Genomic DNA, 45,695 nt, shown 5'->3' with positions numbered 1-45,695 from the left:
GGCTTTTTTGTTGCCTTGAATAAAAGCTGCAAAGGTGAAGTATCAGGCTTGGCCGGTAAGCTGTTTCCACTGAGAGACTAGTTTGCGGGCCTGTTTTTCGTGCGGCGCGTCTACCATTTTGCCATCGATCTGAAGTGCGCCGGCATCAGGATTTCCCTCAAACGCCTCAATGATCTTCATTGCGTGCGCGATCTCATCCTCTGACGGCGTGAAAGCGTCGTTGATGATCTGGCACTGAGACGGATGGATCGCCATCATCGCAGTAAATCCGTCGCGTCGGGCACGCGCAGCATACGCGGTGAGCCCGTCTATATCTTTGATATTTGGATAAACAGTCTCGACGGCTTTAACGCCTGCAGCGTGGGCTGCGAAGAGGGCAATGCTACGCACCCATTCGAAGGGCGGCGTGTAGCTTCCATCAGTCTCACGCGAGCCGGATGCACCGATAGTGGCTGGAAGATCCTCTGCGCCCCATGTTAGGCCGCACAGGCTTGAGCTCACATCTTCATAAGTATCCAGATTGAACAGCGCACGTGGCGTCTCCGTCCCGATCGGGAGGATAGGCACAGGGGAGTCGCCCATCGCATCCGCCAGATCGAGTACGTCTTTAGCGCCTTCGGCCTTTGGAAGGACAATGCCGTCCGGTTTCGCCCTGAGCACAGCAGGAAGATCGGTCTCAAGCCCGCCAGCAGGTATCGGATTGATGCGGACAAAGACCGGCTTTGACCGCGGCAGTGACAGGCTTTCTATAACAAATTTTCGCGCATCTGCTTTGCGGGACGGCGCAACGGAATCCTCAAGATCAAGGATCAGGCCGTCAGCAGCACTGTCGAGCGCTTTCTGGAAGCGCTCTGGACGATCACCCGGGACGAAGAGCAGAGAACGGAATTCCATGTCAGTTCGGCTTTTTGTGGAGCAGGGCCATACGCAGGCATTCGCAGACGATCTTATCATCCTGATTGAGCATGATGTGCTTGAAGGTGACGATGCCTGCGGTCGGGCGAGAGCGGCTCTCGCGTAGCTCGACAACTTCTGTCTCGCAGCGAAGCGTATCACCAATAAAGACCGGATTTGGCATAACCAGCTTGTCATATCCCAGATTGGCTACCAGCGTGCCAAGCGTCGTGTCGCCGACGGTCACGCCAACCATCAGGCCGAATGTGAAAATGCCGTTCACGACAATCTGACCGAACTCCGTTGATTCAGCGTAGGTTTTATCAAGGTGCAGTGGCTGCGGATTGTGTGTCAGCGTACACATCATTAGATTGTCAGTCTCTGTCACCGTGCGGCGCAGATCATGCTGAATATGCTCGCCTACAGTCCATTCGTCGAAATGTTTTCCGGCCATGATTATGCCTCGTCCGTTTTAGGTTCGATCGTGAGGAGGGCTGCGCCTTCTTCTACCTGATCATGCTGCGCGGCGGATACCATCGCCACGATGCCATCATGCGGCGCGGTGAGATTATGCTCCATCTTCATGGCTTCCAGCGTGACGAGCTTTTCGCCAGCTGTCACGCTCTGGCCTTCCGACACGAACAGACCAATCACTTTGCCGGGCATTGGTGAGATGATGGCTCCATCGCTCGCGCCAGCCGCGCCCTGAGCATCAAATAGCGGCCATGTGATATGGTATGGCCAGCCATTCTCGATAAGCAGATAGCCTTCCGGCGTACCGAGCAGATTGTCTTCAAAATAGTCTTCATCTTCAGCGCGGGTCACCGATAGGATTTCGCCATCCACTGAGAACCAGCTTTCGACATCCCGAGCCGCGTTGAGGCGGAAGCCTTCCAGCTGGCCCCATGGATTGAGTGTCGTGCCTGAGAAGCTTACAGGCGTGATTTCCTGCTCCAGATGAAGCGCAACGACGCTTATGCCTTCGGGCGAAGGTGCCGGCTTGTCTGTCAGACGAGCGCCTTCTGCTTCGATGAAGCCTGTAGTGACTTCAGCCTCTGCAAACGCCGGTTCACGAAGGAGCGTCGTCAGGAAGCCGGCATTATTGCGCACCGGCCATGTCGCCACAGCGCCGCAGGCGCTCGCGAGCGCTTCGCGGGCATCATCCCGCGTTTCGCCATATGCAATCAGCTTGGCGATCATCGGGTCGTAGAACGGTGAGACCTCGCTTCCCTGATAAACGCCGGTGTCGACGCGCACGAAAGACGGCAGGTCGAGGATTTCAAGCTTGCCGGTCGAGGGCAGGAAGCCGGTTTCCGGATTCTCTGCATAGAGGCGGGCTTCCATCGCCCAGCCATCCATCTCGATCTCGTCCTGTTGGAGAGGCAGAGATTCACCAGCAGCAACACGCAGCTGCCATTCGACAAGATCGATGCCTGTGATTTCCTCGGTGACGGGATGCTCCACCTGCAGACGGGTATTCATTTCCATGAACCATGTCCGGTCTGCGGAGAGTGGCCCCGACCCGTCAGCAATAAACTCCACCGTGCCAGCACCTACATAGTTCACCGCCTGTGCCGCGCGAACTGCGGCCGCGCAGATCGCCTCACGGGCTTCGTGGCTCATGCCAGGGGCAGGGGCTTCCTCAATCACCTTTTGGTGGCGACGTTGAAGGGTGCAATCGCGCTCGAACAGGTGGACAACATTGCCATGGCTGTCGCCAAATACCTGCACCTCGATATGGCGCGGATTGGTGATGAATTTTTCCAGAAGAACACGATCATCGCCGAAACTGGATTTCGCTTCACGCTGGCAGGAGCCGAGCGCTTCGAGGAAATCTTCGCTGCGTTCGACTTTGCGCATGCCCTTGCCGCCACCGCCAGCGACCGCTTTGATCAGCACTGGATAGCCAATTTTGTCGGCCTCCGATTTCAGCGTATCAGATGACTGGTCTTCGCCGAGATATCCCGGCGTAGTTGGCACGCCTGCATCCTGCATCAGCTTCTTGGCGGCATCTTTCAGACCCATTGCGTTGATGCTGTCAGGCTTGGGGCCAACCCAGATGATGCCGGCATCAATGACCGACTGAGCGAAGGCTGCGTTCTCTGACAGGAAACCATAGCCCGGATGGATGGCATCTGCGCCGGTTTGCATTGCAGCTTCAATGATCTTGCTGCCGACGAGATAACTCTCATTGGCTGGGGCAGGGCCGATATGGACGGCTTCGTCCGCTTCCAGAACGTGAAGTGCGTTCGCGTCGGCATCGGAATAGACAGCGATTGTACGAATACCGAGTTCACGAGCTGTCCGAATGACACGGCAGGCAATCTCGCCACGGTTTGCGATGAGAAGAGATTCGATCATTTGATCACCTTCATTGCGTCTTCGAAACGGCCTTCGATATTTGCCAGGACCTCGCAATCACAATAGCCGCCGTGATCATGTAGCCAGATCACGGCCGTATCCTCATCGATTGATAGAATACGAATGATATAAAGGGTTTTTTTAAGTGTGTGATCGCAACCGGCTTTGGAAAGTTCTCTGTCCAGCTGTTTCAACACTTTTCTAAGTTCATTCGCGCGGAACGGCATGCTCTCGATAAACTGCGTTCGCTCACGATCGCGTATCTCTTTCTTGATGCGTTTTTTCTCGTCCGGTGTCATGGCATTACATCCTGAAAATGCCGAATTGAGCGCGTTCCGGTATCGGCGCGTTCAGCGTTGCAGCGAAGGCGAGGCCAAGCACATCTCGTGTCTGTGCGGGATCGATAATGCCATCATCCCAGATGCGGGACGTTGCATACCATGGATTGCCCTCGGTCTCGTACTTCTCACGTATAGGTGCCTTGAAGTTCTCGGCGTCTTCATCGCTCCATTTGTCTGCGTCGCGGTGTACCGTCGCCAGGACGCTGGCTGCCTGCTCGCCGCCCATGACGGAGATGCGGCTGTTCGGCCATGAGAAGAGGAAGCGTGGTTCGTAGGCGCGTCCTGCCATGCCGTAATTGCCTGCGCCGAAACTGCCGCCGATCAAAACCGTGATCTTAGGCACTTGCGCTGTGGAAACGGCAGTCACCAGCTTCGCACCGTGCTTGGCAATGCCTTCTGCCTCATACTTACCGCCGACCATGAAGCCGGAAATGTTCTGCAGGAAGAGAAGCGGAATGCGTCTCTGGCAGGCGAGCTCGATGAAGTGCGCGCCTTTCTGTGCGCTCTCTGAATAGAGGACGCCGTTATTGCCGAGAATGGCGACTGGCATACCCCAGATATGCGCGAAACCGCAGACCAGCGTGCTGCCATAGTTGGCTTTGAACTCGTGAAATGCCGAGCCGTCTACCAGACGGGCAATGATCTCTTTCACGTCCATCTGCATGCGCAGATCCGTCGGGATGAGGCTGTATAGATCCTCTGCCGGATAAAGCGGCGCATTGCCCTGCTTCATATTGAGGCCCGGATCGGCAGCTGGTGGTAGAGTCGCAATAATGCTGCGCACAATCGAGAGCGCATGTTCATCGTTTTCCGCCACATGGTCGACGACGCCGGACTTTGATCCGTGGAGGTCGCCGCCGCCGAGGTCTTCAGCGGAGATCTCTTCGCCAGTAGCGGCTTTAACGAGAGGCGGGCCAGCGAGGAAGATTGTGCCCTGATTGCGCACGATCACGGTCTCGTCCGACATGGCCGGAACATAAGCGCCACCCGCCGTACAGCTACCCATCACGCAGGCAATCTGCGGAATGCGCTTGGCCGACATATTGGCCTGATTGAAGAAGATGCGGCCGAAATGGTCTTTGTCGGGGAAGACTTCATCCTGATGAGGCAGGTTCGCGCCACCGGAGTCGACGAGGTAGATGCAAGGCAGGCGGTTCTGCAGCGCAATTTCCTGTGCGCGCAAATGCTTCTTCACCGTCATCGGGTAATAGGTTCCGCCCTTAACCGTCGCATCATTGGCGACAATCATCACCGGGCGTCCTTGGACTTGACCAATGCCAGTGATAATCCCCGCGCCTGGAATATCCTCGCCATAGAGGCCATTCGCCGCCAGTTGGGACAGCTCCAGAAACGGGGCGCGTGGATCAAGCAGATGACGCACGCGGTCGCGCGGTAAAAGCTTGCCGCGCGATGTGTGGCGGGCGCGGGATTTTTCATTCCCGCCAAGTGCCGCCTGCGCCACATCTGCTTTCAGTCGATCAACGAGAGACCGGTTAGCCGCTGCGAAGGTTTTCGCATCATTGCTATCCGGCAGGAGTTTGGTTTTCAGTTGAGGCGTACTCATCCTTTCATCAGCTCCCGTCCGATCAGGAAGCGACGGATCTCATTCGTCCCTGCGCCAATGTCATAGAGTTTAGCGTCACGCAAAAGGCGTTCAACCGGCCATTCTTTTGTGTAGCCTGCGCCGCCAAGGGCCTGAATGGCTTCAAGGGAGCACTTCACCGCGTTCTCGCTCGACATCAGGATCGCGCCCGCGGCGTCGAAGCGGGTCGTCTGGTCGTTGTCGCAGGCTTTGGCGACGGCGTAGACATAAGCTCGAGACGAGTTCAGCGCGACATACATGTCGGCGATCTTTGCCTGCATGAGCTGGAAGTCACCAATCGGGCGTCCGAACTGTTTACGCTCACGAATATACGGCAGGACGGTATCAATGCAGGCCTGCATAATGCCAAGCGGGCCGCCTGAGAGCACGGTACGTTCATAGTCGAGGCCGCTCATCAGGATCGCTGCACCCTGCCCCTCTTCGCCCATCACATTCTCGTCCGGTACGAAGCAGTCCTCAAAGACCAGCTCGCCCGTGTAAGAGCCACGCATACCCATCTTGTCGAGCTTGCGGGCGCAGGAGAAGCCTTTGAAATCTTTCTCGACCAGGAATGCTGTTACGCTTTTGGAGCCAGCTTCCGGATCAGTCTTAGCGTAGATCACCAGCGTATCTGCGATCGGACCATTCGTGATCCAGAATTTTGTGCCGTTCAGAACATAACCGCCGTCAGCTTTCTTTGCGCGCAGGCTCATACTCATAACGTCAGAGCCCGATCCGGCTTCAGAAATAGCGAGTGCGCCCACATGCTCACCCGAGATCAGCTTCGGTAGGTATCTGGCTTTCTGCGCAGGCGTGCCCCATCGTCGGATCTGGTTCACACACAGGTTGGAGTGTGCGCCATAGGAGAGACCGATAGAGGCGGACGCGCGGGAAATCTCTTCCATAGCTACGACGTGTTCCAGATAGCTGAGGCCAAGCCCGCCATCTTCTTCTTCCACGGTAATGCCGTGTAGGCCGAGCTCGCCCATTTCGGTCCATACCCAACGCGGGCATTCGTCGGTGCTGTCGATCTCGGCTGCGATAGGGGCCAGCCTGTCGCGCGCAAACCGCTCGCAGGTCTCGCGGAGCATGTCCGCTGTTTCACCAAGTGAGAAATCGAGGCCGCTCATCTGTTCAGTCTCCCTAACTGTATTTTGGTGGATTTTAGCAAAACACGTTGAATAGATGAAATTGAAAAACCTTTGCCTTAGATATAGGCTCTGTCTATAAATAGGATCGTCCGATGATCGACCGCTATCTTATTCGCTATTTCCTCGCTGTGGTGGATCAGGGCTCATTTTCACGGGCATCACGGCAGGCGAACGTGTCCCAGCCTACGCTGTCTGTTGGCATTGCCAAGCTTGAAAGCCTTCTGGGAGAAACCCTGTTTGAGCGGTCTACGCGACGTATCAGCCTGACGAGTGCAGGGGCAAGGTTCCTGCCGCATGCTCGGCGGATTGAAAGCGAGTTCAATCAGGCTGCCATTTCCGTGAGGTCCGAAGGGGCACCAGAAGTCACGCGGCTCGGAATCCTCTCAACGATTCCAGCAAGGCTGGTCGGTCAGGCATTCGGGCGACTCCACCTCTCTAATCCGACACTTCGGATCGAAATCGTGGAGGGCTCAGAGAAGGAGTTGTCCAATGCTCTCGCAAGACGGCGGATTGATGCCGCGCTTACCGTAGTGGGGCGCGGCGGTGAACGGTATGTCGAACAGCATCTCTACCGCGAGCCCTATCATATGGCATTGATGCCGGAGCATCCCGCGGCGGGCCATGATGTTGTAACCGTCGAGGATGTCGCCGAAAGCGTCATGATGGTTCGACGTCACTGTGAAGCCCTATCGGAGACCAGCCGTTTCTTCACAGAGCAGGGCGTCCGGCCGTTTTTCTCTTTCCGGTCGTCGAATGATGAGCGCGTGATGGAGATGGTGGCATGTGGGCTCGGAATCACCATTATGCCGGCGAGCTATGAGTCGTCTGGCATCGTTCTACGTCCCCTCAAAGGGTTTGCCGTTGAACGCCAGATCGGTCTTGTATTCCGTACGGAAGAGGAGGCCGGCCAGCTTCCGCCTGATGTGGAGGAAGGGGTGAGACTGCTCGCCCGGCATGTTGAAAGTCGCACATAAAAAAGCCCCCGATAGCGGGGGCTTTTCTGTTTGAGATGTCGGCGTTTGCTTAGTGCGCAGGTGCCAGAACCAGAGCGTTCGCCAGAACGAGGTTCAGACCATCCAGATACGCACGTGTTGTCGGGCTCTGGGCAAAAGCAATGACAGACCCACGGCCGGTGCGCTCATACATAACGAACGGTTTGTATGCGAGCTGCTCCAGGTTCTCAGCCCAGAGATAGCCGCTCTGCAGAAGCGTATCGCTGTCTGCGAAACGGAACACGTTTTCGCCAGCCGCTTCGTTCAGAGGGCTGAAGATCAGGCTGCCTGTATAAAGCGCGCTTGCTTCATCATAACCCGCGGCGAGCCAGTGGTTTGTGTCTGCCACAACGCGGGCGATCACACCTGGTACGCCATCAGGGCGCGCATGGTGATCGGCAATGATCTCACGATAGGCTTCTTCCGATGTAATGACTGAGCCAGCACCTGCCGCGCCATTATCACCAGAGGCGCCAGCAGCGCCTTCAGAGCTGGTAGACAGAAGACCGAAATTCTCACCGGTCAGCATGGATGCGCTGTTCTCAAATGCGATCAGCGTGCCGCCATTGCGAACATAGGTCTGAAGCGCGTTTGCACCGGATGTGCCGAGCTCTGCACCGAGGCCGTAAGAGGTTGGCAGAACGACGACATCATAAGCGCTGAGATTGGCGCGTGCGAAGCTGGAAGTTCTGATCGGTGTGACCGGCAGACCAAGCTGACGCTCGATCACGAAGCGTGTGTTACCGGCTGAAATCGGGTTTGTGCCGCTATCCCATGCGATCGCAACGCGTGGAACGCTCAGGCGGTGGAAGTTGTCGCTGCCGAAGTTCGGACCATCATCCACCCAGCTTGATTCCATCGCATCGACTTCCGCGCCAATGTCACGGGCCAGAGAGAGGAGGGTGGTTTCATAGTCACGCGGGTTATCCTGCGCGGCAAAAACAACTGTACCAATCGGATAGGTCACGCCGTCCTGCACGAATGGCAGGTCGGTTGTGCGACCTGTCAGGCCTTCACGCATTGCAGCGATTACGAGGCGAGCCTGACCGCCATCCGTCCACGGGATTGCATAGCCGAAGCTGCCACCTGTTTCGACGTCTGAGGCAATTGGATCGTCCGCGCTGACCGAGACCGCATTGTTCAGGTTCACAGAACCACATGTGGCTGAATCAACGCCGAACATGAGTGGAAGCGACCATGCAGTCACGTCATAGAGCTCTGGCCGTGCACCGCGGGCGCGTCGTGCTTCTGTCTCTTCAATGAAGTCCGGTGGAAGCGGCGTATCGTCAACTAGAAGCGTACGTGCGAGGCGACCCTGAGGCTGGGCAAGGTCAACGACCAGTGCACCATCCTGATAGGTCGTGCCGCAAACGCGCGCATTCTCACCGATACGGTTTACCGCAATGCCTTGTTGGGCGAGGCGGCGGCCGAGGCTCTCTGCCTCATAGGTGTTCTCAGACAGGTCCATCACGATATAGCGGTCGGACGCGCCACGATTGTCTGCGACCGCATCACGGCGGTAACCGGCATAAGCCTGCAGATAGCCTTCAGAATCGCGGGAAACAACTTCCAGAGTAGAGATCATCGCCAGTGCGTTGTTGCGAACACCTTCGCCATAGGTGATAACCGATCCGTCATCGCGGTCCTGCAGCAGGCCGCGCGCACTGGATTGTTCGAAGGTCATAGCCGTCGCGCCGTTCAGCATCGGCCACATATCGCCATAGCCCGGATAGAAGGCATCAAAGACTTCGCGTGTGTAATAGGCGACGCCGAAACGGTCGAACCAGCTGCCATGGTTGCGGCCCATCTCATAGAGGCGATCAACCTGCTCCTGCGGAATGTTCGGGTTCAGCGGGTTCGCCGGTGGCGGGAAATAATAGGTGCTGGACGGACCCATTTCGTGGCTGTCGACATATACGACTGGATGCCAGTCCAGAACGGATGCAACACGGCCCTGAACTTCCGGCTGGGTCATCGCGAACCAGTCACGGTTCAGGTCGAACAGATAGTGGTTATAGCGTCCGCCCGGCCAGGGCTGGTCGTGCTCTGCGGCGGCAGGGTCAGAGAACGGTTCCATACCCACGGAGGAATCGAAGCTGTGGTGGAAGCGCATGCGACCGTCAGGGTTCTGGCTCGGGTCGATGATGACGATTGTGTTCTCGAGGATCTGGTCTACCAGCGCGTCACCTTCTGCCGCGAGCAGGTGGTATGCGAGAAAGGCGGCGCTGTCCGGAGGGGAGATTTCATCGCCGTGGACGCCCGCTGAAATCCAGACCACAGCCGGAATAGATGCAGCGATGCTTGAGGCTTCCGAAGCGCTCAGCGTACCGGATGCCAGGCGCGCCATGTCCGCTTTGATCTCTTCCATACGCGCCAGATTTTCAGCTGATGAAATCGCGGCGTAGATCAGATCGCGTCCCTGCCAGCTTTCAGCATATTTGAAGACTTCCATACGGTCCGGATTGGCTTCCATCAGGGCATCGAAGAACTCGTGGATTTCCGGGATGGAGGAAACGTCTGCGCCATGGTCGTGCCCGACGACAGATTCGAGTGTCGGTATAGCGTCTGTATAGCGAACCTGCGGGTAGCTCTGCGCGGAGGCGACCTGCGATAAACCTGAAAGAGCAACTACCGATGTGGCAGCTAGAATAGTCCGGATGTGACGCTGCATTTTTGTTCCTGTTCCTATGCTTGTCAGCAATACGCGCTGACGCTGACCTGCTTTGAAATTTTTTTGCCACGAACTGAATAGAGACGGGCCTTAATTTTCTGCTTTTAAGCGAGCTGACCAATTCTTATTCAGATTGTCCATATTTGAGTAGGATAATTCGACGTATGGGATTGCGGGATATCACCGGGTGAAAACGGTCGGGATAAGCGCAGGCATTCACAATGCTCGCAAAGCATGGTCCATAGCACTCGGAGTGATTGCCCATTGGGTGCAGGAATGGCATGACGCTGTCCCGCCTCAAGACGGTCATTAAAGAAGGACATCCTTGTTGAAGCGCGTATTTGTTACCGGCACAGCAGGCTTTATCGGTTTCCACCTCGCAAAATTGCTGCTTGAGGAGGGCGTGGAAGTTCACGGCTTCGACGGCATGACCGACTATTATGACGTCCAGCTGAAGAAAGATCGCAATGCGCAGCTTGATGCCTATCCGGCGTTTTCGCGCAGCGAGGGGCTTCTGGAAGACGAGAACGTTCTTGTTCCTGCCATTCTGGCTTTCAAACCGGACATGATCGTGCATCTTGCCGGGCAGGCCGGGGTGCGCCACTCGATCGAGAAGCCGCGCGACTATATTAATTCGAATGTTATGGGCACGTTCAACGTGATGGACGCTGCCCAGAAAAGCGGCGTGCAGCATTTGCTCATGGCGTCATCGAGCTCTGTTTACGGCGCCAATACGCAGATGCCGTTTAAAGAGACGGATCAGACCGAAACCCAGCTCTCTATGTATGCCGCAACGAAGAAGGCAAATGAGAGCATGGCGCATTCCTACGCCAATCTCTGGAACGTGCCGACCACCATGTTCCGCTTCTTCACCGTGTATGGCGCGTGGGGGCGGCCTGATCTGGCCTATTTCAAATTTACAGACGCCATTCTGAACGACCGACCAATCGACATTTATAATCATGGCGATATGGCGCGTGACTTCACCTATGTGGAAGATTTGGTGCGGGGCATTCGCTTGCTGATGGATGCTATCCCATCTGAAGACGAGCGTGTTGAGGGTGACTCGCTTTCACCGGTGGCGCCATTCCGCGTGGTGAATATCGGCAATTCAAATCCTGTGAAGCTGCTCGACTTCATTGAGGCGATCGAGACAAGCATCGGCAAGGAAGCCGTTCGCAATTATATGCCAATGCAGCCGGGCGATGTGCAGGCGACATGGGCAGATGCAACGCTGCTGCAGCGTCTGACAGGCTATAAGCCTGAGACTGACCTGAAGGATGGTGTGGACGTTTTCGTCAAATGGTATCGGGGCTATTATAATCGCTAGAGGCGATAATCTGCGGTCCGTAGTTTGAAACCCCGTTAGTTTTCAGGCATGTATTTGCAGTACCAGAATGAAGGGACCTGCAATTGAAGCTGTTCGTGACCGGAGGTGCCGGCTTTATCGGTTCTGCTGTTGTGCGGCTTGCGATTTCGCGGGGCTATCACGTTGTCAATCTGGATGCGATGACCTACGCGGCCTGTGAGGCTAACCTGGAGGCGGTACAGGGCAATTCAAAATACGAATTCGAACGCGTGGATATCCGCGATCGTGTCGCGCTCGATAAACTGTTTGATCTGCATCAGCCCGATGCTGTTATGCATCTGGCAGCTGAGACCCACGTAGACCGCTCGATTGATGGACCAGCAGATTTCATCACGACGAATATCAATGGCACGTTCAATTTGCTTGAAGCGTCTCGCGGCTACTGGATGAAGAGCGGCAGACCGGAGAGTTTCCGTTTCCATCATATTTCTACGGACGAAGTGTTTGGCAGTCTCGGCCCTGAAGGACTTTTCACTGAGAGCTCGCCATATCAGCCGAGCAGCCCGTATTCTGCCTCAAAAGCCGCAGCCGACCATCTCGTGCGTGCCTGGTCTGAGACATATGGTCTGCCGGTGGTCATGACGAATTGCTCTAACAATTACGGGCCTTACCAGTTTCCGGAAAAGCTCATTCCTGTGGTCATCCTGAATGCCCTGCGCGGCGACCCGATCCCTGTCTATGGCACGGGCGAACAGGTACGCGACTGGCTGCATGTTGAAGACCATGCCGACGCGCTTCTGCTCGTACTGGGTGAAGGCGAACTGGGCGGCAGCTATAATATCGGTGGCGAGAACGAGGTGCGGAATATCGACCTTGTACGTCTGATCTGTGCCACGCTTGATGATAGACGGCCGCGTGCAACGCCTTACGCAGAGCTCATAACCTTCGTGTCAGATCGCCCCGGCCATGATCAGCGTTACGCGATTGATCCGTCTCACATCCGTGAAACGCTGGGCTGGCGTCCGTCGGTCACGCTGGAGCAAGGGCTCGCGCAGACAGTGGATTGGTATCTGAATAATGATGGCTGGTGGAAGCCGCTCATGGCGCGTCACGGGGTGGGGCAGCGTCTGGGGCAGATCAAATGACCGTTCTGGTTTTCGGCGCAAACGGTCAGGTGGGCCGCGAGCTGCAACGGGTAGGATATGTCAGAGCGCTAAGCCGCGAAGAGGCCGACGTCAGCAAGGAAGCTGATATTGTGTCAGCGATCGAGGTGATGAAGCCGACGGCGATCGTGAACGCGGCTGCCTACACGGCGGTGGATAAGGCGGAAACCGAAACCGAAGCGGCGCATCTGGTGAATGCTGTCGCGCCAGGCATTATGGCGCGCGAGGCAAGATCGCGAGAAATCCCTTTCGTACATATTTCGACCGACTTTGTCTTCGATGGCACCAAGACCGGGCCTTACACTGAGGATGACGTCCCATCGCCGAAAAGTGTTTATGGGCAAACCAAACTGGATGGTGAAAAGGCTGTTCTGGAAGTCGGTGGTAATTCGGTAGTTTTGCGGACGGCGTGGGTGTTCTCTCCGAATGGCAGCAATTTCGTCCACATCATGATGCGCCTGGCGGACGAGCGGGGCATATTGCGCGTGGTGGAGGACCAGTTTGGCGGGCCAACCTCAGCGCGCGACATTGCGGTGGCGGCGCTCAATATTGTGCGCACACGCGGCGCCACGCCGGGTGAATCGGCTATTTATCACTATGCCGGTGGACCGGATGTTAGCCGCGTCGAGTTTGCAAGACAGATATTCAGGCTGAGCGGCCGGGCACCGGAAATCCTGCCTATCCCGACTACAGATTATCCCACACCGGCCGAGCGCCCCTTAAATTCGCGACTGGACTGTTCTGAAATTGAAAAGGATTTCGGAATAGAACGGCCAGACTGGCGCGAGTCACTCGCGCGCGTACTTGAAGAGATGGGGGAGCTCAAAGCCAATGGCTGAGCGAAAAGGTATTATTCTGGCGGGCGGAAAAGGCTCGCGCCTCCATCCCATTACGCTTGGAATCTCCAAGCAGTTGCTGCCTGTCTATGACAAGCCGATGATTTACTATCCGACCAGCGTTCTGATGCTGTCGGGCATTCGCGATATCGCGATTATCACCACGCCTGAAGATAAAGAGCAGTTCGTGCGCACTATGGGGGACGGATCTCAATGGGGGGTGAGCTTCACCTATATCGAGCAGCCGTCACCGGATGGTCTCGCGCAGGCGTATATCCTTGCGGAGGATTTTCTGGACGGTGCGCCGTCGGCCATGGTGCTCGGCGATAATATCTTCTTTGGCCATGGTTTGCCGACCCAGTTGAAAGCTGCGGACGAACGCAAAACCGGTGGCACAATCTTCGGGTACCGCGTCGCAGATCCTGAACGCTATGGCGTGATTGGTTTCGACCGTGATGGCATGGTGACATCCATTATTGAGAAGCCGGAAATCCCGCCCTCACAATACGCTGTGACGGGGCTGTACTATCTGGATGCCTCCGCGCCGGAACGCGCGCGCTCCATCGAGAAATCTGCACGCGGTGAATTGGAGATCACCTCTCTTCTGGAAACATATCTGAAAGATGGTGTTCTGTCCGTGGAACAGCTCGGGCGTGGCTTTGCCTGGCTCGATACAGGAACGCATGCAAGCCTTCTCGATGCAGGTAATTTCGTAAGAACGCTTTCAGAACGACAAGGTCAGCTGGTCGGCTCGCCGGACGAGGTCGCTTATCATCAGGGGTGGATCAGCCCGGAAGAGCTGATGTCACGTGCAACACGTTTTGGTAAGTCTGAATATGGGCGCTATCTGCAGCGTTTATTGCTGCCTTGAGCATCCGCGATAGAGATAAGACGTCCGTCTTCGATACGAGCCGAAACATCAAACACGCGAGACATATTCTGTACGGTGAGCGTTTTTGCGGGCGAACCTTCGTCTACAAGTCTGCCGAAACGCATCCAGAGCAGAACATCAGCAAACTCAGCAGCGAGCGCGATATCGTGCAGGACGACGAGCGCCGTTCCGCCGTTTTCGGTGAAGCGCTGTATGAGGCGCATCACGCGGAGCTGGTGCTTCGGGTCGAGCGCGGTCAGAGGTTCATCAGCGATGAGAAGCGAGGCCTTGCCTGCAAAGGCGCGGGCAAAGTGAACGCGTGATAGCTCACCGCCTGAAAGCGTGTCGGTGGCTCGCTTGCGCAGCCCGTTCAGTTCGCAAATGTCGAGCGCTTCATCGACGGCAGTTTGGTCTGCTTCAGAGAGGCGGGCAGGCGTACCGCCATAAGCAAAACGGCCCAGTGCTACAGCATCCTCCACACTGATTGGCCAGCTGAGCTGTCGGTTCTGCGGCAGATAGCTGAGTTGCTTTGCACGTTCGGTTGACGACATGCCGGTCAGGTCTTGGCCGTTCAACAAGACGGTTCCTGTGGCGGGCTTTTTTAGACCGGCAAGACACGTCAGCAGTGATGACTTTCCCGCACCGTTCGGGCCGACCAGGCATGTTAGTTTGCCGGACGCGAGGGACAGGTTCACCTGGGCGAAGAGTTCTGTTTGACCTGCGTTGAGGGAGATGTTGTCTGTCGTAAGCTGTGTCATGACAGGCCTCCCGAACGCTTCTGGATCGCAATCCAAACAAACGCTGGCGCACCAATGAGTGCGGCGACCACACCGAGCTTCAGCTCGGCATATGTCGGCAGAATACGAATGAGAATATCGGCGGCCACCAGAAGTACGCCGCCAGCCAGTGCTGACGGTAGCAGAATACGTCCCGGATCATGCCCGACCAGCGGACGCATAACGTGCGGTGTGATAATGCCAACAAAGCCGATTGCGCCCGCAATGGCGATACTGCCACCGGTAGCGAGGCCTGCGCCCACGATCACCAGAATGCGTTGATGCATCAGATTGAGGCCCAGACCCGCGGCAGCTTCTTCGCCCAGTGTCAGCGCAGACAAGCCGCGCGCGGATGCCAGAAGCAGTCCGAGGCCAGCGACAATAAAAGGCAGGCTATAGGCGAGGTCTGTCAGGCTGCGATTAGCGACTGAGCCCAGCGTCCAGTTCACCATATCGGCCAGTGAAAACGGGTTGGGTGCAAAGTTCAAAAGCAGAGACATCAGCGCGCCTGAAAAGCTCGAAATGCCGACGCCGATCAGGATGAGGGTGACGACCGAACCGGTGCGAAGCGCGGCAAAACCCAGTAGTGCGGTCGCAAGCAATGCTCCAAAAATAGCGGCGGCAGGCAGGATGAGACTGCTTGCGGTGGCGAGACCGAAGTAAAGAACGAGCGTTGCTGCCAGAACTGACATGGCTGACACGCCTAGCACGCCCGGCTCTGCGAGCGGATTGCGAAGCAGGCCCTGAAGGGCGGCGCCTGACATAGCCAGCGCCGCGCCTGTGATGAAGGCGGCAAAGGCGCGAGGCAGTCTGATTTGCCATATGATCACGCTGTGTTCGTCCGCGCCGGTGGCTGTCAGTCCGCCGAACACATCAGCAATACTGAGTGGGGTGGAGCCAAGCAGGCAGGCCAGAAAAATGGCGATGATGCCTGCGATGAGCAGACCGGCATTTAATGGCAGGTCGCGGATCATGACGCCTCGCTTCCGGAAGCGGCAAGCGCTTCGATTGCATCGATCAGATACCATGCGCCACAGGATGTCCATGACGCATCAAGAGGGACTGTTTCTGCGGTCTCCAGCGCGTTCAGGGTCACTGGATGATGGCTCGGGCTCCAGATGGACGGGTTCTGATGAATGGAGTCGTAGAAGGCCACGGCCAGCACATCCGGCGCATGGGTGGCGATCTGTTCCAGCGGCAGGTCATGCCAGCCGACTCGCGTTTCGTAATTGGTCAGGCCCGCAGTCTCGAAGGCATCATTGATAAGACCGTTTGGTCCGCTGGTGACACCGCCCGGCGTGACATAGAGGACGTTCTGATCATCGTCGCGTGGAGTGATGGCCGCAAGCCGCGCATCGAATGCTACGATGAGCTCTTCGCCGCGCTCTGGTACACCCATTTGTGCGGCAATATCGCGAGTGACTGTGCGTATGCTGTCAAAATCGCTCGTCCAGCCAATCTGGAGCACGTCTATACCAGCCTGAGAGAAAAAGCGCGGTGCAAGCGGGCCGCCGCCATAAGAGCGGACGATCAGGTCCGGCTGCGCGGCCAGTACGCTCTCTGCGACGGGACGTATCTGGGGAATGCCGTCTGCCTGATCGCGAAGATAGGAGAAGGTCTTATTAGCGTCCGGCGAGAGGGCGAGGATGTCCTGTCGCTCTGCTAGAGCCAGCACATACTGGTCAGCACAATAATCCATGCTGATAATGCGCTGATAGCCTTCGGATGCAGGCTGAATCATCCCGGCATCCTGCTCCGTTGAGCAGGCTGTCATTAAACAGAGTGCCGGGATGATTAGCCGTTTCATGTTATCTCAGTTTCACGCCGATAAGGGCTGTGGCGCCCGGTGCATGATAGCCGAACACATCGTCTGTGCGCACATCGAACAGGTTTTCGCCGCGTAGTGTAACGGCGAAGCGTTCTGTGACCGGGTATTCGAATGTGCCCGAGGCGAGCAGATAATCGCCAAGGGAAACGGTTGTGAATGTACCGAAATCTGTGTCCAGCTGCGTACCAATATAGTCGAGCGCAAATCCCGCGCGCATGCCTTCAACCGTTGACGACTGCCAGTCGACAGACACGCTGCCAGTCCATTCCGGCACACGGATTTCCTGAATGCCGCTATCGCTTGTGGAGTCGATTTTCGTTGCGCTCGCATTCAGGCGCAGCGTTTCGCTGATCGTCCAACCGAACGCGCCTTCGACACCTGAGCGCTCAGATTCGCCCGTACGGTTCATCGGGGTGGCGAGGAAGAGCGGCGGCGCATACGAGGTGTAGATCTCGTTTTCGAGTTCTGCCTCGAAATAGGTGAGAGACACATCGAATGGACCATGGATATGGTCGAAGCCAATTTCCCAGCTGGATGACGTTTCCGGCTGGAGGTCCGGATTGCCGACAAAACTGCCCGGATAGAAGCCGAACAGTTCAGTGAAGGTCGGGTTCTTTACGCCTTCGCCAGCGCTTGCGCGAACGCGGAATGCAGGTGAGAGGTTATACGCGGCACCAATGCGCCATGTGTCCGCGTCGTCGAACACGCCGTCATTGTCGTCATGACGGGCTGAAGCCGTCAGGGCGAGATCGCCAACAGACAGACGCGCCTCAACCGCTGCGCCGAGCGTTTCGAAAGTCTGTGACTGATTTGGATCGCCGAAGACGCTCGCCTGACCTTCACGGGTGTAATCTTCTTGCTCCCAGTCCAGAATACCGGCGAGGTCGAGGACAGCACCGTCGAATTCAAAAGAGGTCGCTGGAGAATAAGCAATCTTTGTGCGCTCACCGGTGGTTTCGTCGGTGGCGGCACCGTCTGAAAAGTTCTCGCGGACAACGGAGTTGAAGCTCGCCGTCAGAACGTGGTCGAGACCGAATGCGGTGGTGGATGCACGCGCGCCGAACAGCCATTGGTCGCTTTCTGTTTCGCGGTCTGCATTGTCCAGAAGGCCGTCAAAGTCAGTGTCAGGATCAGTCTGGCTGGTGGTTGAGCGGTATGTGAGGAGGCCGCTCAGATCGATGGAACCTGCGACCTGTTGGTTGCCGGTGAGGAGGAAGGAATAGCTCTCAGAACCGTCTTTTTCGCCATCATTGCCGGAAACATCGACGCCGTCTGTGCTGAATGCTGACGCAGCAGCTGAGAGATTTCCATTTCCGAAATGGAGACCGCCGGACACTTGTCCGCGCAGTGTATCGAACGTGCCATATTCTGCGGCTGCGTTCAGTTCGGTCGCTTCTGCGGTAACAAGATTGATCACACCGCCGACAGCATCAGAGCCGTAGAGCGCAGATTGCTCGCCGCGGGCAACTTCGATGCGTGACAGGTTGAGGCCAGAGAATAGGCCGAAATCCGTTTCGCCATTCACGGCGTCGGAAACTTCAATACCGTTCAGAAGAACCAATGTGTGGTTAGCCTCTGCACCGCGAATACGGATTTGGGTAAGGCCGCTCTGGGTGCCTGAACGGGAAATGCCGAGGCCGGGAACAGCGCGGAGTTGATCGGCAATGAATTCTGAATCGCGGACGGCGAGATCAGCAGCGGAAAGAACAGATACGCTCGCTGTCACGTCTTCAGCAGCGACCGGACGAAGACCAACAACGCTGATCGTGTCCTGACGTGCTTCTTCTGTGTCAGCAGATTGTGCTTGGGCTGACGCGATAAAACACAGTGCAGCGCAGCCCGAGAAAAGGATCGATTTCATACGATATCCCTATAGGCCGGCCTGCGCCGGCAGACGGACCTGGAAACGACATGAGTAACCCGCACTGCGCCCGGCGTCGCAATGGGGTGGCTTGTCGCTTCAAAGGAAGGGAAACCCTGTCCCGTCTGTCATTGGCTGGACCCGGCCGACGGACGAACGACGCGATGGCAGGTCTCCTGGCTCACCGATCTTCGCATTCGCCCGCCTTCCCGGAATATCCAGTGGCGTGTGGGACGAATGCTCCCGGTTTACAGTTGCGGGCACAGCGCAGGATTTACACCTGCTTCCCTCTTCGCCGGTCTCCCGGCACCATCTAAGGGGCGTTATTTCGCTGAATTGTGGGTGATGTCAATCAGTTAGACAGAAATGGTTCCGGACAACCGGAGCCTTCCGGTACGCGGCGACCGGGCGCACGGCGTTGAACTTCATTGAGGGCGCGGCGCAGGCGGAAGGTGATTTCGCGGGAATTCATAACGCCCTGCATACAGACCAGAGGCTCTTTGGAATCAGAGGCAATGACCACGGCATAGCCGGTGTAAGGGTACTGGTTGTAGGCGTGGTAGATTTGCTCAATGCCCGCAGACTGCATGCGGTTCAGGAACCCTGCCCACATTTCGTCTTTCTGCTGCTGTGTGCCGGTGCGCGCGTGCGTCAGATCGACAGAAATCCATTCCACCGGCTGATGGCTCATACCGTCTACGGCGTCATGAAGTGCTGGATCGAAGATATGGCAAGTGGGGCACCACTCAGCAGTGAAGTTGATGATCTGGATACCCGGTGTATCAGCATGAGCGGGGCGGCTGAGCGCCCCGACCAGAATCAGAAACAGAAGTGCTGTAAGTCTCATATCACTCCTCCTTCTGGCACAATGAGTTCAGCTTAGCGCTGTCTCAAGCAAGAGCGTTGCCAAACACGCGGTCGAAGATCTCGTCGACCCGCTTTGTGTGATAGCCCAGATCAAACAGCTCGTCGATCTGCTCGTCAGTCAGCATCGTTTTAATGTCAGCGTCTGCTTTCAGAAGCTCGTTGAACGGCTTGCCTTCGCGCCATGTGACCATCGCATTGCGCTGAACGAGGCGGTAAGCATCTTCGCGGCTTGAACCGGCTTCAACAAGCGCGAGAAGCACACGCTGGGAGTTATGAAGACCGCCCAGCTGGTTCATGTTGCGCTCCATGTTGTCAGGATAGACAACAAGGCCGTCCATCACGCCTTTCAGACGCGCCAGAGCAAAGTCGAGGTGGATTGTCGCGTCAGGGCCGATACCACGCTCTACAGAAGAGTGAGAGATATCACGCTCGTGCCACAGGGCGACGTTTTCCATCGCCGGAACAACAGATGAGCGAACAAGGCGCGCAAGACCGGTGAGGTTCTCGGTGAGGACAGGGTTACGCTTGTGCGGCATAGCAGAAGAGCCTTTCTGACCGGCAGAGAAGAACTCTTCGGCTTCCAGAACTTCTGTACGTTGCAGGTGGCGAATCTCGGTGGCGAGACGTTCGATAGAGCTTGCGACTACGCCGAGTGCGCAGAAGAAGGCTGCATGGCGGTCACGCGGGATAACCTGAGTTGAAACAGGTTCCGGCGCGAGGCCGAGTGCGTTGGCCACATAGGCTTCAATGCGTGGGTCAATGTTAGCGTAGGTGCCAACAGCGCCGGAGATTGCGCAGGTCGCGATTTCTTCGCGCGCAGTTTTGAGGCGCTGAAGGTTGCGGTCGAATTCCGCGTAGTAAGTTGCGAGCTTCACACCGAAGGTTGTCGGCTCTGCATGGATGCCGTGGCTGCGGCCGATTGTGATCGTCCATTTGTGCTCTTCAGCGCGCTTCTTGATGCTTTCCAGAAGCTCTTCCATGTCTTTGATCAGAATGTCGCTTGCGCGGGACAGCTGAACCGCCAGGCAGGTGTCGAGAACATCTGAAGATGTCAGGCCCTTGTGAATGAAGCGGGCTTCCTCGCCAACGAATTCGGCAACGCTTGTCGTGAAGGCGATAATATCGTGCTTCACTTCGCGCTCGATCTCATCAATGCGCTCGACGCTGAAATTGCCACGCTCACGAATTGCCTGCGCAGCTTCCTGCGGGATTTCGCCGAGTTCGGCCATGGCCTCACAAGCAAGCGTCTCGATTTCAAGCCAGATTGCGTATTTGCTTTCCGGGCTCCAGATGGCGCTCATTTCCGGGCGGGCATAACGAGGGATCATGGTCGGGCCTATCTCAGTACAAGAATTGATTGAAACTACGCGCTGATTAGGCGTTACAAATTCGATTGTCTACTGAGCTACGGGCTACGGCTTAACTTTAATCGCTGCCAGCTTACTTCGGGGAAGGTGATGAATTGAGGGCAGGGACATCGAAGACACGGCACTTTTTTGTCACTGCGGCCAATTTACTATGCGGTTTTTGGCGGGAAGGGTTTGCCAATCTGAATGTCCGCGTCTAATCCGGTCTGAAAAATAGTCAGCGTTCAGGGGCAAGAATAAGCATGTTTTCGAAAATCCTCATTGCGAACCGTGGTGAAATTGGTGTGCGCGTCATCAAGACGTGCAAGCGCATGGGCGTAAAAACAGCCATCGTTTATTCCGAGGCCGACGCAGACAGCCTCGCAGTTGAAATGGCCGATGAAGCCGTCTTCATCGGTGGTGCGCCAGCTTCAGAGTCTTATCTAGTTCAGGACAAGATCATCGACGCAGTTCGCAAGACCGGCGCAGAAGCTGTTCACCCGGGTTTCGGTTTTCTCTCTGAGAACCCTGTATTTGCCCGCCGCCTTGAAGAAGAGAAAATCACCTTTATCGGCCCGAACCCGTTCGCGATCGAATCCATGGGTGACAAGATCACCTCTAAAGAATTCGCCGCTAAAGCAGGCGTTTCTACAGTTCCCGGCCATATGGGCCTGATCGAAGAAACTGAAGAGGCTGTGCGCATCTCTGGCGAGATCGGTTATCCGGTTATGATCAAGGCGTCTGCTGGCGGTGGCGGTAAAGGTATCCGCGTTGCTTATGACGACGCAGAAGTCCGCGAAGGCTTCCCGGCAGTTAAAGCCGAAGCGAAAACGGCATTCGGCGATGACCGTGTCTTCATTGAGAAATTCATTCTGAGCCCGCGCCACGTTGAGATTCAGGTTCTTGGCGACAAGCACGGCAACGCGATCCACCTGTTCGAGCGTGAGTGCTCCATCCAACGCCGTAACCAGAAAGTCATTGAGGAAGCACCGTCTCCGCTTCTCGACGAAGAGACCCGTATGAAGATGGGCGCGCAGGCTGTCGCTCTGGCGAAAGCGGTGAACTATGACAGTGCCGGTACAGTGGAATTCGTTGCATCAGGCGTCGATAAGAGCTTCTACTTCCTTGAGATGAACACGCGTCTGCAGGTGGAACATCCGGTCACTGAAATGATCACGGGCGTTGACCTTGTTGAGCAGATGCTTCGCGTGGCTGCCGGTGAAAAACTGGCAATCGCGCAGGATGATCTCTCTATCAATGGCTGGGCAATGGAAAGCCGCGTTTATGCGGAAGACCCGTACCGCAACTTCCTGCCAAGCATTGGTCGTCTGAAGCGTTACATTCCGCCTGTGGAAGGCGAAGCAACAGGCGCGCCGGGTGTTGTGCGTGTTGATTCCGGTGTCCGCGAGGGCGACGAAATCTCCATGTTCTATGACCCGATGATCTCCAAGCTGGTGACACACGGCAAGACACGTGACGAGGCGATTGATACGCAACTCGCAGCGATGGACCGTTACCACATTGAAGGCATTCAGGATAACATGCCGTTCGTGACTGCAGTTTACGAGCAGGAGCGTTTCCGCTCTGGCAATATCACGACCGCCTACATCAAAGACGAGTTCCCGGAAGGTTTTGCTGGCGTTGAGCCAACCGCAGAACAAACGCTGATCCTCGCGGCAAGCGCAGCACACGTGCACGGCGTGTACTCTGCGCGTGCAGCGCTGACATCAGGTCGTCTGTCTCCTCCTGAGACTGTGCGCGAAGATTGGGTCGTTATCCTCGATAAATCGCACTATCCGATCAAACTGCGCTTTGCTGAAGGTCGCAGCGAGATCGAGATTGAAGGCAAGGTTCACGTTCTGGAAACAGAGTGGAAGCCCGGCACGCACCTTCTCGAAGGTACGCTCGATGGTAAGCCGTTTGCCGTTAAGTTTGCCGACCGCACTGAAGGATATCTCTTCCGCCACCGCGGCGTTGCACTTCGTGCGCTGGTTTGCACACCACGTTCTGCAGAGCTTCACGCGAAACTTCCTGAGAAAGAAGCGGCTGACCTTTCCAAGCTGATCATGAGCCCGATGCCGGGTCTCGTCGTTTCTATGGATGTCGAGCTTGGTCAGGAAGTGAAATCAGGCGAAGCTGTCTGCGTCGTGGAAGCGATGAAGATGCAGAACATCATCCGTGCTGAAGCAGACGGCGTCGTGAAAGCGATCAATGTTGGCGCTGGAGACAGTGTCGCGGCTGACGAAATCATGGTTGAATTCGAGTAGTCAGCCAATTCTTTTCTGAGTGGGGTAAGTCATGACCAATCAATCTGCGTCAGTTGAAACAATGTATGATCCTGACCGTCCATGGATTTCTGGTCCTGATGAAGACCCTAATCGCGCCAACTGGGCTGCGGAGTATTTTGATCCGACGGGAGAGACCGCGAAACCGGTCTTCCTTCGTGGTCAGATGTTATTGGCGATTTCGCGGCTTGTGCTTCTGGTTGTGGCATTCGGTATTCTTGCAGGTGCGCCAAAGGTCGGGGCTGCTGTAGCGGTGGTTGGCATCGGCATTCCAATGCTCATGTCTCTGGTTAGTCACATTCGGCGTCTGGCACATGCGGGGCGTCCGGCGTTTCTGGCGCTGTTTATTGTGCTTCCATTCCTGCTGGCATCGGGCTTTACTTTGGTGCAAATTCAGGCGATTTCCCAGCAGCCTGCTGTGGCTGAACTGGATGCTGAAACGCTCCGCGCTGCGGTTGACGCGGAATTAAATGGCTCCGGCACAGAAGAAGCCAACGAAGCCGACGCACCAGAGGCGGAAGCACCTGCACCACGCCCGCAAATGCGCAGACGCGGACCTCCTCCAACAGCTGAACAAATGCTCGCAGGGGCAATTCAGGGCGGTATTTTTATGTGGCTCTTCCTGAGCCTCTTCACCATGGTTTATTCGCTGATTTATGTGGCGCGTCGTCCAAAAGGTGACGCTGTCGAACCGGTTCGTCGCGGCTATTACGACTAGCTAGCGGCGTGTCACGCAGCTTCGATGTCTTCATCGGGCTGCTGAACTGGCAGGTAGAGCGTTACAGTCGTTCCCACATTCAATTCGCTATCGATCGCAAAACGGCCGCCATGCAGCTCAACAAGTGAGCGTGTGAGCGCAAGGCCCAGGCCCGTGCCGTTATGGTTCATGTCCTGATTGGACTCTGCCTGCTCGAACGGGTTGGCAAGGCGCGGCAGGTCGTCCTTGGAAATGCCGACGCCAGTGTCTTTGACCGAAATCGAAATAAACTCTTTCTCGTTCGCCACTGTGACGGTGATCTGACCGTCGTCGCGTGTGAATTTAATCGCGTTTGAGACGAGGTTCAGAACCATCTGGCGGACGGCACGGTGGTCGGCCTCAATGTCATGAACATCGTCGGCGTGAACGAGTTCGAGTTTGATGTTCTTTTCATCGGCCTTGCGGCGGATCATACGGATAGCGGCATCGACAGGTTCGACTGGATCGATCGGTTTGGTGTTGATCGTCATCTTGCCGGATTCGATCTTCGCCATGTCGAGAATGTCGTTGATCATGTCGAGCAGGTGCTGACCGGATAGCAAAATGTCCTGCGCGTATGACTTGTACCGTTCGTCACCAAGCGGACCGAAAATCTCTTTCACGAGCATTTCAGAGAAGCCGTTAATCGCGTTGAGCGGAGTGCGAAGCTCATGGCTCATATTCGCAAGGAAGCTGCCCTTGGCCTGACTAGCATGCTCGGCCTTGGTTTTCTCTTCCGCGTATTTGCGCGTGAACTCACGTGCGCGTCCTTCGGAGCGTTCAAGCTCGGAGATAAGGCGCTTCAGCTTCTTCTCATTGCGAAGGTGCTCGTCCTGCTGATTCTTGAGCTTGGAGATGTCTGACGCGATGGTGAGCATCAATCCGCCGGAGGTTTCACGCTCTGCAAGGTGGAACCAGCGGCCGTCACGCATCAGCACTTCGCGCTCTTCGCCAACATCCTCTGTCGCACGGTCGAAGCGCACAGCGCGACTGATTTCTACATTGATGATGTCATGGCTGACACCTGGGCGCAGCACCTCGTCATCCAGCGCGAATGCTTTTGCAAAGGCCGGATTCCAGAACATCAGGCGCTTGCGATCATCCCAGAGCGCGATCGGCATGGAGAAGCCCTCGAATGCGTTCCGCAGCCGCATTTCAGAGGCGCGCATACGCTCTTCGAGAAGCCGGCGATCTGATACATCGATTGCGATGCCTTCGAGCGCGATCTGATCAGCAACGGTGCGCGATTGAGGGCGCAGCGCTCTGAATTCGAAATGGCGCCCACGGATATTGAGCGTGCCTTTCAGCGTGCCGTCGACAGCACCCTTTGCGACGGCGTTCACAAACTTACGAGCACTCTGCGCACCGAAATATGGCTCCAGAGCATTAAGCGGAATATCGCTGCCCGGTTCCAGATTCAACGATTTGGCCAGAGCACCTGAAACGGTCAGAGACTGGATGTTGCGATCAATCTTCCATGAGCCGACGCCAACATTTGCAGCAAGTCGTGTCAGGCCTTCAGAAGCTTCTGCAAACCCTGCATCTGTCACTTTCTGCTTTTTGCTCGGTTTTGCAGCCGGTTTTGCACCGCCGAGACGAGATCGTGCAGCACCCAGCAGGCTGAGAACAGCCAGCGTCGGTGACAAGAATAGCAGAGAGTAAAGAAGAATGGCGCCGGTGCCGAGCGCAGTGAACCATGGTTCGGTCTGAACCTGGCATACCTGTAGCGGGCCACCATTGTGCGCGACGCAGGTGGATGTGTGACGCACCCAGTAGCGGTCAAAACTGGTCAGATCCTGAAGAACATCTTGTCTGTCGAGCCAGCCAATTACGTCTTGGGAGCCGACAGAGCCGCCCTGCGGCGCACCTTGCCCCATAGAAAAGCGCAGGGCTTCGTTCTGCGGGAGGTCGGATGCAAGTTGGTGGAGCGGAATGGTCGAGATGAACTCGGTGCGCCCGACAGTCGACATGATGAGAAGGTTGCTCGAACTGGCACCGATGGTTACGCCATTTTCCGACATCCATCGCGCAGTCTGAAGCGTTTGCTCATCAGTGAGGGCGGCGCGGCTCCCCTCGGGGGAGATACGGAAAATACGCTGAACCGATGATATCTGGCTTTCAACTTCCAGAACGGAGCTGCCTGAATTCAGACCTACCGTAAGCGCATCGCCAATAATATCGCGCTGCAGGTCGTAACGATCCAGCATGCTCTGCATGTTGGTCTGTAGTCGTGCCTGCTGAAGCTCACTTTCGCGCTTAATGTCATCCCAGCCTTTAACGCCAAGAATGCCGATCTGAATTGTCAGGAAAACGCCGGTGAGGAAGCTGAGGCGCGACAGCGACGTAGACATGTTGCTTTGGGCGCGCGTGCTTTGCGCTCCGGCATGCATAGCGTCCTTATGTCCGTTATTCGTCTTCACTGAAGTGCCTCGACCGTTCAAGGCATAAAGCCCACGATTCTGATACGGCACCAAATATTAAGGCGCTGTTAACACTCTTATTGCTGTGAAGGAATCACTAAGTCCGGCGCTACATTCCGCTGCGGTTAGCTCTCATTCAGGAGTTCGGAAGATTCATTTTCCTCGCTGCGACGCTCCGGTCCGCGATAGTTTTCCGATTTAAGGCGGCGTCTGTCCGGACCAAAATAGCTGGCGGTGCGCACGAACGGGCGAGGGGTGTTTACGATAGAGCGTACCTTACGGAACAGCTCTTTCGCGGTTACAGGCTTGCAGCAGAACTCGGTTACACCCGCATCACGCGCTGCGATCACTTTAGAGCGTTCCGAATAGGCTGTGAGCATAATGATCGGCACGAACGGGTTTGGGCTGTCATCGCCAGTGCGGACCAGGCGAACGAAGTCGGTACCGTCGAGGATTTCCATCAGATAATCGACAATGATGAAATCGATATGCTCCGAACGCACCATGTCGAAGGCTTCGGCGGCATCATTGGCTTCGATGAAATGCGATATGCCGAAACCGCGAAGCAAGGTCTTCACGATTGTAATCATGTGCTTGTTGTCATCAACAATCAGCACACTCAGACGGTTCATGTTAGAATTCGACATTAATTGACCCGCACGGCCTGATACACCTAAGAGATCAGACCATAGCGGGTCAAAATTAATACCGTCTTTATCGGGACGGGTGAGTTTTCAATTCACTAATCTGCAAGCGCGCGTTGAACGATATCCATCGCGTTTTTCGACAGGTCACATTCGCGAAGAGCCTCAAGTTCAGCTCGGGCATGTGCCTGTGCCGTCTCACTGACACGGCGCCATTGCTCGAACGCTGTCAGAAGACGCGCAGAGAGGGCGCCGTTCAGCGGGTCGACCTTGCGGACGACTGCACCAAGCAGTTTGTAGCCTTCGCCGCTTTCGCTGTGGAAGGCGACGAGATTGCCCATGGCGAACGTCGCGGCGACAGAACGAACACGGTTCGGGTTCTTCCAGTCGAAGTCCTCATGTTCCATCAGACCGCGAACGCGTGTGATCGCATCATCGCTGGCCTGCAGAGCCTGAACGCCGAACCACTTATCCATGACCAGAGGTGCGTGCTTCCATTTAGCTTCAAAGGCCTGAACAGCAGCTTCAAAGTCCGGCCCACCGACATTCGAGAGCGCGCGGAGCGCAGACATTGTGTCGGTCATGTTCTTAGCGGCACGGAAGCATGACAAAAGCTTGGCGCTGTGCTTGTCGCCCTCTGCTGACAGGAGGTCGATGCATACAGCATAGAAGGACCGACGACCGGCAGAAGCCGCATCCGGTGTAAACTCACTTTCATCGGTGAGGTTTTCATGGATGACTTCGTCAATGACCGGCCAGAGCTGCTTCAGAATGGCTGTGCGCACCAGACGCTTGGCTTCGTAGATGGCAGCAGGGTTAGCTGGCGTCATTTCCATGAACAGCTCGCCAACGCCCGGAAGTGTCAGAAGTAGAGACGCGAAGGCCGGATCGCTTTCGTGCGTGTATTTGACCGCAGTTACCATCGCAGCCACCAGCTCGTCCGGAATAGACGGCGTGTTACCAGCGACAATCGTATGCGCCATTTCCAGAAGTGTTGCACGGGCGACTGTCTGCAGCGCTTCCCATTTTGCGAACGCGTCTGTCTCAACTGTCACAAGCTTGAGACGGTCTTCCATCGTCAGCTCGTCTTTGATGCGAACCGGCGCGCTGAAATTACGGTTTGCGGAGATAAGAGCATCGGCCGCGTTTGGCGCGAGCTGAAGTTCGGTGACCTCATCAATGAGCAGAACGACATCTTCATCCTGACCATCACGAGACTCACCCGTCTCCGGATTGATCTCTGTACCGTCAGCGGTGAATGCCGTCATGCGCAGAGGAATCGGAACCGGCTTCTTCTCCGTCTGGCCTGGCGTCGGGCCGTTGGCCTGAGTGAGGCGCAGGCGCGGGGCATTGCTGCCTTCAACGTCGACGCGCTCAACGGTGACCGTCGGCGTGCCGGCCTGGCTGTACCATGTGCGGAAGCGCGACAGGTCAAAGCCCGCAGCTTCTTCAAAGCCTTCATAGAATGCTTCGATGGTCGTCGCGGTGCCGTCATACTTTTCAAAGTAGAGGTCCATGCCGCGCTTGAAGGCATCTGCGCCAATATATGTTTTCAGGGCGCGGATCAGCTCTGCGCCTTTCTCATAGACGGTGGCGGTGTAGAGGTTGTCGATGGACGCATAACGGTCCGGACGCACAGGGTGGGCAAGCGGGCCCGCATCTTCTGCAAACTGGCGACCGCGCAGGCGGATCACGTCTTTAATGCGCTGAACAGGGCGAGATCGCATGTCAGCAGAGAATTCCTGATCGCGGAAGACGGTCAGGCCTTCTTTCAGGCACAGCTGGAACCAGTCACGACAGGTGATGCGGTTGCCGGTCCAGTTGTGGAAATACTCGTGGGCGACAATGCTCTCAATCGCTTCGAAGTCACCATCGGTGGCGGTTTCCGCGTTTGCCAGAACATAGGCCGAGTTGAAGATGTTGAGGCCTTTGTTTTCCATCGCGCCGAAATTGAAGTCGCGAACGGCAACAATGTTGAAGACATCGAGGTCATACTCGCGGCCGAATGTATCTTCGTCCCATTTCATGGAGCGCTTCAGGCTGTCCATCGCGTAAGCGGCACGTTCAGCGTCGCCCTTATCGACGAAGATAGACAGCGCAACTTCCTTACCGGACATGGTGATGAAGTGGTCAGTAAAGACATCATAGTCGCCGCCGCAGAGCGCGAAGAGGTAAGACGGTTTCGGGTGCGGGTCGTCCCACTCAGCATAGTGGCGTGTCTCGTCGATAGCGCCAGCTTCCCCCGGATTGCCGTTAGAGAGTAGCGTCGGGGCAAACTCGACATCCGCTTCAATGCGAACGGAGAAGGTCGACATCACGTCGGGACGATCCGGCCAATATGTAATGCGACGGAAGCCTTCAGCTTCACACTGGGTGCAGAAGCGACCGCCGGACATGTAAAGGCCCGAGAGTTCGGTGTTCTTTTCCGGTGAAATCCAGACTTCGGTGGTGAGTTCGAATTCGTCCGGCAAGGCGTGAAGTGTCATGCCGGTTTCAGTGAACTCGACCTGATGGTCTTCTGCAGGTGTGCCGTTGATCAGGATCTTACCCGTCTCTTCAAATGCAACGCCGTCCAGAACCATGCTGTCGCCCGGTACGCCGGTACGTTTCACCTGCATGGTGGACAGGACGTGCGTCCGAGCTGTGTCCAGTTGGAAAACGAGACGGACATTCGGAATCTCGAATGGATAAGGCTTATAGTCCTGAAGAAGGACTGGTGGTGGCGTGTCAGTGCGCATGTCGGCTCCGATGAAATTTTCTGACCCTAATCTAAGGCGTGAGGTGGCATGCCGAAAGGTGTCTACGGCTTAAAAGTGCGAGAAGTTCTCAATTCTCGGCCGGGCAGGGCGAAAACGTCCAGCTTGCAGGTCTGGAACCGTTTGCCAGCGAGATGGTTGCGGTGAGTTGGTCTTTGTCGCGCATGTATTGAATACGCTGCGGATAATCATGGTCCGTGTTCAGGAAGGTGATTTGACGCGTGTCACGATCGCTTTCGAGGAAATCAGTTGATCCCATGCCTTCTGGTTCAGCTGTGTAAACATATCCGTCAGCGGTGCTGGCAATGGTCAGAAACTCGTTGAAGGTGGTGCCGTCACGGCGTGGGCTGCGGCCTTCGCCCATCAGGCGCTCTTCATCCCAGACGATCCATTCTTCCACCGTTCCGGACGGTGCGACCCAGCAGCCAAGCAGCCAGCCAAGATCGGATTGGGGTGACGAAGCGGTGGGCACCGTCATACAGCTTGCCATGAGGAAAGCTGTTGCCGGTAAAACTGCTAGTGTCAGTGAGCGCATCAGTATCCCCGTTCTTTTGAACGAGGATACGCTGTTTCATTGCAATCGGTAAACGGGCCTATTCGGCCGCTTCAGCAGGTAGCTTGTCTGGCACGTCATAAACGTCGCGCAGAATGTAGATGCCGGTGCGTGCCAGTTCGCGAACTTCCGCGCCAGCATTCTCCGGAGCGTCAGACACCTGATCTACGAGAGATTTCAGAAGCTTGAGCATTTGCGGGCTGTTAGAGATCAGGCGGGCCTGATACTCGATTTTCTCAGGATCGCGGTCATATTCTGCGCCGGGTACGCGCCAGCCGCCCCAGTCGTTTTCGTCTGTGACGACAACGGGGAAGGTGCCCGGGAACGGATGATGTGAGTTGTCATCATCAGCGCCCCAGCGGCTTTTCGCGCGGCAAACCCGCCAGTTTTCCATGAGCATGGCGTCAGCCTGAGACTGGCGCTTGTCCAGCTTGTCTTCTGCGACGAGATCGTTTGCAGAGAACTCACGACCCAGACCGACATCGTAATGAACACGCAGTGGCTCATCCATGCCCTTAACCCATTGCGGGATTACACGTTCAACAATTGCCCAGGTGCCTACAGGCTTCACGTAGACTTTCTGGTTTTTATGGAACAGGGCCTTAGCCATTGCGTCATCATCCTCCAACTTTGCGACACTATGGTCTGAAGGTCGTTAGATTACGGTGAATACAAACAATCAAAATCCTTCGGACTTGCCGTAACGACAGGACTTTTCTCGATTGAAAGGGCTGATAACCTCTCCGCAAAACAGGCGACGCCAACGCATGCTTCGCCGCAAAAGGTAGAGAGGAGACGCCATGAATTTCGACTTTTCGGAAGATCAGAAATTTCTGGGTGACCAGGCGCGAAAATATCTGAGCGAACAATGCACTACGGCAGAAGTCCGCAAAGTGCTGAATGATGATGGTATGGCCTGCCATGAAAGCCTCTGGAACGGCATCGCTGAAATGGGCTGGCTGGGCACGGCTATCCCGGAAGAGTATGGCGGGCTCGGGCTCGGTATGCTGGAACTTTGCGTGCTGGCGGAGGAAATTGGCCGCGCGCTCGCGCCGGTGCCATTCTCTTCTACCGTTTATATGCTGGCTGAGGCTCTGAAGCTTGGTGGCTCTGAAGCTCAGAAGCAGGCGCTCCTGCCAGAGATTGCTGCGGGCAAGGTGATCGGCGCTTTTGCGTCTTCAGAAGGTCCGGGCGCTCCAGACCTCTCAGCTCTGAAAACCACGTTTGACGGTAGCAAGCTGAACGGCACGAAGATTCCGGTGCTGGACGGCGATATCGCGACCCATGCCTTGGTGACGACTGCCGAAAATGGCGGTGTGTCTCTGGTTCTGGTCGATCTCAATCAGGCTGGTGTGAAGCGCACTGTGGTTAAGACGCTGGACCCAACACGTTCCCACGCAGAGCTGGAATTCTCTGATGTGGCTGGTGAGCGTATTGGCGAAGCGTGGCAGGCCGGCCCGTTGATTGATAAGCTGATGGACCGGGCTGCGGTTCTCATCGCTTTCGAGCAAACCGGCGGTGCAGACCGCGCCGTGGAGATGGCGACGGATTATGCCAAGTCCCGTTACGCGTTCGGTCGTCCTATCGGCGGCTATCAGGCCATCAAGCACAAGCTGGCAGATGGCTGGGTAAAAAATCAGGTTGCCCGCTCTAACGCGTATTATGGCGCATGGGCGCTCTCCACAGACGCTGGTGAACTGCCTGAAGCGGCAGCGGCTGCGCGCGTGGCGGCAAGCGAGGCCTTCTGGTTCGCATCTAAAGAGAACATCCAGACTCATGGCGGCATGGGCTTCACATGGGAAGTCGACTGCCACCTGTTCTACCGACGCGCAAAACTGCTCGCGGTACAGGTCGGCTCGCCGAAAATCTGGAAAGAGAAACTTATCAGCGCGCTTGAAAACAAAGCTGCCGCGTAAGGGAGGAACACAAAATGGATTTCAACGATACGCCAGAAGAAGCAGAATTCCGCGCAGAGGCGCGCGCCTTTCTGAAGGCCAACCTGGCTGAGAAGAAGCAAGCCGGTGGACGCGAACGCGGTGAGGAATTTCTGAAGCGCGCGAAAGCGTGGCAGAAAACCAAAGCGCAAGGTGGCTTTGCTCAGATCACTTGGCCGAAAGCGGTTGGTGGCCGGGGCGGCACGCCTATGCAGCAGGTGATCTGGAATCAGGAAGAGTCGTCTTTTGCTGCGCCGACTGGACCATTCCAGATCGGTCTTGGCATGTGCATTCCGACAGTCATCGCATTCGGCTCCGACGAACATAAAAAGCGCTATGTTCCGAAGGCTCTCATCGGTGAGGAAATCTGGTGTCAGCTCTTCTCTGAGCCGGCGGCGGGTTCTGACGTTGCAGGCCTGAAGACACGCGCTGTTCGTGATGGGGATGACTGGGTCATCAACGGCCAGAAAGTCTGGACGACCGGCGCCCAGTTCTCTGACTATGGCATCCTGCTGACACGGACAGACCCGAGCGTTCCAAAGCATAAGGGCCTGACAATGTTCATCGTGAACATGAAAGACCCGGGTGTTGAAGTACGTCCGATCCATCAGGCATCCGGCGGTCGAGAGTTCAACGAAGTCTATTTCACGGACGTGCGTATCCCTGACACTGATCGTCTTGGTGAAGTCGGTGCTGGCTGGAAAGTCGCGCTGGTCACGCTGATGAATGAGCGTCTGGCTGTGGGCGGATCTCCGGGCCCTGACTATGATGAGATTATGAAATTCGGCGCGGAGATGGGACTGATGTCTGATCAGGCTTTCCGTGAAAAACTGGCTGACTGGTACATTCAGGCGCAAGGTTACAAGCTGACCAAGTTCCGTACTCAGACTGCGCTTTCACGAGGGGATACGCCGGGACCTGAAAACTCCATCGGTAAAATCCTCACGGCGAACCAGCTGCAGGATATTTGTAATTCCGGCATTGAGCTGCAGGACCATTATGGCCTGATCAATGATGAAGATCTGGCACCAATGAAGGCGATCTTCCAGTCGAGCTTCATGTGGGCTCCGGGCCTTCGTATTGCGGGTGGTACAGATGAAATTCTGAAGAATATCATCGCCGAACGGGTGCTTGGTCTACCGCAGGATGTCCGCGTTGATAAAGATATTGCGTTCGACCAGATGAAGGCAGGCTAGAGGCTTAAACGAAAAAGAGCGCCTCGAAGGCGCTCTTTTCAGTTTCTTGGAAGGACGAAACGATCAGCCGATCATTTCAACGCCAAAATCAGACTGATCCTGCCAGACAATCCGGCCCATACCTTTGATGGACAGTTCTGGCACACGCAGCTGAATAATCTCAGGCAGTGTTTCGTAAGACTGAAAGCGGATCCGCAGCCCGGAAGGGCTGTGGTCGACGACGATGCCGCGAACTTTATAGCCGCTGTCGGTCGTGATGTGCGCTTCCTTATAGGAGTTCACACGTTGCTCACGCGGCAGCACTGCGCGCAGTGGTTCCTCAGGCTCCCGTTCCGGGAGTGCATCAATCTCGTCATCTTCGTGTTTTTTATTCTTAAAGAGTCCGAACATTTCCGATCACCCATTTCACCTCTGCCTGAAATTAGCCTAATCAGATTTTGTTTTAGTTACTAAAGACGTCAAAATTTTCGCGGGGAGGCGATATCTACAATATGTCAGTCGAGTTTCAGAATGTGCCGGTAAACGGCGTAAACTACCGCGTAGCCGTAGAAGGCACGGGGCCTTTAGTGCTTATGGTCCACGGGTTTCCAGAGAGCTGGTATTCTTGGCGTCATCAAATCCCTGTGATCGCTCAGGCTGGCTTTAAGGCGGCTGCAGTTGATGTGCTCGGCTATGGTGGTTCGGATAAACCGCACGAGATCGAACGGTATTCCATGCAGAATCTGGCGAGTGATATGGCTGAAATCGCCAAGGCGCTCTCTGATGATGGCAAAGCTATTGTTGTAGGTCATGATTGGGGCGCACCAATCGCCTGGAATTCTGCACTATTGCATCCCGATGTGTTTAAAGCGGTGGGCGCGTTGTCAGTGCCATATTCTCCGCCAGGTGAGCGTATGTTCCTCGATGTGATGGACGATGTTTTCACCAAAAGAGGACTGTTTTTCTATCAGATTTACTTCCAGAAGGTTGGCGTCGCTGAAGCTGAGCTGGAACGTGATCCGCGTGATACGATCCGTCGTTTCTATTATGCGGTTTCCGGTGATGCGCCTGATGGAACCTGGCCAAAGGACAAGCCGAACACTTTGGGTATGCTGGACCGCCTACCAGACCCTGATCCGTTTCCGGCATGGCTCACAGAAGAAGACATCGACTATTACGAGGCAGAGTTCAAAGCGTCGGGCTTTCACGGGCCGCTCAACCGGTACCGCAACCATCCGCGCGACCATGAATATCTGCGCTCGCGCGGCGATTTGAATATCTATCAACCAGCGCTATTCATTGGTGGCGACCGGGATCTCGTCCTTAAAATGCTGCCGGGCGTGGATGTTGTGGAGCGTATGCGCAAATACGTTCCAAACCTGCAGACGGGCGTCGTGCTGGAAGGCGTGGGCCACTGGACACAGCAGGAACGCCCCGAAGCGGTGAATGAACTTCTGGTCGACTGGCTGAAGAAGCAAGTCTGATCGTCCGGCTTCGTTTGCTGCTCGTCAGAATGCTTTGGCGAGCAGCAAGCCGCATAGGACTATGCCGGCGATATAAGTCAGAAGCGCTCCGATAAAGCGAAGTGGGTCAGACTTTTCAAGCGTTTGGCACGTCAACATGCCTGCCGCATGGATAAAGCGTGCCAGCACAAGAGCGACTATAAGACTGGTCGCAAAAAGTCCCAGATCGCGCCCCTGATATACAAATCCCGTTGTGATGAAGAGGCCAATGATGAGCGGAACATATTCCGAGGCGTTGGCGTGCGCGCGAACCGCTTTCATCAGAGGACTGGTCGGGTCGGTTCCCGGTGAAATACCCGTTTTGTTCTTGTTGCGTTGCAAAGACACATTGAAGCCCAGCAACAGGACCAGAAGCGCCAGAACGACGACCGCGACAATCAGCAAAGTATGCATTTCTTCCCCCTCATTCTTTCAAATGCGGCGGTGATCTTCATCTCGCAGGGCAAGAGATGCAATCGAAACTTTGCGTAAGGTGAAGGCTTGCTCGCGCTGTTATCTGCTTTAGTGTTAGCTCACTCTAAAATGAAAAGTATCACTGTCGGGGAGACACAAGATGATTGGAATTATTGCGCAGTTGCCAATTAAAGAAGGCAAGCAGGCTGACTTTGAAGCCATGGCTAAGGACCTGATGGAAAAGGTACGCGCGAACGAGCCGGGTTGTCTGATGTACACGCTTTACAAGCAGCAAGGCTCTGAGACCGAGTACTACTTCATGGAGCAGTACACAGACGCGGACGCACTCGCTGCGCACGGCAAGACCGACTATTTCCGCGCTGCTCAGCCTGTTTTCGGTGAGTGTCTTGCTGGCCGCCCGACTATCACACGCATGGACGAAGTGAGCTAATAGGCGAACGCCCGCGTTTTGTGATAAACTCGGGCGACATAACGATAAAACAGTCCAAGGGAGAATGAAGCATGGCTGACGGACATGATAGCGAGATGAGACCTCGCGCGACGTTCAAGTCCTTCGTGGACAGTACGCGCGATGACTGGATGATCATTGGTCGCGAGACCGCTGAGTTCAATAAAGGTCTCGCTGATCGGGTGCTTGATCACCTTCGCATTCTGCGCGGCGATTACGGCGGATTTCCGATCGACCGTCTGGAGCATTCGCTACAAACGGCGACGCGCGCCCTTCGTGACGGACGCGATGAAGAATATGTTGTCTGTGCGTTATTGCACGATATTGGCGATACGCTCGGCAGCTATAACCACCCGGATATCGCCGCGGCGATCCTTAAGCCGTTCGTCAGTGAGCAGAACCACTGGATGGTCGCCAATCATGGCGTGTTTCAGGGGTATTACTTCTTCGAACATCTCGGCCTGAACAAGAATATGCGTGAGCAGTATCAGGGCCACCCCTGGTATGAATACACTGCACAGTTCTGCCATCTCTATGATCAGGCGGCCTTCGATCCTGACTATGAGAGCGAGACGCTGGAGTTCTTCGAGCCCATGGTCCGCAGGGTGTTCGAAAAGCCGAAACAATCGATCTACAAAAAAGACAAGTAATAGAAAAAAGGCCGGTCAGATGACCGGCCTTTTTGTTTGTACTTAAGAGCTACGCTGGCGACGCGGACGACCGCCGCCAGATTTGTTCTGACCGCCGCCCTGGCTGTCGCCATTGCGTGCGCGGCTCTGGCGTGGCTGGCCTCCAGAAGAAGAGCTTCCGCCGGATTTGCCGCCACGAGGAGGACGACCGCCACGGCCTTTATTGCCGCGCTGACCGCTTTCGCCTTCAGCTTTTTGCCTGAACTCGGCTTTGCGACGGTCACGTGGTGATGTCGACATTTCAGCTGGTGCGTCTTTCAGGTCCTGAGTGAATCCGTCCGGAAGCGGTAGTGTGCTGAGCGTAACGTTTGTGAGGCGCTCGATTGCGCGGTGGAGGTGGCGTTCCTGATCGCAGATCAGTGACACGGCCTCACCGGAACGACCCGCACGCGCTGTACGACCGATACGGTGAACGTATTGCTCAGGCACTTCAGGTAGGTCGAAGTTGAAGACGTGGCTGACTTCAGGAATGTCGATGCCGCGCGCAGCAACGTCGGTCGCGACGAGAATAAGGCACTGGCCTTCACGGAACGCGTTGAGCGCTTTCTGGCGTTGGTTCTGGGTTTTGTTGCCGTGAATAGCAACAGCGTCGAGATTAGCCTTATCCAGCTGACCCACCAGACGGTTCGCGCCATGTTTGGTGCGTGTGAAGACAATTGAGCGCTGTACTTCGCGGTCTTTTAGAAGACGTGCGAGGAGGACAGCCTTGTCCTTCTGTTTCACGAAATATGCGGACTGGTTCACGCGTTCTGCAGTCGACGCGACCGGCGCAACGGAGACTTTCTTCGGGTTGCGGAGGAAATCCTGCGCGAGCTTTTCAATCTCTGTCGGCATGGTCGCGGAGAAGAGCAGTGTCTGGCGATCCTTTGGCAGCGCTCTCGCAATGCGCTTGAGCGCGTGGATGAAGCCCATGTCCAGCATCTGGTCGGCTTCATCAAGGATGAGGTGGGTTACGTGGTTCAGCGTGACAGCTTTTTGCTGCATCAGGTCTTCAAGACGACCCGGTGTTGCAATCAGGATGTCCGTGCCTTTTTCCAGCTGGCGGATCTGTTTGTTGATCGGAACGCCACCGAGAACGTGAACCGAGCGCAGACCAAGCAGTTTGCCATACTCGCGCACGCTGTCAGCAATCTGAACAGCGAGTTCGCGTGTTGGCGCGAGGATCAGGCCGCGAACGCTTTTGGCTGGGCGCTGACCTTCTTTTTGTGACGCGTTCAGCATGTGAAGCAGCGGCAGAGTGAAGGCCGCTGTCTTGCCGGTACCGGTTTGCGCGATTCCCAGAAGGTCGTGACCTTCCAGAAGCATCGGAATGGCCTGAGCCTGAATAGGCGTTGGTGTCGTATAGCCTAGCTCTTCCAGCGTCTTGGTGAGCGGGCCGGCGAGACCGAAGTCGATAAATTGTGTCATGTATACTTTCAGAAAGGAGTCCGTCCGCCAGCGCAGAAACTGCGGGCGAAAAGGTTAGTCATTTTGGGACGGCCTGCGTGAATCCAGGGCGTGGGGCTCGAATTGCCTTTGAAGAAAAAACCCAAAGACGGCTCAAGGCCATCGGCGCTTCACGCAGTTCTCTCTTTCAGTGCTGCATAATGCAGGATGCTGCAGCTCATACGTTGCGCTGCAGCAAAAGTCAAAGAGTATTGCATTTGGAGTTTTGCAGGGGAGGGTGAGGCTCCCCCGCAGAGTAGTGGCGCTTAGCCCTTCTGAGCCTCCTGAATCATACGGATGAAGTGGCCTGTATGACCGGATCCGTTGTCGAAAGCCTGAAGTACTGAATCGTCAGCGATCTCGTCCCATTTCGCCGCGACCGCTTCGGCTGTGAGCGCGTCACCAGTGCCAACGAATGCGCCTTTGGTTTCGCGGATTTGTGCGATCGAGAAGCCACCAGCTGCACAAGACAGGATCGTGCCCGTTGGCGCATCTTCCTTGACGAGGTTCATCACGCCAGGCGTGACATACTCTGGCTTGAGTGCTTCGAGCAGTGCAGGCGGCATCAGGTTTTCTGTCATCGCCGTCGCCGCTACAGGGCAGACCGCGTTGACCTTGATGTTATATTTCGCGCCTTCCTGCTTCAGCGTATTCATCAGACCAACAAGGCCAAGCTTTGCTGCGCCATAGTTTGCCTGACCGAAATTGCCGTACAGGCCGGTGGAGGAGGTCGTCACGACGAGGCGGCCATATTGCTGCTCTTTCATGATGTCCCACGCCGCCATGAATGGCTTTACGGTACCCATCAGGTGGACGTCGAGAATGATATCGAAGTCGCCGACGGTGAGCTTCGCGAAGGATTTGTCGCGCAGAATGCCTGCATTCGCGATGATAATGTCGATGCGGCCAAACTCGGACATTGTGTCGTCGATCATTTTTTTGACGCCTGCATCGTCTGCAACGGAAGACCCGTTAGCGATGGCTCTGCCGCCCAATGCGCGGATTTCTTCAACGACAGCTTTTGCACCGTCAGATGTCCCTTGTGAGCCATCCATCGCCGGGCCCAGATCGTTGACGACGACATTCGCGCCGCGACGTGCGAGTTCAAGTGCGTGGCAACGGCCAAGACCGCCGCCTGCGCCTGTTACGATTGCCGTTTTTCCATCAAAACGAATTTCTGACATCTCAATTTCCCTCTGAACGCTTATTCTTTTGCCCGCGCAGGGCAGGGCATCACTGGCTAGGGACCACCGCTTCGGGCAGGGGTCAAGACGGACGTAGCGTCATGCTTGCGGCATAAAAGGCGATCGCGGCGGCGTTAGACGCGTTGAGGCTCTCCATCGTCCGCTCGATCGGTATGCTGGCGATCTGGTCACAGGATTTGGCGACTCCCGGGCGAAGCCCTGACCCTTCCGCACCGATGACGATTGCGAGTTTTTCAGCGCCACTGACAGCGACAGCAATGTCTGAATCGCCTCCACCATCCAGACCAACCACGTGAAAGCCGCCCTCTTTGAGCGAATCAATGGCGCGAGAAATATTCACGGCGCGAATTTCTTTTACAGTTTCTACGGCGCCGGCCGCCGTTTTCGCGGCAACGCCGGTAATTGGCGGCACATTCTTCGTCTGAAGAATCGCTGCGGTGAAACCGAATGCGGCTGCCGATCGGAAGATTGCCCCGATGTTATGCGGGTCTGTCAGCTGGTCGAATACGACGATACGGCGGTGATCGAGCGCATCTTCTACTGAAAGATCGGGCAGGGGCGCAAAAAGTGCTGCTATACCCTGATGCACTGAATCCCGAGGCAAAATCTGGTCGATATCCTTGGGCAGCATCTCTTCCGGTGTTGCCCTTAGGTTGTTGATTTCATTTAATTTAGTAGCTGCATTCTTGGTAACACAAAGGCGCTGGCAGACCCTGTCCGGGTTGTTGAGCGCAGCCATGACAGCGTGGGTTCCCCACAGCCAAACAGGGGCGTTTGGGTCATGTTTTTCATGTTTTGTGACATTCTTGCGATTTCGGCGGTTGCCTACGGAATTCTTCATGACTATAAGGCCGCTTCCGATCCATTTTGAAGAGCGATTTTGCTCCTCTGTGGACCGGCAATTCACCGTCGTCAAACTGATTGGTTGAGCAGGCGGAGGGGTGGCCGAGTGGTTAAAGGCAGCAGACTGTAAATCTGCCCGCATAGCGTACGCTGGTTCGAATCCAGCCCCCTCCACCATTTTCTCGTTTTTGTGGTGCAAAAACTTTCGATCCGGCGGATCTAAAGAAGAGAAAATTGTGTTTGTTTTGCCTCACGCCGCGCAGCGGCTCCGGCAGGCGGGCAAAGCCCGGCGGCAAGTCTGCCGCTGTATGGTTACGTGCTCACATCATTTTTTCACGCAAATTGTGTTTGCTTCTCGCTCTCGTATCGCTCCGCTCACATAGAGCGCTTTTTTCTCTGACCGCCCGCTTCGCGGCGAATGCCGCGTTCGCGATGGGTCGCGCTCAGGGCTGCTCATTCTCTCATTGGAAGCCAGGTCACGCGGTGCGCCTGTTCCCGTCAAGACGGGAACCCATGCTTAAATCTGGCAGCGTTTTGAGTTGATCAATCTAAGCTTGGATACCCGCCTTCGCGGGTATCTGCGGTGTTTCCACATCTGCGATCATCCCTGCGCAGGCAGGGATCTGGTGCGACATGGCCGGTCCAGTTTCCCGCCTTCGCGGGAATGAGCGAAACACTACAAGCAACGCGAAGGCGCAGCCGGGGTGAGCCAATGGCGAACCAAACAGGCGAGCAGAAAAGTACAAACACCATTATCGCCGCAAGGGGTTCCCTGCCGCGTTCTTGCTTTTGATTTGAAAGATTGAACTCAGATAGCGAGTGAAAAATTACACGCCGCGCGGTCTGGCGGCGGCCATGGCTCTGGCCATGTCGTGATGTGCTGACAAGGCGGGAAGGCCAGTTCTACAGCTTCTTCAAAAACAATGGATACGCGCACTTCAGGCTCAAGATACGCCAGCGCGCAGACGATCAAGCGAGCCAGATGGCTCGCCAGTGTTTCTGCGCGTTCAAAGTTTTCGATTGCGGTCTGAAGCCTGTCAGACAGCTCGGCCAACGAGATGAGCTCAAAGCCTTCAGCTGGGTCTATGTGAGTCTCTGCTTCATGAGAGCAAACAGCACAGCCTTGAGCGCGCTCTATGCGCACCAAAGGTGCGCTAGAGCCAACCAAGCGACCACTCCGTTGCCAGACGGGCGTACGCATCGCGTTAGCTGCAAATGTGAAACCTGCCCTCTCCATCTGGGAAGACGCCAACATACGCACATAAGCATGCACCATAGCGTCAGTTGAGATCACAATCCGCGCGAGGTCACGCGGCGCGCGCGTTTCGCCGGATGCCTGAAGCCGCATGCACCAGGCATAAAGCCGCGCAAGGTTCAGCCCGATCAGCTGACCAATGGTCAGAGAAGTATAATCAGAGGCAGATGAGGGCGCGGGTTTCATGCCCCAAGTTTAGGGTGGCATGTTCTGGTGTGGGATTAGTTTTCGGATTTTGCGTCGTCGGGCGCACTGTCATCCCGGATGCTGTGCAGCATGACAATGATGCACGGCTGATCCGGGACCCGAAACATGCAATTTCCCGCGATCAGGCCCCGTGTCTGCAGAGCAACGCTATGCGCTGCACTGCGCACGGGATGACAATGAGATATCCACAGAAACCTGAAACCATGTTCGCCGTTTTGCGGAATGCACCCTACACGATGCAACGCATCGGATTGCTAATTTTTCACCGGCCAGTATTCAGGATGCGCATTCAGGAAACCGATGAAGCGCTGCGCGGAATTCTTCGATTGTTCAGTCACCCCAACGAAACCCGCTTCACGAGAATAGTAGTCACGAAGGGCAGTGCTTCGAGCGGACATTGCATGGTAGCCAGTGACCTCCCCCGAAACGATCCTGTGACAGGTGTCTGCAAACGCCTTAAAAAAGCTCAGCCGTTTCTCGAGCACGAAAAGCTCGATCATAATCACGTAGACTAGGTCTTCATTGAAGAGACCCTCTTCATCTTTATGAAGGTCAATACAACATCCAAGAATGTTGAAAAAATCGTTGGGAACAAAGTCAAATTCCGGCCCAAAATCATATTCACCGGCGTCAGTTGATCTCACCTCGCGTAGCGCAAACGTATACATTGCGTTACCTTCCTATCCAAATCGGTTGCATGGGGCCCAGGGTTCTCTGTCGTATCTCTGATGCTAATGTAATTTCAACAGACGTAATCTGTTGGCGACTATACCCCGTTACATCAATAACCAACTAATCTGCTTCCTTACAGCAAGCGGAACACCGTTTCGTGCCAATGGCATTTTAAGCGAAGCGAATGCACCAGAAAAATGACACCGGCGGATGCATGGCTGATCCGGGACCCGAAACATGCAGTTTCCCGCGATCAGGTCCCGTGTCTGCAGAGCACCGCTACGCGATGCACTGCGCACGGGATGACAATGAAATAGCCCCGGAAACCTGAAACCATATGCGCCGTTTGCTGGTGCATTGCTACGCTTAATGCACCAGAAAAATGACGCCGAACGATTCATGGCGAGGCGTGGCAGCATGCTTCAGAGTATTGAATGAGTCTTTCTGGTGCATCCGGGCATAGCCCTTGATGCACCCTACCCGACGCCAAGGATCAGATCAATAATAGGGCACCATCTGAAGACCATCTGCAATGATGATCCTGCCGCCAAGTTGTTCGAAGGCTTGCACAGTAATGCATTCTCCAGCGCGTGCTTCTCCATCTTTACAACAGGGACATTTAAACACCGGCTTGTTCAGTTGCGCGGTCCTGACCCTTTCCGCTATCGACAGTCTTTTTTCCGTCGGTGGAGCTTCTATGACGCGCACCACAAAAGTGGTCTCAATGCGCACCCCTTGAAAATCAAAACCAACTTCCCGGCCTTTCATAAACGCGACCCATCGATCGGGAGGTGACACCTCAAAAACGTAGAGATCGAGAGTTCCACATTGAAAACCAGACAGCAAACCAACATTTGCAACGTCCGTTTCCCCAAAAAAATCGAACTCCGGAATTTCTGCTGCACACGATTCACAATGCAGAATTCTGACGGATCCATAAAAGTTTCTCATCTATTCCTCATTAGTGAATATGTTTCCCCAAAGGAAGCAAGTCGTCGTAAAATAGCACTAGGTTAATGCCATTGCTGTTTTGCGCACTCGGAGCAAGGATTGCGTTGTATCCTTGCTCCCTCGCGACCTTCGCGACCTGCTGCGTCGGACCGTAATTGTAATTTTTATAATGAGTGTTTCTTGTTATGTCCTTCAGTGTTACGCCAAACTCACGTCGCACGTTAGTATGCGTCACTTTGTGACGCGTAGGGTGCATTAAGCGCAGCGAATGCACCAGAAAAATGACACCGGCGGATGCATGGCTTTGAGGCTGGTTACGAGCACGTCAGTTCATTTGATTGAATATATCCGAGAGTCTCAGCGCTACCCCACCTCAACGAACAGCCTAGGCTTGTTCGCGATTCCAAACATTTCTACATAAAATCAGCGCCTTCTATGGCCGGACACGAAAGTTCTGGCGCATGAGCACGGTTTTGCTTCATCCTGTACCTCATGTCCCGATATCCAATCTGAAGACCTGATAACGAGGAAAACAGGCATGAGCCGACGACGCGATAAGAAGACAACGCATCTGGAAGTCAGGATTTCTCCTGCAACCAAAGATGCCTTCATGCGTGAGTGTGAGCGCAATGGCACGACGGCCAGTGACGCGGTTCGCACTTTTGTCGACGCTTATCTTGCTCGGTCACGGTCTGAGAAACTCAAACAGATTGTGAAGGATATCACGATGAAACTGATCAAAAATCCGGTGAAGGCGACCATGAGCGCAAGCGGTGTCGGCGCGGGGATTGTTGCGGCATCGCTATTGTTTGCGGCGCCTGCTGTCTCTGAAGCGACTTTGCGACCGCTAAACCTGCCAAGCCCTGTCTATCCGGCGGATATGATGGCTGAGGGGCTGAGCGCACGATGCAATGTGACGTTCAGCGTGACCGAAGCCGGCGTTGTGGAAGCAGGTATTCAGGCCAATTGCACCCATCCCGGGTTCGCTGAGTCGGCTGTCACGGCGGTATCTGCGATCCGTTTTGATGTGACTGGCGAGGATGGAACCGCAAAACGTGTCGAGAATGTCGTCTACCCGCTCGTTTATGAGTTGAGGTCCAATCACGAGGGTGCCACGGAGACTGTGGATATTCACGGCCCTGAATAGGCTTACCGATGGCGGGCGCGGTTTAAGGTAAAATATCTTGCGCCCGCTTCACAGAGTCACTTGACGTTCCCATATGTTTTGGGCAGTAACTGCGCCTCTCAGCGGGTATAGTTCAATGGTAGAACGGCAGCCTTCCAAGCTGCATATGTCGGTTCGATCCCGTCTACCCGCTCCAATCTTCCTGAAAATTTTGAACTTTTCTGCCCGTTCCGGGTGCAGGCTGGATTCTGCTTAAGCAGAACTGCTGGTTTCGCAATCTGGAGCGTCACGGTTTAGCTTGCGAAGGTGTTGGCACTTGGCAATATAATTCTGAACTGCTTAGACAATGACGCGTTTGCCATATGCGCGTAAATTGTCGCGACTGCAGAAGGGGCGTCTTATGGGTGCTATTAAAACAGCAATTCTTCCGGTGGCGGGGTTTGGTACGCGGGTTTTGCCTATGACCAAGTCTATTCCTAAGGAGATGCTGCCAATTGTAGACCGTCCGGCGCTGCAGATTGTTGTCGACGAAGCATTTGAAGCGGGCATTGAGCACATTGTCTTCATTACCGGGCGAAATAAAAGCGCCATCGAAGACTATTTCGATTCTGCTTATGAGCTGGAAGACACGCTCGAGAAGAAGAACAAAATCGAGATTAAAGAGCAGCTGGAGAAGCTGCGCATTCCTGCAGGCAAGTCGACCTTCACTCGCCAGCAGTTTCCGCTTGGTCTGGGGCACGCCGTTTGGTGTGGACGCGCCGTGGTTGGCAATGAGCCGTTCGCGGTTCTGCTGCCTGACGTCATCATAAAGTCAGGCACGGGCTGTCTCGCTCAGATGGTTGAGGCATATGACAAAGTCGGTGGTAACATTATCGCGGTTGATGCGGTGCCTGAAGAAGAAGTCTCCAAGTATGGTGTGATCGCGCCAAAATCCCGTGACGGTAAGCTGATTGAAATGAGCGGCATGGTCGAGAAGCCGCCTCGTGAAGAGGCGCCATCAAACCTCAAGATTACCGGCCGGTATATTCTTCAGCCTGAAATCTTCGATCTGCTTGAAGATCAGGGGCCGGGCGCTGGTAATGAAATCCAGCTGACGGACGCTATGGAACGTCTGATGAAGACGCAGCAATTCTACGCGTTCGAATATGACGGACAGGATTTCGACTGCGGATCTATTCCGGGGTATTTCGAGGCAGTATTCGCGCACGCCATGGATCATCCGGAAACGAAAGCGCTCGTCCAGGCACTTGCGCGCAAGGCACTTTCCTGACGCCTGAAAGTTCGGGGCGACAGGGATTTTCCTCATTGAAAAGAGGAGAGTTCGTGTCCTCCCGGTCATCTCACTGAAAAATTCTGCCTGTGAACCGCATTTAACCGCAAATCTGCGTGTTTTCGGTCTTGCTCAATAGGGGCAGTGCCGTGTATGTGGCCGGTTCGACTGGAAACAGAGTCGTAGATCGGGAGGCCCCGGGCGAGTCCGCATCGGAACCGACTGATCCAACGATACAGACTGCAAATTAAGGACTGCGGACATGTCTAAGGCAAAGTTTGAGCGCAATAAGCCTCACGTAAACATTGGCACGAT

General features: G+C 55.5%; 41 protein-coding genes, 2 tRNA genes and 1 riboswitch. Of the genes, 16 read left to right on the top strand and 27 right to left on the bottom strand.

All coding sequences use genetic code 11. The annotated features are described in order from the left end of the window. Positions 1-42 precede the first annotated feature (42 nt). The 6 genes from P1U45_RS16590 to P1U45_RS16565 are packed head-to-tail and all read right to left on the bottom strand — an operon-like array spanning position 43 to position 6,308. Positions 43-894 (bottom strand): CoA ester lyase, encoded by an 852-nt coding sequence (locus P1U45_RS16590; protein WP_301060029.1) that lies wholly within the window; start codon positions 892-894, stop codon positions 43-45. Between the two features lies 1 nt (position 895). Continuing rightward, entirely contained in the window at positions 896-1,348 is a 453-nt protein-coding gene (locus P1U45_RS16585) for a MaoC family dehydratase (protein WP_301060028.1), read from the bottom strand. Positions 1,349-1,350: 2 nt separating this feature from the next. Then, a complete protein-coding gene (locus P1U45_RS16580) occupies positions 1,351-3,255 on the bottom strand; it encodes an acetyl/propionyl/methylcrotonyl-CoA carboxylase subunit alpha (protein WP_301060027.1) in 1,905 nt (634 codons plus the stop codon). Then, the gene (locus P1U45_RS16575; protein WP_301060026.1) at positions 3,252-3,554 is read right to left on the bottom strand and encodes a DUF2695 domain-containing protein; all 303 of its coding nucleotides are present in this window, start codon (positions 3,552-3,554) and stop codon (positions 3,252-3,254) included. Before P1U45_RS16575 ends, P1U45_RS16580 begins: the two co-directional genes overlap by 4 nt. Before the next feature lie 4 nt (positions 3,555-3,558). Further along, positions 3,559-5,160, bottom strand: coding sequence for a carboxyl transferase domain-containing protein (locus tag P1U45_RS16570; RefSeq protein WP_301060025.1), 1,602 nt, complete (start codon positions 5,158-5,160; stop codon positions 3,559-3,561). Then, positions 5,157-6,308, bottom strand: coding sequence for an isovaleryl-CoA dehydrogenase (locus tag P1U45_RS16565; RefSeq protein WP_301060024.1), 1,152 nt, complete (start codon positions 6,306-6,308; stop codon positions 5,157-5,159). Before P1U45_RS16565 ends, P1U45_RS16570 begins: the two co-directional genes overlap by 4 nt. A gap of 113 nt (positions 6,309-6,421) precedes the next feature. On the opposite strand from P1U45_RS16565, the gene P1U45_RS16560 reads away from it, so the two are divergent. Further along, a complete protein-coding gene (locus tag P1U45_RS16560; RefSeq protein ID WP_293620542.1) occupies positions 6,422-7,303 on the top strand; it encodes a LysR family transcriptional regulator in 882 nt (293 codons plus the stop codon). A 49-nt stretch (positions 7,304-7,352) separates the two neighbouring features. Here the strand turns inward: P1U45_RS16560 and P1U45_RS16555 are convergent, their stop codons facing one another. Then, positions 7,353-9,992 carry a M14 family metallopeptidase gene (locus P1U45_RS16555; RefSeq protein ID WP_301060023.1) on the bottom strand — a complete coding sequence of 880 codons (2,640 nt, stop codon included), beginning with the start codon at positions 9,990-9,992 and terminating at the stop codon, positions 7,353-7,355. A gap of 328 nt (positions 9,993-10,320) precedes the next feature. Between P1U45_RS16555 and P1U45_RS16550 the strand changes: the two genes are divergently transcribed. From P1U45_RS16550 to rfbA, 4 genes are all read left to right on the top strand, one after another. Continuing rightward, entirely contained in the window at positions 10,321-11,322 is a 1,002-nt protein-coding gene (locus P1U45_RS16550) for an NAD-dependent epimerase/dehydratase family protein (protein ID WP_301060022.1), read from the top strand. 83 nt (positions 11,323-11,405) lie between these two features. After that, on the top strand, positions 11,406-12,446 hold the full coding sequence (gene rfbB, locus P1U45_RS16545) for a dTDP-glucose 4,6-dehydratase (protein ID WP_366145016.1): 1,041 nt from the start codon (positions 11,406-11,408) through the stop codon (positions 12,444-12,446). Beyond that, on the top strand, positions 12,443-13,303 hold the full coding sequence (gene rfbD / locus P1U45_RS16540) for a dTDP-4-dehydrorhamnose reductase (RefSeq protein ID WP_301060020.1): 861 nt from the start codon (positions 12,443-12,445) through the stop codon (positions 13,301-13,303). The genes rfbB and rfbD overlap by 4 nt, the downstream gene beginning before the upstream one ends. Continuing rightward, a complete protein-coding gene (gene rfbA, locus P1U45_RS16535; protein ID WP_293607545.1) occupies positions 13,296-14,171 on the top strand; it encodes a glucose-1-phosphate thymidylyltransferase RfbA in 876 nt (291 codons plus the stop codon). The genes rfbD and rfbA overlap by 8 nt, the downstream gene beginning before the upstream one ends. Here rfbA and P1U45_RS16530 read toward each other — a convergent pair. The 6 genes from P1U45_RS16530 to purB form a co-directional block, all read right to left on the bottom strand. Continuing rightward, positions 14,144-14,929, bottom strand: a complete 786-nt coding sequence (locus tag P1U45_RS16530) for an ABC transporter ATP-binding protein (protein ID WP_301060019.1) — start codon at positions 14,927-14,929, stop codon at positions 14,144-14,146. The genes rfbA and P1U45_RS16530 overlap by 28 nt on opposite strands. Next, positions 14,926-15,921 carry an iron ABC transporter permease gene (locus tag P1U45_RS16525; RefSeq protein WP_301060018.1) on the bottom strand — a complete coding sequence of 332 codons (996 nt, stop codon included), beginning with the start codon at positions 15,919-15,921 and terminating at the stop codon, positions 14,926-14,928. Before P1U45_RS16525 ends, P1U45_RS16530 begins: the two co-directional genes overlap by 4 nt. After that, positions 15,918-16,688: an ABC transporter substrate-binding protein gene (locus P1U45_RS16520; protein WP_301060017.1), complete on the bottom strand. Its 771-nt coding sequence runs from the start codon at positions 16,686-16,688 to the stop codon at positions 15,918-15,920. The genes P1U45_RS16525 and P1U45_RS16520 overlap by 4 nt, the downstream gene beginning before the upstream one ends. Before the next feature lie 67 nt (positions 16,689-16,755). Then, positions 16,756-18,636 (bottom strand): TonB-dependent receptor, encoded by a 1,881-nt coding sequence (locus P1U45_RS16515; RefSeq protein ID WP_301060016.1) that lies wholly within the window; start codon positions 18,634-18,636, stop codon positions 16,756-16,758. Between the two features lie 148 nt (positions 18,637-18,784). Further along, positions 18,785-18,965: riboswitch (cobalamin riboswitch) on the bottom strand. A gap of 23 nt (positions 18,966-18,988) precedes the next feature. Further along, the gene (locus tag P1U45_RS16510) at positions 18,989-19,483 is read right to left on the bottom strand and encodes a thioredoxin domain-containing protein (protein WP_301060015.1); all 495 of its coding nucleotides are present in this window, start codon (positions 19,481-19,483) and stop codon (positions 18,989-18,991) included. 43 nt (positions 19,484-19,526) lie between these two features. Then, positions 19,527-20,831: an adenylosuccinate lyase gene (purB, locus tag P1U45_RS16505; RefSeq protein WP_301060014.1), complete on the bottom strand. Its 1,305-nt coding sequence runs from the start codon at positions 20,829-20,831 to the stop codon at positions 19,527-19,529. Positions 20,832-21,112: 281 nt separating this feature from the next. Here purB and P1U45_RS16500 point away from each other — a divergent pair, with 281 nt between their 5' ends. Both P1U45_RS16500 and P1U45_RS16495 read left to right on the top strand, forming a co-directional pair. After that, entirely contained in the window at positions 21,113-23,116 is a 2,004-nt protein-coding gene (locus P1U45_RS16500; protein ID WP_301060013.1) for an acetyl/propionyl/methylcrotonyl-CoA carboxylase subunit alpha, read from the top strand. Positions 23,117-23,147: 31 nt separating this feature from the next. Continuing rightward, positions 23,148-23,852: a hypothetical protein gene (locus P1U45_RS16495; protein ID WP_301060012.1), complete on the top strand. Its 705-nt coding sequence runs from the start codon at positions 23,148-23,150 to the stop codon at positions 23,850-23,852. Positions 23,853-23,863: 11 nt separating this feature from the next. On the opposite strand, the gene P1U45_RS16490 is transcribed toward P1U45_RS16495, so the two are convergent. The 5 genes from P1U45_RS16490 to P1U45_RS16470 form a co-directional block, all read right to left on the bottom strand. Next, entirely contained in the window at positions 23,864-26,290 is a 2,427-nt protein-coding gene (locus P1U45_RS16490) for a PAS domain-containing sensor histidine kinase (RefSeq protein WP_301060011.1), read from the bottom strand. Positions 26,291-26,415: 125 nt separating this feature from the next. Further along, on the bottom strand, positions 26,416-26,937 hold the full coding sequence (locus P1U45_RS16485) for a response regulator (RefSeq protein WP_293607555.1): 522 nt from the start codon (positions 26,935-26,937) through the stop codon (positions 26,416-26,418). A 95-nt stretch (positions 26,938-27,032) separates the two neighbouring features. Next, positions 27,033-29,672, bottom strand: coding sequence for an aminopeptidase N (gene pepN, locus P1U45_RS16480; protein WP_301060010.1), 2,640 nt, complete (start codon positions 29,670-29,672; stop codon positions 27,033-27,035). Between the two features lie 88 nt (positions 29,673-29,760). Next, positions 29,761-30,225, bottom strand: a complete 465-nt coding sequence (locus P1U45_RS16475) for a DUF6265 family protein (RefSeq protein ID WP_301060009.1) — start codon at positions 30,223-30,225, stop codon at positions 29,761-29,763. Between the two features lie 58 nt (positions 30,226-30,283). After that, the gene (locus P1U45_RS16470) at positions 30,284-30,853 is read right to left on the bottom strand and encodes a hypothetical protein (protein ID WP_301060008.1); all 570 of its coding nucleotides are present in this window, start codon (positions 30,851-30,853) and stop codon (positions 30,284-30,286) included. Positions 30,854-31,043: 190 nt separating this feature from the next. On the opposite strand from P1U45_RS16470, the gene P1U45_RS16465 reads away from it, so the two are divergent. Beyond that, positions 31,044-32,159 (top strand): acyl-CoA dehydrogenase family protein, encoded by a 1,116-nt coding sequence (locus P1U45_RS16465; protein WP_301060007.1) that lies wholly within the window; start codon positions 31,044-31,046, stop codon positions 32,157-32,159. A gap of 14 nt (positions 32,160-32,173) precedes the next feature. After that, positions 32,174-33,373, top strand: a complete 1,200-nt coding sequence (locus P1U45_RS16460) for an acyl-CoA dehydrogenase family protein (protein ID WP_301060006.1) — start codon at positions 32,174-32,176, stop codon at positions 33,371-33,373. Between the two features lie 63 nt (positions 33,374-33,436). Here the strand turns inward: P1U45_RS16460 and P1U45_RS16455 are convergent, their stop codons facing one another. Beyond that, complete coding sequence (locus tag P1U45_RS16455) at positions 33,437-33,763, bottom strand: hypothetical protein (protein ID WP_301060005.1); 327 nt, start codon at positions 33,761-33,763, stop codon at positions 33,437-33,439. Between the two features lie 101 nt (positions 33,764-33,864). Here P1U45_RS16455 and P1U45_RS16450 point away from each other — a divergent pair, with 101 nt between their 5' ends. Next, on the top strand, positions 33,865-34,836 hold the full coding sequence (locus P1U45_RS16450) for an alpha/beta hydrolase (RefSeq protein ID WP_301060004.1): 972 nt from the start codon (positions 33,865-33,867) through the stop codon (positions 34,834-34,836). A 24-nt stretch (positions 34,837-34,860) separates the two neighbouring features. Here P1U45_RS16450 and P1U45_RS16445 read toward each other — a convergent pair whose 3' ends face one another. Next, entirely contained in the window at positions 34,861-35,268 is a 408-nt protein-coding gene (locus P1U45_RS16445; RefSeq protein WP_301060003.1) for an MAPEG family protein, read from the bottom strand. Positions 35,269-35,428: 160 nt separating this feature from the next. Between P1U45_RS16445 and P1U45_RS16440 the strand changes: the two genes are divergently transcribed. Both P1U45_RS16440 and P1U45_RS16435 read left to right on the top strand, forming a co-directional pair. Further along, positions 35,429-35,719: a putative quinol monooxygenase gene (locus tag P1U45_RS16440; protein WP_301060002.1), complete on the top strand. Its 291-nt coding sequence runs from the start codon at positions 35,429-35,431 to the stop codon at positions 35,717-35,719. A 71-nt stretch (positions 35,720-35,790) separates the two neighbouring features. Beyond that, the gene (locus tag P1U45_RS16435; RefSeq protein WP_301060001.1) at positions 35,791-36,387 is read left to right on the top strand and encodes an HD domain-containing protein; all 597 of its coding nucleotides are present in this window, start codon (positions 35,791-35,793) and stop codon (positions 36,385-36,387) included. A 42-nt stretch (positions 36,388-36,429) separates the two neighbouring features. Here P1U45_RS16435 and P1U45_RS16430 read toward each other — a convergent pair whose 3' ends face one another. The 3 genes from P1U45_RS16430 to rlmB form a co-directional block, all read right to left on the bottom strand. Beyond that, on the bottom strand, positions 36,430-37,833 hold the full coding sequence (locus tag P1U45_RS16430) for a DEAD/DEAH box helicase (RefSeq protein ID WP_301060000.1): 1,404 nt from the start codon (positions 37,831-37,833) through the stop codon (positions 36,430-36,432). A gap of 284 nt (positions 37,834-38,117) precedes the next feature. Next, positions 38,118-39,035, bottom strand: coding sequence for an SDR family NAD(P)-dependent oxidoreductase (locus P1U45_RS16425; RefSeq protein ID WP_301059999.1), 918 nt, complete (start codon positions 39,033-39,035; stop codon positions 38,118-38,120). An 82-nt stretch (positions 39,036-39,117) separates the two neighbouring features. Beyond that, positions 39,118-39,897, bottom strand: a complete 780-nt coding sequence (gene rlmB / locus P1U45_RS16420) for a 23S rRNA (guanosine(2251)-2'-O)-methyltransferase RlmB (RefSeq protein WP_301059998.1) — start codon at positions 39,895-39,897, stop codon at positions 39,118-39,120. Between the two features lie 94 nt (positions 39,898-39,991). Between rlmB and P1U45_RS16415 the strand changes: the two genes are divergently transcribed. Then, positions 39,992-40,076: transfer RNA gene (locus P1U45_RS16415), tRNA-Tyr, on the top strand. A 631-nt stretch (positions 40,077-40,707) separates the two neighbouring features. On the opposite strand, the gene P1U45_RS16410 is transcribed toward P1U45_RS16415, so the two are convergent. From P1U45_RS16410 to P1U45_RS16670, 4 genes are all read right to left on the bottom strand, one after another. Next, positions 40,708-41,340: a hypothetical protein gene (locus P1U45_RS16410; RefSeq protein WP_301059997.1), complete on the bottom strand. Its 633-nt coding sequence runs from the start codon at positions 41,338-41,340 to the stop codon at positions 40,708-40,710. Between the two features lie 275 nt (positions 41,341-41,615). After that, positions 41,616-42,029, bottom strand: coding sequence for a hypothetical protein (locus P1U45_RS16405; RefSeq protein WP_301059996.1), 414 nt, complete (start codon positions 42,027-42,029; stop codon positions 41,616-41,618). 502 nt (positions 42,030-42,531) lie between these two features. Beyond that, complete coding sequence (locus P1U45_RS16400; protein WP_301059995.1) at positions 42,532-42,984, bottom strand: hypothetical protein; 453 nt, start codon at positions 42,982-42,984, stop codon at positions 42,532-42,534. A 10-nt stretch (positions 42,985-42,994) separates the two neighbouring features. Then, the gene (locus P1U45_RS16670; protein WP_366145015.1) at positions 42,995-43,240 is read right to left on the bottom strand and encodes an RES family NAD+ phosphorylase; all 246 of its coding nucleotides are present in this window, start codon (positions 43,238-43,240) and stop codon (positions 42,995-42,997) included. 282 nt (positions 43,241-43,522) lie between these two features. Here P1U45_RS16670 and P1U45_RS16395 point away from each other — a divergent pair, with 282 nt between their 5' ends. The 3 genes from P1U45_RS16395 to galU all read left to right on the top strand — a co-directional run bounded on the left by P1U45_RS16395 (position 43,523) and on the right by galU (position 45,380). Beyond that, positions 43,523-44,131, top strand: a complete 609-nt coding sequence (locus P1U45_RS16395) for an energy transducer TonB (RefSeq protein ID WP_301059994.1) — start codon at positions 43,523-43,525, stop codon at positions 44,129-44,131. Positions 44,132-44,232: 101 nt separating this feature from the next. Continuing rightward, a tRNA-Gly gene (locus P1U45_RS16390) sits at positions 44,233-44,306 on the top strand. Positions 44,307-44,510: 204 nt separating this feature from the next. Beyond that, positions 44,511-45,380 carry a UTP--glucose-1-phosphate uridylyltransferase GalU gene (gene galU / locus P1U45_RS16385; protein ID WP_301059993.1) on the top strand — a complete coding sequence of 290 codons (870 nt, stop codon included), beginning with the start codon at positions 44,511-44,513 and terminating at the stop codon, positions 45,378-45,380. The last annotated feature ends 315 nt before the right edge of the window (positions 45,381-45,695 follow it).

This window comes from Ponticaulis sp. (assembly GCF_029210165.1).
Taxonomy (GTDB): Bacteria; Pseudomonadota; Alphaproteobacteria; order Caulobacterales; family Hyphomonadaceae; genus Ponticaulis.
The sequence above is the reverse complement of the archived record's forward strand: the minus strand, read 5'-3'. Positions and strand labels throughout refer to the sequence as shown.

Coding starts and splice junctions, on each gene's coding strand:
- P1U45_RS16590 (WP_301060029.1), bottom strand. CDS start 894: ATGGAATTCCGTTCTCTGCTCTTCGTCCCGGGTGATCGTCCAGAGCGC.
- P1U45_RS16585 (WP_301060028.1), bottom strand. CDS start 1,348: ATGGCCGGAAAACATTTCGACGAATGGACTGTAGGCGAGCATATTCAG.
- P1U45_RS16580 (WP_301060027.1), bottom strand. CDS start 3,255: ATGATCGAATCTCTTCTCATCGCAAACCGTGGCGAGATTGCCTGCCGT.
- P1U45_RS16575 (WP_301060026.1), bottom strand. CDS start 3,554: ATGACACCGGACGAGAAAAAACGCATCAAGAAAGAGATACGCGATCGT.
- P1U45_RS16570 (WP_301060025.1), bottom strand. CDS start 5,160: ATGAGTACGCCTCAACTGAAAACCAAACTCCTGCCGGATAGCAATGAT.
- P1U45_RS16565 (WP_301060024.1), bottom strand. CDS start 6,308: ATGAGCGGCCTCGATTTCTCACTTGGTGAAACAGCGGACATGCTCCGC.
- P1U45_RS16560 (WP_293620542.1), top strand. CDS start 6,422: ATGATCGACCGCTATCTTATTCGCTATTTCCTCGCTGTGGTGGATCAG.
- P1U45_RS16555 (WP_301060023.1), bottom strand. CDS start 9,992: ATGCAGCGTCACATCCGGACTATTCTAGCTGCCACATCGGTAGTTGCT.
- rfbD (WP_301060020.1), top strand. CDS start 12,443: ATGACCGTTCTGGTTTTCGGCGCAAACGGTCAGGTGGGCCGCGAGCTG.
- rfbA (WP_293607545.1), top strand. CDS start 13,296: ATGGCTGAGCGAAAAGGTATTATTCTGGCGGGCGGAAAAGGCTCGCGC.
- P1U45_RS16530 (WP_301060019.1), bottom strand. CDS start 14,929: ATGACACAGCTTACGACAGACAACATCTCCCTCAACGCAGGTCAAACA.
- P1U45_RS16525 (WP_301060018.1), bottom strand. CDS start 15,921: ATGATCCGCGACCTGCCATTAAATGCCGGTCTGCTCATCGCAGGCATC.
- P1U45_RS16520 (WP_301060017.1), bottom strand. CDS start 16,688: ATGATTCAGCCTGCATCCGAAGGCTATCAGCGCATTATCAGCATGGAT.
- P1U45_RS16515 (WP_301060016.1), bottom strand. CDS start 18,636: ATGAAATCGATCCTTTTCTCGGGCTGCGCTGCACTGTGTTTTATCGCG.
- P1U45_RS16510 (WP_301060015.1), bottom strand. CDS start 19,483: ATGAGACTTACAGCACTTCTGTTTCTGATTCTGGTCGGGGCGCTCAGC.
- purB (WP_301060014.1), bottom strand. CDS start 20,831: ATGATCCCTCGTTATGCCCGCCCGGAAATGAGCGCCATCTGGAGCCCG.
- P1U45_RS16500 (WP_301060013.1), top strand. CDS start 21,113: ATGTTTTCGAAAATCCTCATTGCGAACCGTGGTGAAATTGGTGTGCGC.
- P1U45_RS16495 (WP_301060012.1), top strand. CDS start 23,148: ATGACCAATCAATCTGCGTCAGTTGAAACAATGTATGATCCTGACCGT.
- P1U45_RS16485 (WP_293607555.1), bottom strand. CDS start 26,937: ATGTCGAATTCTAACATGAACCGTCTGAGTGTGCTGATTGTTGATGAC.
- pepN (WP_301060010.1), bottom strand. CDS start 29,672: ATGCGCACTGACACGCCACCACCAGTCCTTCTTCAGGACTATAAGCCT.
- P1U45_RS16475 (WP_301060009.1), bottom strand. CDS start 30,225: ATGCGCTCACTGACACTAGCAGTTTTACCGGCAACAGCTTTCCTCATG.
- P1U45_RS16470 (WP_301060008.1), bottom strand. CDS start 30,853: ATGGCTAAGGCCCTGTTCCATAAAAACCAGAAAGTCTACGTGAAGCCT.
- P1U45_RS16465 (WP_301060007.1), top strand. CDS start 31,044: ATGAATTTCGACTTTTCGGAAGATCAGAAATTTCTGGGTGACCAGGCG.
- P1U45_RS16460 (WP_301060006.1), top strand. CDS start 32,174: ATGGATTTCAACGATACGCCAGAAGAAGCAGAATTCCGCGCAGAGGCG.
- P1U45_RS16455 (WP_301060005.1), bottom strand. CDS start 33,763: ATGTTCGGACTCTTTAAGAATAAAAAACACGAAGATGACGAGATTGAT.
- P1U45_RS16450 (WP_301060004.1), top strand. CDS start 33,865: ATGTCAGTCGAGTTTCAGAATGTGCCGGTAAACGGCGTAAACTACCGC.
- P1U45_RS16445 (WP_301060003.1), bottom strand. CDS start 35,268: ATGCATACTTTGCTGATTGTCGCGGTCGTCGTTCTGGCGCTTCTGGTC.
- P1U45_RS16440 (WP_301060002.1), top strand. CDS start 35,429: ATGATTGGAATTATTGCGCAGTTGCCAATTAAAGAAGGCAAGCAGGCT.
- P1U45_RS16435 (WP_301060001.1), top strand. CDS start 35,791: ATGGCTGACGGACATGATAGCGAGATGAGACCTCGCGCGACGTTCAAG.
- P1U45_RS16430 (WP_301060000.1), bottom strand. CDS start 37,833: ATGACACAATTTATCGACTTCGGTCTCGCCGGCCCGCTCACCAAGACG.
- P1U45_RS16425 (WP_301059999.1), bottom strand. CDS start 39,035: ATGTCAGAAATTCGTTTTGATGGAAAAACGGCAATCGTAACAGGCGCA.
- rlmB (WP_301059998.1), bottom strand. CDS start 39,897: ATGAAGAATTCCGTAGGCAACCGCCGAAATCGCAAGAATGTCACAAAA.
- P1U45_RS16410 (WP_301059997.1), bottom strand. CDS start 41,340: ATGAAACCCGCGCCCTCATCTGCCTCTGATTATACTTCTCTGACCATT.
- P1U45_RS16405 (WP_301059996.1), bottom strand. CDS start 42,029: ATGTATACGTTTGCGCTACGCGAGGTGAGATCAACTGACGCCGGTGAA.
- P1U45_RS16400 (WP_301059995.1), bottom strand. CDS start 42,984: ATGAGAAACTTTTATGGATCCGTCAGAATTCTGCATTGTGAATCGTGT.
- P1U45_RS16670 (WP_366145015.1), bottom strand. CDS start 43,240: ATGCACCCTACGCGTCACAAAGTGACGCATACTAACGTGCGACGTGAG.
- P1U45_RS16395 (WP_301059994.1), top strand. CDS start 43,523: ATGAGCCGACGACGCGATAAGAAGACAACGCATCTGGAAGTCAGGATT.
- galU (WP_301059993.1), top strand. CDS start 44,511: ATGGGTGCTATTAAAACAGCAATTCTTCCGGTGGCGGGGTTTGGTACG.